Raw genomic sequence first — 57,671 nt, 5'->3', positions numbered from 1 at the left:
ATCTGATCGCCGACTTCATCCTCGACACCACCATCTTCCGGCTCTTCGGCATCTACGTGTCGGGTGAGCCGATGAAGTGGTGGGTGATGGCCGGCGTCAACGTCGGGGTGTGGGTGCATGCCGTCCTGCTGGTGTATCTCATCTGGGCGTTCGTTCATGCCGGTATGCGTGAACCGCTCGCCTCGATCGGTCGCCGCCGGGTTCCGGCGCCGTACGATCCACCCGAACCCGACGACGTCGGACCCGGCGACCGCATCCGGGAAGACGCATGAGAGTGGTTGTATGAGTGGCTGGTTGGGCACCGACGCGCTCGTCGGCGATCGGGTGACGTTGCGTCCCTTCACCGTCGACGACGCCCCCGCACTGGCACGGGTGGTGGGTGACCCGGGCCGATTCCGCTGGTCACCGGGCATCCCCACCGGCGTCGACGCCGCCCGCGAGTGGATCACCGCCGCGGACGCCAACCCGGAACGTCGCGTCGCCTACGCCGTCATCGACAACTCCGACGGCACGCTCGTCGGATCCACCAGCTTCTACGACATCGACTCCCCCAACCTGGCCTGCGCCATCGGGTACACCTTCTACAGCGAACGAGTGCAGGGAACCGCCGTGAACCCGACCGCCAAGTACCTGCTGATGTCGCACGCCTTCGAGCGCTGCGGGGCCGTGCGACTGGTGTGGCACACCCACGAGAACAACACCCAGTCCCGGGCGGCGATCACCAAACTCGGTGCGACATTCGAGGGGTTGCTGCGCAAGCATCGGCGCTTCGGCGACGGATGGCGCACCACCGCTCAGTACGCGATGATCGACGACGATTGGCCGGCGGCGAAAGAGGCTTTGCGCGCGCGACTTTGACGTTGTGCGCAGTCAGACGCCGGCGACATTCCACACGCAGGGAGTGGTTCCCGGTCGCAAGGTGATCAGGAACTCGCGAGTGGTCGTCGTCGGTTCACCGACGTAGTCGGAGATCGCCACCGTCATCGTCAGATCCAGCGGCACCTCCGTGTCGGTTCGGCGTGCGGTGTCGATGGTCGCCTCCGGCGTGCCCACCGGCTTCGTCGTCAGGTTGGGTGAGTTCGTGATGGCGTTCTCGGTGTCGGTGATGTTCGCCTGGAGCTGACCGCGCGCCGGCGACCCCTCGCACGTACGGGTCAGCGCGGCCCGCGGCTGAGACACATCACCGCCGGTGACCGTCGCGACGTCGACCGCAAACGTCCGGGCGAAGGCGACGTAGTCGGCATCGGACGGGCCGGCGTCACCCTGATCGCGGTGTGTCACCACCACCCAGACCGACCCCACGACGACGAGCACGACGGCCGCCCCGAGCGTCAGGCCGACGACGAATCCCAGTCGGCGTCGACGCGGCGACCCCGCCTGCGTGAAACCCGACTGCGTGGAGCCCTCGTGCGACGACCGCACTCCGGTTTGTTTCGCGGTCATGGCCACATTCTGCGCGACTCATGTGGTCCACACGTGCGGATCGGCGACGACACGCTGGACCGAACCTCGTCAGTAGTCGGGGTAGCACTGATCGCGATACCGTGCGGGCCCCTCGTCGTCGCCGCGCGGATACGGCGGGGCACCCACATCGCCGTGCAGGGACGTCGAGATCTTGCGGCCGAGTCGCGAGAAGTCCTGCGCCACCGGCGACATCGGATAGAGAGTCGCGAACATGCCGAGCCAGTGGAAGATTCGACGCAGTTCCGCGGAGTTGAGAGGTCCCGGAACCCAGCCGTCGCGAGGCCAGGAGTCGCGTTCGAAGTTCTGCCACGGGTGGTCCCATCCGGTCGGTGGTGCGGTCGACACCAGACCGCGCACGATGACGTCGTTGCGGTCCGCGTCGGTTTCGTCGCGCCATCGACCGACGAGTGCGCAGTAGTCGGCGTACTCCTGTGGGGTCCAGGTGGTTGCGTGGAGGTCGTGCCATCCCGCACGTTTCAGGGCACGGGCGATCGGCGCCTCGAGCGGCTGACTCGGATGCGTCACCTCACCGGCACCCGCGAAGTAGAGGTACCAGGTGAATCCCGCGGGCCCGAAGCGGTCAATCTTGTTGCCGCCCTGGGATGGTCGCAGCATCTCGTACGCGGCGGCCGGATCCTCGCGGCCGCAGATCGCCGCGGTCTGCAGCAGTGCACCCAATCGTTGCCGGTCGACGCTGACGGCCGTGATGCGCTTCTTGGTGTCAGTGGTCTTGCGCCCGACGCAGAACGCGATGGTGTTCCACAGCAACGCGATGGCGTCGTCGGGGGAGTTCACCGCGGCGGCACCGAGGCGAAACAGGTCCTCTCGGCCGACCCAGTCGCCACAGATGACGTCGGGGAAGTTGCGTTCGACGAGTTCGGCTGTCCACCAATGTCGGTCGATGTAGACCTTGTCGGCGAGAAGCTGCGCGGTGCGATCGGCCTCGGCGAGCCATGCGGTGAGGTCGGCGGGAACGGGAAGGGTTGTATGCGTCATGGTGGGTTGGACGCAGAAGCAGGCTCCACGGTTCCATCGAATCTCAGTGGGTGTGGAGCGAGTGCGTCGGGGCCTCGTCGTGGTCGGCGGCGTCGTCGTCTGCGGCGTCAGCGGAAACGGTTGACGCGCACCAGTTGTCCACCGTGCTGCACCAGGTGATCCTCGAGCGCCGAGGCGAGGGTCGGAAGGTCGGGTCCGAAGTCGAGCAGACACAACCGCTTTCCCTCGGTCGACGACGATCCCGGTGCACCGACCTCGATATGAAGCATGCCGTTGCGGAGCAATTCGAACCTCGAGGACCCGATCACCTCGGCGGGAATGAGGTGATCGCGTCCGTTCATGTCCACCCACTGAACGCCCTCGGTACTCAGGACGATGCGGGCATCGGACCTCCAGGCCCGGTAGGCGGCCACGGCACCGGCGACCGCGCCACCGCCGGCGACGAGGCTACCGGCGAGGGCAATGGTCCGATCACTCGCGTCAACGGCCAGACACCAGACGGCCACAACCATCAGCGTGCAGAAGGCGACGTAGAACCCGCGCTCGACGATGGGCCAGTTGTTGCGTCGAAAACTCGTCGCGCGCACAGGGACGGTGCGAAAAAGGTGATGTCCCCGACCCATTCGGGCCACGATGGCCAGTACGAAGATTCCCAACGCGAGTCCGAAGAGCAGGAATCCGAACGCATGTGCCACGGTCGCCGTCGGGATGAACGCGACCGCAACCGACAGCGACACCAGGATCACGGCACCGACAGCGAACGCCACGACACCGGCGTACGCCACCGCGGGCCGCACCCCCGTCATGCGGCCGGTCGCCCCGGCATCGTCCATGTCTGTGTTGTACCCGATCGCCGTCGGCGTCGGGAAAGCGCCGTCAGTGACATACAGCGCTGTCAACGTGGGAGAGAGAGCTGTCAACGTCGGTGCGGGTCGGTGTCTGGCGCCGGGCCCCACGATGGTCCACCGCTTCCGGTCATCGCGGGCAGTTCAGCGTCGGCGTCGTCGTCGTGCCGGGGCCGGGTGAACACACGATGATCCGGCGCGCCGTCGAGGACGCCGCCGGCCGGGTCATCGAGGTCGTTGCCCTCGTTGTCGCGACGCATCAGGTCGTTCTCCGGGCGGTAGATCTGCCAGAGGACGATGGCGCACAGGGCGATCACGAACAGTGCCCGGATGATGATGATCGTGGTGAACCATTCCTGCGGCAACCACTTTCGCGACGGGTCGATGAACAGCGACATCCGCGGAATCCAGACGAGTGCGTCGACGGTCATCCATGCCAGCAGCAGCCGGGTGTGCGGGATGGCCAGCACCGCAAGGGGAACCAGCCACAGCGAGTACTGCGGACTCCACACCTTGTTGACGAGGAGGAAGCCCGCCACGATCAGGAACAACAGCTGCGCGACCCGCGGGCGGGTCGGCGCGGTCAGCGCCACCACCGCGATACCGATGATGACCACGATCATCAACCCCAACGAGACGACGTTGAGGACATCGACATTCCAGCGCACCCCGACCGCCTTGGCCGCCAGCCGCAGCAGCGTGTCGGAGTCGGCATTGCGGTCGGAGTTGAGCCGGAAGAATTCGTACCAGCCCTGCGGATACCGCAGGAGGATCGGCAGATTGACCGCCAGCCACGCGGCCAGCGCAGCCAGCGCGGCGGCACCGAAGTCGCGGAGCTTCCCGGTGCGCAGGCACAGCACGAACAACACCACCAGGGCGAGCACCGGATAGAACTTGGCCGCGGCCCCCAGACCGATGAATAGGCCTGCCAGCCACGGTTTCCGGCGCGCCCAGCAGAGGATCGCGACGGCGAGGAACGCGGTGGCGATGGCGTCGAAGTTGGTGAAGGCGTGCACGATCACCAGCGGTGAGACGGCGGCGACCCAGGCCGCCCAGATGCGCGCTCGTGCGGTCAACGCGGTCGCCCAGATCGTCACCAGCCAGAACAGCGCCAACCCCAGTGCGGCCAGGTCGAAGTACAGCACCGCGGGCAGGGCTCCGGGAATCCCCCAGCTGTCCATGGCCTGCGACCACCGCAGCGCGATGCGGGAGACGCCGTACATGTACATCCCGGTGAGCACCGGGTACTCCATGTACCGGGTGGTCTCGACGCCGTTCTCCGGTTCGGTCCACGACGTGCGGTACGGGAAAGTCGTGACGTCGTCGAGCTGCTCGGCCGGAAAGAGCTGCAGCACATCGGAGTAGCAGAGGTCGGTGAACAGCCGCTGATCGTCGTGGTCGAGGGTGAACGTCGCCGCGCCGGGCGCCGGGTTCACCACCTGCTTCTGCTGCAGGCAGCCGGCCTTGCCGAACCAGCCCAACGCGAGCGTGCACAGGGCGAGCAGGAACAGCACGCGGATGGGCGTCCAGTTGCGGCTGCGCCCCACCGCGGCGTGCACGCCGAGCGGTCCGCCGACCACTCGGGACGCCTCGGCGACGACGGGATCCTGATGGCTCGGGATCAGCCGCCTGGTGTCGACCCGGAGGTCCTCGGCGAGCGGTGCCGGACTCTCGTCCGGGCCGCCGTCGGCGTCATCGGGCCGGCGCGAATCCGCGTCAGCCGCCGGACTCAGGGACCGCTCCTCCGTTGTCGAAGTCACCGCCGCCGCCGGTACCGCCCGTATCTCCGCCGCCGGTCTCACCACCGTTTCCGGTGCCACCACCATTGCCGGTACCGCCACCGTTACCGGTGCCACCACCATTGCCGGTGCCGCCACCGCCGTTGTTGGTGCCACCGCCACCGCCGGGTACCGGGATGGTGATGCCGGGTGCAACCGTCAGATTGCCGTCCTGACCGGCGCCGGGAAGGCGCGGGATCGACGGCTGCTGCGCACGCGTCGTCGGATACTCGGTGTTGTACGTCGTCGGCGGCGGCTCATAGGGGACACCCGCCTGACCACCGACGGCGGCCGGCTCCGGGAACTGTTCGATGGGGTCGCCGGAGAGGGCGTTGTCCATCGTCTTCTTCCAGATCTGCGCGGGCAGACCGCTGCCGTACACCGACGCGCCGCCGTAGTTCACCAGCGCGGTGCCGCGGTCGGTACCGACCCACACCGCGGTGGACAGCTGCGGGGTGTAGCCGACCATCCAGGCGTCCTTGTTCTGGCCGGTGTCGCCGAGCTGCGCGGTACCGGTCTTGGCCGCCGACGGACGCGAGCCGAGCTCGTCGTCGTAGAGCGAGTTGCCGTTGGAGTAGGCCGCGATCGGTTCGAGTGCCGCGGTCACGTTGTCGGCGACCTTGGCCGGGAACACCCGCTTTCCGGCATCGGGCTGACGCTCGTAGAGCACCTCACCGCTGGAGGTCTCGACCTTCTGCACGAAGTGCGGCGCGCGGTAGATGCCCGACGCGGCCAGGGTGGCGTACGCCGAGGCCATGTCGATGACACGCGACGGATACTGCCCGAGCACCACACCACCCTCGACGCTGCCGTTGGCCTCCTGCAGGGTCTTGGCCGTGTCGCCGAAGGATTCGGCCACACCGGCGGCGTGCGCGGCGTCTGCGACGTCCTGCGCCTTGTGATCGAGATCCATCATCAGGCGGTAGTAGACGGTGTTCAGCGACATCTTCATCGCGGTCGCGAGGTTGCACGATCCGCAGCTCTCACCGTCGGAGTTCTCGACGGTGATGTCGGTGTTCGGGATCGAATACGGGGCACTCGAGTACACCTTGGACAGCGGAACACCCTGTTCGAGAGCCGCGACCAGTGCGAACACCTTGAACGACGATCCGGTCTGCAGACCGGCCTGCGCGTAGTCCCAGCCCTGGGCGTCGTCGCCGCCGTAGTAGCCCAGGACCCCGCCGGTCTTCGGGTCGATCGACACCACGGCACTGCGGATCTGTTTGGGCTCGCCGTTGAGGACGCCGTTCTCACACGGGTAGATCGCGTTCGCCCGGCACGCCGCCTGCACGGCGGCGTTCTGCACCTGCGGGTCGATCGTCGTGGTGATCTTGAGTCCTTCGGTACTCACCTGCTGCTCGGAGATCCCGAGGTCGGCGAGTTCGGCGAGCACCTGGCGTTTGATCAGGCCGTTGGGTCCGGTGGTCTCGCCGGTGGCCGTCGGCGGCGCGGGCACCTTCGGATACACCATCGCGGCACGGTCGGCCTGGGTCAGCGCACCGGTCTGCACCATCCCGTCGAGGACGTAGTTCCAGCGGCCCACCGCCGCGTCCTCGTTCACCGCCGGGTCGTAGTACGAGGGTGAGCGGATCGCCGCGGCCAGCACGGCCGATTCGGCGGGGGTGAGGTTCTTGACGTCCTTGCGGAAGTAGGCCTGTGATGCCGCGGCCACACCGTAGGCACCGCGACCGAAGTAGATGGTGTTGAGGTAGGCGGCCATGATGTCGTCCTTGGACCACTCGCTCGACATCTTGGTGGCGATCACCAGCTCACGCAGCTTGCGTTCGTAACTGTGTTCGTCACCGACCAGCGCGTTCTTGACGTACTGCTGGGTGATGGTCGATCCGCCGCCGGCGAGATCGTTGTCGGTGACGCGACCCCACACGGCGCGGGAGAGGCCCCGGACGGAGAAGCCGTCGTTGGTGCGGAACTCGCGGTCCTCGGCGGCGATCACCGCTTCTTGCAGGGACTTCGGGATGTCGTTGATGCCGACATCGGTGCGGTTGCCCTCCGGCGGCACGATCCTGGCGATCTCTTTGCCCTTGGCGTTGACGATGGTCGCCACCTGGTTCTGCTTGATGTCACCGGGGCTGGGCACTGTCGCCGTCGCGTAGGCGATGAGGAAGCCGATCACGGCGACCAGGGCGATCGTCGGCACGATCAGGCCGATCGCGCCGACCACCCAGGCGACGATCCGCTGACGGGAGCGGGTCGTGTCGCCCGTCTTGTCGGGGCGGGTGCGTCGCGACGTCGTCGTCTCGCGTGACTCGCTCATCGCAGGTCCTCCCACTGAACCGCGTCCATCATCGGCTCGACGTTCCTCACACTACTTGTCGGCATTTTCACCGCTGTCCACTCTGACTCATCTCCACTGCCCTGCCAAAAGCGTCACCGGCGCACGACATGGCGCATCGCCGACGAAGATACTGGGTTCGTCGGCGACAAGTATTACTTGGCGACCCTGCGACGACGCTGAGAGCGCGGGGGCAGACCGGCAACGTAGGACTGGACCAGATGGTTCCAGCTGCAGGTGCGGCACACCTCGACGACGTGCACGGAGAACTCTTCGGCGCTGGCATCGAGGCGGGCGATCTCCTCGGCCGAGCGGGCCGATCCCGAGACCTGGCCCAGCCGTTCGCCGAACACCCAGGAGACCAACGTCACCTGTTCTTTGCGGCAGATCGGGCACAGCGTCGGGGTGGTACGCCCGTGGAACTTGGCGGCCCGCAGCAGATACGGGCCGGCGTCGCAGACCTCGGACACCGCGACCCGCCCGGAGTGCACCGCGGACAGCCGCGCTCGCCGCTGCAGGGCGTAGTCGACGATCTGGCGTTGCACGTGAACCAGGGTACGTGGTCCACCCGGACGACGTTGGCGTGACCGTCTCGGCCTGCCGTCCACCCGCTGTGCACCAACTCGACACTTTTTATATCGGTGCGATACATTGGGAAATGCATCGGCACGAGGTGTTGTTGCATCAGTGTCGGCGATACACGGAGCGAAGGGAGGCGTCGGTGCTCGAACTGGCGATCCTCGGTCTCCTCATCGAATCCCCGATGCACGGCTACGAGCTGCGCAAACGTCTCACCGGGCTGCTCGGTGCGTTTCGCGCGTTCTCCTACGGCTCGCTGTACCCGACGCTGCGTCGCATGCAGGCCGACGGCCTGATCGACGAGGCCAGCGCCCCGTCGGGGGCCAAGGTGCGTCGCGGACGCCGCGTCTATCAGCTCACCGACGCCGGCCGAGTCCGGTTCAACGAGCTCGTCGCCGACACCGGGCCGCAGAACTACACCGACGACGGCTTCGGCGTGCACCTGGCGTTCTTCAGCCGCACCCCGGCGGTGGCGCGGATGCGCATCCTCGAGGGCCGTCGCCGGCAGGTCGAGGAACGCCGCGAGGGACTGCGCGAACTCGTCGGACGCGCCACCGGCAGCTCCGACCGCTACACCCGGCAGATGCACGAACTCAGCCTCGAATCCAGCGAACGCGAGGTGCGCTGGCTCAACGAGCTGATCGCCGCGGAAGCCTCTGAGGCTCAGCCGCGGGCCGCCGAGGTACAGCCGAACCCCGCCGAATCGCAGCCGAGCGAGTCGGCCACCCCCACAGATTTCCCGCACGCCGCGTCGTCGACGACCGGTGCGAAGGGTCAGGAAGAAACCGAGCGTGACCAGCTCGGCCGAACCCCCGTGTCACAGCCCAGCGCTGCGACCCGACAAGAAAGAGGAGAACCCGACCATGGGTGAGCCCAATAAGGTGCGCGTGGCCATTGTGGGCGTAGGAAACTGCGCTTCATCCCTGGTCCAGGGCGTGCAGTACTACAAGGATGCCGACGAGAACTCGACCGTTCCCGGTCTGATGCACGTCACGTTCGGCCCCTACCACGTGCGTGACGTGGAGTTCGTCGCCGCGTTCGACGTCGACGCCAAGAAGGTCGGCTTCGACCTGTCCGACGCGATCTTCGCCAGCGAGAACAACACCATCAAGATCGCCGACGTGCCGCCGACCGGCGTCACCGTGCAGCGCGGCCACACCCTCGACGGCCTGGGCAAGTACTACCGCGAGACCATCACCGAGGCCGACGGCGACGGTGTCGACGTCGTGCAGATCCTCAAGGACGCCGAGGTCGACGTCCTGGTCAGCTACCTCCCGGTGGGTTCGGATCAGGCCGACAAGTTCTACGCCCAGTGCGCCATCGACGCGAAGGTCGCCTTCGTCAACGCCCTGCCGGTGTTCATCGCCTCCGACCCCGAGTGGGCCGAGAAGTTCCGTGCGGCCGGTGTGCCGATCGTCGGCGACGACATCAAGAGCCAGGTCGGCGCGACCATCACCCACCGCGTGATGGCCAAGCTGTTCGAGGATCGCGGCGTCGCCCTCGACCGCACCTACCAGCTCAACGTCGGCGGCAACATGGACTTCAAGAACATGCTCGAGCGTGAGCGTCTGGAGTCCAAGAAGGTCTCCAAGACCCAGGCCGTCACCTCCAACCTGACCGGCTCGCTCGCCGGCAAGGTCGAGGACAAGAACGTCCACATCGGACCGTCGGATCACGTCGAGTGGCTCGACGACCGCAAGTGGGCCTACGTCCGCCTCGAGGGTCGCGCCTTCGGTGACGTTCCGCTGAATCTGGAGTACAAGCTCGAGGTGTGGGACTCCCCCAACTCGGCCGGCATCATCATCGACGCCGTGCGTGCGGCCAAGATCGCCAAGGACCGCGGCCTCGGTGGCCCGATCCTGCCGGCCTCGGCCTACCTGATGAAGAGCCCGCCGGAGCAGATCGCCGACGACATCGCGCGTCAGCAGCTCGAGGCGTTCATCATCGGAGCCGACGCCTGACGAACTGACAGCCAATTCGGTTGTCCGCGAACATGATTGTCGCCCGCGAGTGAGTTCTCACTCGCGGGCGACGGTCGTTTCGGGGCGTGGATCGGTCGGCATTGTGCGCAGCGGCCGGGTGATCATCGACCGGGATGTGCGAGTGGCCGGGCCCTCACACCCGAAGTGCGCGATTGACTCCCACCACGTCGAAGGCCGTCGGATCGAAGCTCACCCCGGGCGGCAACCCGGCCCAGTTGCGGAGCTCCTCGTGGCGCCGATATGCCGGATCGTTGATCGCGGCGACGAGATCGGCCCACCCCGGCGGACCACCGGAATCCTCGAAAGGCGCTGTGCCGGAGCCGTCGAGGACCGCCGCGATGGGATCCTCATCGGTTTCCGGATCGATCGATTCGACGACGATGCGTACCTCCCAGCCGTCGCCGAAGTCGTACTCGTAGAACAGTTCCGCGCCGGGTTCACCGAGGAGGTCGCCGATGGACATGTCGTCCTCGGACTCGGTGCCCGGGGCCACGTCGTAGCCCCGCTCGAGTGCCTCACCGGGCATGTACCGATGGACGTGCCCCTCGCACGGTGAGGTGAACTGGTGTAGGTGGTGGTCCTGCCATCCCATCACCACCTGAAGGATCTGGTGCATGTCCGCGAGACCGACCATCGACGCGACCCGGACCCGACGCCACACCGGCGGATCGATGTCGGGCATATCCACACGCAATGTGAGCATGCCGGCCTCGGGCATCAGATCCGGATTCCGCTCATCGGGAAATCCTTGCGACACAGCCGGTCTCAATTCCGGGGGAACGATGTAGCAGCCCTGGGCGTCGAGGGTGAGCCACCCATCGTCGACGATGTCGTGGAGGCGAAGACGCGCGATGGCGGTGGCAGTGCGCATGATCGGTTCGGCCGGTTCGCCGTCGAAGGAGTCCTTCGGGAACCGGATCGGCGTCATCCCCTGGTAGATCACCCGCGACACGATCATCGCGGCGGCAGGGTCGCTCGAGGTGCCGGCGAGGGTGTGGGCGACGTGCGCCGCCAGAGCTGCTCTCCGAAGATCGAGTCCATTTGAGCTGCGCCACAACTGCGCAGCGTGCCCCGGACGAACGCGCACCGTGTTCACCTCGATGAGGCCGAGAGCCTGTGCCAGCTCCCACAATTCGGAGAGCAGAGGATCCTGGCTCATCGACGTGACGGCACTGCCGAACCCCATGTCGAGATCGCGGACGAGGTCGGGAAGCAGCGCCGGCTTGAGCCACCGGTTCGCCGTGGTGGGTTTCTCCGTCCCGATCCATTCGAGCAGCACATCGAGGTGGCCGATGGTGCGGGTGGCCGTCAGAGCCGCGTACTCGTCTACGGCGTCCACCTCCGGGATGTCGGGGTGCCCCATCCCGGTGTGGTCTTCGATCCAGCCGTCGAGGGCGTCGAGCACGATGTCGGCGGAGACCGGCGTGCCGGTCCAGCGCGATGTCTGTACCAGGAAGTCGACGAACATCCGTGCTGCCAGGATCAGGTGCACCGCCGACGGGCCGTCATCCTGCTCGTCCATGTATTCGGCAAAGGAATAGGCGCGGTCGACGTCGTCGAGAACCCAGCTGGTCATCGAGAATGCGGGGCCGGTGCCCTCCAGCGCCCGGACCACCGCGAACGCGGAGAGGACCAGCCCCTCACGCTCGGCGTCGTCGTCCTGCCCGGTCTCGTCGAGCCACTCATCGAACGCGGGGAGCAGCCTCTCCACGTTCGCGCTGTCGCGTCGGATCGGTATGACGTTGCCGGCGCGGCGGTTGCCCCGCCTGCGGGACTTCTCGGTCCGCTTGGCACCGCGATTACCTTTGTCCTTGGAACCCATCGGGGAACATCGTAGTGCCTGATGGGACCGTTGACGACGGTGATCATCGGGTGCATTGCGGGGGCGAATCCTGCGGAGCTCACTGCGCGCGATGGCGGTGACGGGTTCGCGTTGTCGTTCTGCACCGTCGAGATAGCCTTGAGAGCGGCCGGGAGGTATGGATGATGGGCGATGTTCTCATTCGCGATGTGCCTGACGATGATCGACAAGTGAGCTCTCGCCCGATTCGGTCAAAGTCCCCACGAAGAGAACTGAAATCGAGAACGTGCGTTCCCACGCTCCCGACGTTTCGGCTTGACCGAACGTCGGTCGGGTGAACACCGATGAGTGGCGCGCTCACCACCGCCGACCGCGACCTCGGCCGCGGCGTTTGCGCTCACGGCGTTCCTCACGACGCCGATACTGCATGTGATCGAGCTCTTTCAGCCCCGCGCGCACACGGATGTAAAGCTCTTCGGGCACAAACCATTTCCCGCCCTCGAAGCGGATCCACCCTTCGGCCACGAACTCGTCGAGGGCGGCCCGGACCCGGTTGGGGTCGGCGTAGAAGTCGGGGTCGTCCTCCGGCAACTCGTCAGGATCGAACTCCTCGAGTCGCGATTCGAAGTGCGCGACGTCGGGCGGGTTGGGGCCCAGCGCTTGGTGGACGAGATCGCGCAGCTGCTCTTCCTCTTTCGGAAAGAGCGCCGCACTGTTCGAGTCGAGGCGATAGGCGATCCAGTCCGCCATCGCCTCGCGGATGTCGCCGATCGGCGGTCGATCACCCCGCCACGTCGACGCCGCCGCACCGCGATGCACCTTTCCGCCTCCGGCGCTGATCAGATCGCGGCGTAGCGCGAATCGCCAGAGTTCGCCGGTGAGCGAGTCGGGCATCGGCAGATGCGCGTCGAGATCTTCCCTCTCGACGGCGAATCGCCCCTGCGGGTCGGTGTCGCGGCCCTTGCCGATCCACCGAAGCAATTCCAGCAGGCTGCGCATGGGTTCGACGGCGAGGTAGACCCGCCTCTCTTCCTCGATGACCTCGGGCAGGCGGTCAGTGATGGTGCGATCCAGCGCCTCCCGCGCATACGCCATCGATTCGGTGGTGCCCGTCCACTGCTCGTGGTCGCCGAGGAACACCAGCATCGTGTGGAGTCCCACGCCGAGCTCCCCACCGAACTCTGTGGTCGCAAGTGACTCGACCTGCATGGCGCGCTCGAGCTCGACCAGGAGATCGGCGTCGGCATGCGTCCACGCGGTCGGATCGAAGCCGGGATGTGCCGTGGCGGCCGCCCGGAAGGCGATCCGCAGGAGTCGCGTCACCTGGTCGGTGCGATCGGCGTCGAACTCGGGAATGGTGACCTTCACCCACTGTGCATGTGCGGCGAGCAGGTCGTCGAAGCGTGTGCGGTCTGCGGTCGAATCGTCCGGCATGGTGTTCGACGGTAGCGGGATCTGACCACGGCGTGCACGGAGCCGCGGTCGTCGACTGCTCGTTCCGTCTCAATCGACCACGTCGGCGGAGGAAGCCGGTGGATCAACCGAACACTGCTCCGGCCCGGCGATGTAGTGAAGCAGAGCCTCGTTCAGAAAACTCGCAGCTTCGGTGAATGGGCCGTCATCGTCCACGGACACGGTGTCGTGGATCGCCTTCACACCGTCGAAGGCTCCCACGAATACCGTTGCGGCAATAGCCGGATCGACGTTCGGTGAGACCGCTCCGATCTGCTGTGCCTCGCGAATCACTGTGGCCACCAGATCGATCCAACGATTCGTCAGTTCCGCCGCACGTCGATGGGTGGAATCCAGTTCCGTGAGATTGCGGGTCAACTTGGAGACCGACCAGGTATCGGGATCTCGACGGTGCACATCGACAATTGCCGGAAGCAGAGCGGCAAGTCTGGCAGAACCCGGGGCAATCGTACGAATGCTGTTGTCCACCGCGGTGATCCACGCTTCGTGTTTGGATTCCAGTACTGCGACCGCGAGTGCCTCCTTGCTCTCGAAGTGGAAGTACACCGCGCCCTTGGTCATACCCGTCGCAGCGACAATCTCGCTCATTCGCGCACGGTCGTAGGTACGAACAGCGAATATCCCGGCCGCGGTGTCGATGATGTGTTGCCTGGTGGCCGCCCCCTTCAGCGAGGGGCCGGGGGGTCTACCGGGCATGCGCGGTGACGCGTCGTCGCCCACCGTGCGCCTCCGTTCTGCGATCGCCCATTGCTACCGCCGTTCGAGAGTGTAATACTTGGACGTAATTATTAATACCGCGCGGTCGGTTTAATTAGGAGGTCCATTCGATGGTCAACTCGGCCACAGAACTGTTTTCCGGCAAGAGCGTTCTGATCACCGGCGCATCGTCGGGCATCGGACGGGCCTTCGCGTACCGGGCCGGAGCGGCCGGGGCATCCCTTGTCCTGGTCGCCCGACGGACCGAGACTCTGCACCGAATCGCCGACGAGCTGCGCCGCGAGTACGGGGCAGCTGTCGTCGTCCTCCCGAGTGATCTGGCCACCCCCGGCGCGGCCGTGCGGCTCTGGGAGGCACTCCGGGACCAAGACATCAGGATCGATGTGCTCGTCAACAACGCCGGTATCGGGATTCACGGTGACCTCGGCGCCGGTTCCGTAGCGGCCGTGACAACACAAACCCAGCTCAACATCACCACGCTGGCGGAGCTGACCGCGCTGGCGTTGCCGGACATGCTCGCCCGTGACGCCGGGACCGTGATCAACGTGGCCAGTACCGCCGCGTATCAACCGGTCCCACACATGGCGGTCTACGCGGCCACCAAGGCTTTCGTGCTGTCCTTCACCCGCGCGGTGTGGGCCGAAACCCGCAACACCGGTGTCCGGGTCCTCGCCGTGAGTCCCGGAGCAACAGACACGGAATTCTTCGATACCGCCGGCGACGACGCATCCCTCGGCAACCGTCGACACCCCGACGACGTCGTCGACAGCGCACTCGCCGGGTGGGCGCGCGGTACCCACAGCGTCGTTGACGGATGCTCCAACGCATGGCTCGCCAACCTCGCGCCCCGACTACCGATACGAGTCGCACTCACCGCCGCAGAGCGATCCGTCCGACCCAGCGCAACTACGTAACCCCATCTGCTGCAAGGAGTCCACCATGTTCATGCGTCAGTTCGCCGACGCCGCCGCAACCGCGGTCAACAATCACGACGCGCATGCGGTCGTCGCCCTGTGGGCCGAGCCCGCCACCTACACCTCACCGTTGACCGGCCCCCAAGAAGGTCTCGACGCACTCTACGCGCGCGAAATTGCCCTGTTCGAAGGCTTCCCCGATCTCCGGGCGACGATCACAGTGCTCGATGACCAGGGTCGCACCGGAACCATGCTCGTCCACTTCGACGGAACCCACGACGGAACCTATGCGGGGCACCCCGCCACCGGCCGCACCATATCCATGGAGATGATCGCCGTGGTCACCTTCGATGAGTCGGGGCACGTGACCGGCGAGCGCGTCTTCCTCGACAGCATCGACATCGCCACGGCATTCATCGATACGCAATAGCCGACTCGGCGCCAGACGCAGGCGCGAGATCGGGCGCTCCATTGATCGCGGCCGGCACGTAACCGTTTGGGCAGATGACGTGGCCGGCCCGGATGTCGGTGGGCGTCGGTAGGCTCGCACTGTTTCTGATGGGCTCGGGTTCTGATGCGTTCGGGAGGAGTGCGGTCGTGGCGATGCGCTGGGGTCGGTCGCGGGCGGACAAGGCGGTCACCGAGTTCGCCGACGCCGCCCGGGCGGCGATCGCGGCCAATGGCGTCAGCACCCGTGATGCGTCGCTGCCCGATCGCGTCGCCCGCTACGTCATCGACGGGGACGACCTCGGGGTCATCGCGGCCATCCGAGCCGCCCACCGTGGGGGCTGGTCGTCCGACTGGAAGCCGTCTCAACGCGAGCCCCGACGCACGATGTACCGACTCCTCGACTCGGTACCGCCGGAGGTCGGGCTGCGCTGGGCGCACGTGCTCACCGCGTTCGGGCACTGGGGGCTGACCCTGGCGCCGATCGCCGGTGGCGACTGGGCCGAACTGCTGGTCGACGACATCGGCAAGTGCTTCCGGTGGGGCGCGCTGCAGGATCGCGAGCCACTCCCCTGCACCTACGCCGGAATCGAGGCGATCATCCTCGCCGGCGGTGGACGTCGCGGGGAACTGCTGGCCGCGATGTTCTCCTACAGCCCGCTGACCCCGCCGCAGGGAAACACCTTCGGCAGCTTCACCATAGGGCCGATCTCCCGCGCATACGCGGGCCTGTTCTCCGGGGCCCGATCCATCGTGTGCGCGATGAGTGACTACCGGCCATCGGTCGCCGCTCATGCAAGCGAATTGTCCGCTCTGGCACTGCATCCGGGCAAGGGCGGACCCACCATCATCGAACTCCTCGAGGCCCTCGACGACGACGGCCTACGTCCGTTCGCGCCGGCCATTGCGGAGTTCCTGACCGGCACCAGTACCACCCTCGCCCTCGCCGCCGAGAAGTTGGCCGGGCGGTGCCCGCCGGCGGAACTGACTGCCGCACTGCAGGACCGCGCCGTCGAGGGCGCGGGTGGCCAGCAGCTCCGCGCGCTGCGCGCCCTGTGGAAACTGGGGTCCCGGAGTGTCGAATCGCCGCAGGATACGCGTTCGTGGGCAATGGATTTCGTTGCCACCGCAACGTCGGCGGCGGCGAAGGCCCTGGCCCGGGAATGGGCGGATCTGCCGGCCGCCGGTCCGTCGCCGGGGTCGACCGCGTCGGCACCCGGGCCGCGAACCGGCACACCCGGGGCGTGGCAGATCGAGATGACGCCGGCACTGCGCACCGCACTGCTGAAGTTCCAATCCGACATCAACGTCGAGGTCGACGCGAAGATCCGCGAGTACGAGGCCAGCGAGTACCCGAAGACCCGGGCCGTCGCGTCACAATACCGGCAGTTCAGCGACAACAACCTCCGAGCCCTCATCGCGACGCTCACCACGGCGGGCCCGCCGTCGCCGAAGGACACACCGCGCGACATCCGGGAGCAGCGAGCACCGTGGGGGCTGGGCATGCCCGACACGCGAGCCATCGTGAAGCTCGGTGGGACAGCCGATCTCACCGCCGAGGCGATGCTGACCGTGCTGTCGTTCGTCGACTCTCTGCGGTACCCCGCCGGCGAGCGGACACTGACCTGGGAGTCGGTCGACGCGCTGCGCGCCATCGCCCAGCGGTCGTGGGGCGGAGACCAACCCGGCCTCACCCTGACCCGGATACGCGAGCTTCTCGATCAGTTGGGCCTGGCCGGGAACGACCTCGTCTTCGAGGCGTACTCGGGCTTCGCGCGCGGCCTTCCCGATGCGGCGCTGACCGATTTCGTCGAGTCCAATCTGTCACGCTTCGCCGGGTTGCTCAACGACCCGCCGAGTTACTACACCAACGACCGCAAGCCCTACCTCGCACTGGCCACTCTGCCGGCGCTGCCCGCCGATGTGGCCGACACGATGTATCGGGTGGCGCTCGGCACCAGCTCCCGCAATCGTGAACTGGCCCAAGACACCTTGGCCGACGACCCGCAGCGCACGGCCCGCCTCAACACCGCGCTGCGGGCAAGTGACGCCGACACCCGCGCCATCGCCGCCGCCTGGCTCGGCCGTAGCGGGACGCGCGACGACATCGCCGAGCTGGAGTCGGCGTATCACGCGGAGAAGACCGAGCGGGTGTCCCAGGCTCAGCTCGATGCCCTTGCCGCACTCGGGAATCCGCCATCGACCTATCTGAACCGGGACACCCTCACCGCGGCCGCCGCCACGGGGATGCGCAAGGGACCGGCGCCGCTGATCGCGTGGATCGACTGGGACACACTGCCACCGGTGCGGTGGTCGGGCACCGACGAGGTGGTCGACATCTCGATCCTGCAGTGGCTGCTGGGTTCCGCGGCCAAGCTCAAGTCGCCCGAACCCACGGTGGCGATCCGCTACTACTGCGCATTGTTCGATGCCGACGGTGCGGAGCGGTTCGGTGATCACCTGCTGAACGTCTGGATCGACGTCGACCATCAGGGCGGCTTCGGCGGGCAGTCCGTCTCGGCGGTCAAATGCAAAGGGCTGCTCGCTATTTGCGCGGCCACCTGCCGGGCGAACGCCGCACCGATCGCCGAACAGGAGATCCGCGGACGCTACGGGTACGCCGCGTCGCAGTGCCGATCACTGCTGGGCATGCTGGCGTGGATCGACCAACCCAACGCCATTCAGCTCGTGCTGTCCATATCGACCAAGTTCCGTACCAAGGGAATTCAGGACGAGGCCCGCAAACAGGTCGACGCACTGGCAGCCCGGCGTGGCTGGACCCGCGCGGAGTTGGCGGATCGGACGGTACCCGACGCGGGATTCGGCGCCGACGGCACGCTGGTGCTCGACTACGGCCCCCGGCAGTTCACGGCCCGCATCGGCGACGACCTCAAGCTCTACCTCTCCGGCCCGGACGGCAAACCGGTCAAGGCACTTCCCGCTCCCCGCGTCACCGACGACGATGCCCGGGTCGCGGAGGCCAAACGTCTCCTGAGCGGGGCCCGCAAGGCGGTCAAGACCCTTGTTCCCCAACAGGTTGCCCGTCTCGAGGAGGCGATATACGCCGAGCGGTCCTGGCCGGTGGACGATTGGGAACGCTACCTGCATCGGCATCCCATCGTCGCCATCCTGTGCCGACGGCTGGTGTGGGCCGAACTCACCGCCGACGGAACCCTCCGGCGGACCTTCCGCCCACTCGACGACGGGACGCTCACCGACTCGGACGACGACGAGGTGACACTGGACCCGGAGTCGCACGTCACGGTGGTGCGCCCGGGACTCCTCGACGGTGCGCTCACCGAAGCATGGCGCACGCACCTGTCCGACTACGAGGTGACGCCGCTGTTCGATCAGCTCGGCGAACGCTACGAGCCCGCCGCCGATCACGATTCGGCGCAGACGCTGACCGCGTTCGAGGGGCACCTGTTGGAGGCCTTCACCCTGCGGTCGATGGCCCGCAAGCTCGGCTACACCCGCGGCGAGACCGGTGACGGCGGCGTCTTCTTCGACTACGTCAAGACCTATCCGTCACTGGGACTTGTTGCGGTGCTGGGGTTCTCCGGAAGCCAGCTCCCCGAGGAGAACACCACCGTCGCGCTCACCGAGATGTCCTACCGCAGTGTCGAGGATGGTTCCCCGGTCCCGCTGCGCGACGTGCCGGTCCTGCTGCTCGGCGCCGGCCATCGTGATCTCGCCGCGACCGCCGCGGCGGGGCCGGGTTACGACCCGAACTGGCGAACGAAGGTGAACTACGCATGAGCACATCGCCGCAGGGCACCGGATCGGTGGTACGGGCACCGGCCGAGGAGATCTACGCCGATCAACTCGCCCGGCTCGCCGAGAACGACGCCCATCCCCGACCCGCCGGATGGACACTGTCACCGAAGGCCGTGCGGGACTTCATCATCGGCAACCCCCGACTGGACATCGCGCCGAAGTTCCTCGGCGACAACGCCCTCGTCGAACGATGCATCGTGACCCTGATGAGCAATCGGGCGCTGCTACTGGTCGGTGAGCCCGGAACGGCGAAATCGATGCTGTCGGAACTGTTGTCGGCGGCGATCAGCGGGACGTCGGGGCTGGTGGTGCAGGGCAGCACCGGGACCACCGAAGACAAGATGCTGTACTCCTGGAACTACGCGCTCCTGCTCGCCGAAGGGCCGTCGCGACAGGCATTGGTGCCCGGGCCCCTCTACAGTGCGATGGCGTCCGGGGCGATGTGCCGCTTCGAGGAGGTCACGCGGGTGCAGCCGGAGATCTCCGACTCGCTGATCGGCGTGTTGTCCGAGAAGGTCATTCACGTTCCCGAGCTCGACAACGACGACGGGCACCTGCTGGCGCAGCAGGGCTTCAACGTGATCGCCACCGCCAACCTGCGTGACCGCGGCGTGCACGAGATGTCCAGTGCACTCAAACGGCGGTTCAATTTCGAGACGGTGCAACCCATCCGGGACCGCGAGGTGGCGGCGCAACTCATCACCGCCCAGACCGCCGGGCTCCTTGACGCGGCCGGCGTCGACACCCGGCTGGTCCCCGACGTGGTGGGTCTGCTGGTGGAGGTGTTCGACGATCTCCGATCCGGCCGGACCGCCGACGGGGTGGCCGTCGAGAAACCCGCCGCGGTGATGTCGGCGGCCGAGGCGGTCGCGGTCGGCTATTCGGCGGCACTCGACGCCCACTATTTCGGGGACGGCACCGTGGGCGGCGAGCATGTCGCACGGCAACTCATCGGCACCGTCCTCAAGGACAATGCCGACGACGCCTCGAAACTCGATCAGTACTTCGACGTCGTGGTTCGTGGCCGGGCGAAGAAGCAGAAGACGTGGTCGGCGGCGCTGGCCGCGCACCGAGAGTTCCGGCGCTGACGGCCTCCGGACATGCCACCGACATCCGTCGACGCGGCCGCGGTTCACCACATCGCGGCACGATTGCTCAGCCCCGAGGTGGTGATCCTGCCGGTCCGGCACCACTCACCCGCCTGTGCGCTACAGGTGCGTCGTGCCATCGAAACCCTCGGTCCCGCAGCCGTTCTGGTGGAGGGCCCACGCAGCTTCACCCCCCTGATTCCCGCACTGACCAGCACGCAGGCACACGCACCCCTCGCGGTGTACACCTACCTCGACCCGACGGGCCGCGCACCCGAGGCACCCCGTCTGGGCGCCTACTACCCGTTCTGCGACTTCTCCCCCGAACTGGTCGCACTGCGTGAGGCGACGCGGCGCGACATCCCGGTACGGTTCATCGACCTCGAACTCGGGGAGCAACACGCCGTCAATCGAGCCGGCGAGGAGGTGATCCTCCTCGACGAACACCACTTCCGGCTCAGCGACGGATTGGCCCGACTCACCACCGACCTCGGCTGCGTCGACGAGGAAGACCTGTGGGAGAACCTCTTCGAGAGCGATGCGCACACCACGAGCCTCACCGATCACCTCTCGCGGCTCACCGCGTACTGCCTCCTCGCCCGCGCCGACGCCACCCCCGACCAGTTGCGCGCCGACGGTACCGCCGCACGCGAAGCCGAGATGACCTGGCATGTGCGGCAGGCGATCTCCGAGTTCTCCGGGAGCGGTCCGGTGCTGGTGGTGGTCGGCGGATTTCATGCGGTGGCGCTTCCGGATCTGCTCGCCGACCCGCCTCCGCGGCCGTCGATCACTGCACCGGCCGCGCAGGCGGCGCTGGTCCGATTCTCCTTCGACCGCGTCGACCGCATCAACGGGTACGCCGCCGGGATGACAGCCCCGGCCTGGCACCAACGCGTCTGGGATCAGCTGGCCGCGGCGGCACCGCCCGCCGACCCGCGGGCCTCCTCCGCCCGGGCCGCACTGCTCGACATCGCCGACGAACTCGACCGCCTCGGTCGGCGCCCCGCTCAGCCGTCGGTGACCGACGCCTACACCCACACCCTCGGGCTGGCATCGCTGCGGGATCATGCCGGGCCGTTGCGCTCGGACCTGCTGGATGCGGTGCGTGCCACCCTGATCAAGGGTCACGTCGACGTCGAGGGATCGGTGATCCTCGACGCCGCCCGACAGGCATTGTCCGGCAATCGGATCGGCGCCCTTCCACCCGGGGTGGCGGCACCGCCGTTGGTCGCCGACACCCTCGACCGCCTGCGTCGTGCGCGTCTGGCCGTCGATCAGCCCGGCGCGTCGACGGTGTCGCTGTCGGTGTATCGCACACCGTCGCACCGCGTCGCCAGCCGACTCCTACACGGACTCACCGAACTCGACGTGCCGTTCGCGACGTGGATCGGTGGACCGGACTTCGTCGCCGGCACCGACCTGCACCTGATCACCGAGCAGTGGCGCTATCGGTGGTCGCCGGGTACCGAGGCCGCGCTGGTGGAGGCGTCGCGTTTCGGCAGTACCCTCCCCGACGCGGTCGCCGCCTGCTTCGATGCGCACCTCGTCGACCTCACTGCGGCCGGGCGGCATCATGATTCGGCGACGAGCGCCGGGTTCCTGATGCGGGCGTGCCGGCTCGGCCTCGTCGACCGGGCGCAGCGCGTGCTCATCGTGGTCGCCGACGACCTCGGCGCCGATCCCTCGTTCTGTGGAGTGATCGCCGCGGCCACCAGCCTGGCTCTGCTGCGGCAGGCCCGCGAACCGCTCGGCGCCGAGAACCTCGATGGCCTCGGCGAGCTGCTGCAGACCGCCATCCGGCGCGCCCTCTACCTGGGGCGGCTGATCCCCGCCGAACCCGCGACCGACGTCGTCGCGGCACTGGTCGCGCTGCGTGAACTGGTCGCCGAACCCGACGCAGATGACGCCGCGGCTGCCGGATTGTTCACCGAGGTGATCGCCACCCTCGCCGAGGTGCACAACGATGCCCACATCCGGGGCGGTGCGGTCGGATTGTGTTACGGGGCAGATCTATTGGATGGTCCGGCGGTGGCCGGAGTGCTCCGCGGAACGCTGGCGGGCACGCTCGCCCCGGATGCCGCGGTGGCGTTCGTCGCCGGACTGCTCAGCACGGCTCGCGAAACACTCTGGCAGGAACCGGAACTCGTCGATGTGCTCGGCGACGTCGTCACCTCATGGCCGGATGAGGAGTTCATCGCCAGACTTCCCGCCCTGCGGTTGGCGTTCGCCGAGCTGACGCCCCGGGAGACCGATCAGGTGGCGCGGGTGGTCGCACGACGTCTCGGCGTCGCCGACCTGGGGCCGCTCGACCGGGGCGAGTTCGGCGCCGCGGAGGTGGCGGCGAACGTGGCGGCCTCGCGGCTCGCCGCGGATCTGCTGATCGCCGATGGTCTCGGCGAGTGGGTCGGTCATCCGGGAGCGCCACGATGAACGAACTCGATCGGTGGCGGCTGATACTCGGCCGATATGCCGAGGAACAACTCGACTCGGCCACCGAAGGGTCGGTCGCGGCGCGGCGGGCGGCCGCGCTCGACGAGCTCTACAGCCGGGCGTATCGCGGTCGAGGGGTTCGGCTCGACGACGGCACCGACGGCGCCATCGGCCCTGGTAACGGCGACCCGTCGGACCCTCGCCTGGTCGAATGGCTCGGCGAGGTCCGCGATCTGTTCGGAACCGAGGTCTCCGAGGTGATCGTCGAGCACGCCCTCGAGCGTTTCGGGCTCACCGGCATTCTCGCCGACCCGGTGGTGATGGAGTCACTGCCGGCGAGTACAGATCTCCTGAAACTGCTTCTGGTGCTGCGTCGTTCGCTTCCCTCCGCGGTCGATTCGCAGCTGCGGCGGATCGTCGCGGAGGTCGTCGCCGACATCCGCCGGCGCCTGGAGCCGGAGATCCGTCGAGTCCTCGCCGGTACGCAGCGGTCCTTCGGGCATTCGCCGCTGCCGGTGGCCGCCAACTTCGACATCGCCGGGACGGTGCGACGCAACTTGGCGCATTACGATCCGACGTCGCGCCGGCTGGTGGTCGAGGAGCTACTGTTCTTCGACCGCAAGAGCAAGCAGGTCCCGTGGGATGTCATCGTGTGCGTCGATCAGAGCGGCAGCATGGCCGAGTCGATGATCCACAGCGCGGTGATGACCGCGATCCTCGCCGGACTGCCGACCCTGCGGCTGCGGCTCGTCGTCTTCGACACCTCGGTGGTCGATCTCAGCGATCACGTCGACGACCCGATCACCACCCTGATGTCGGTACAACTCGGCGGTGGCACCGATATCGGTGCGGCACTGCGGTATTGCCGGACCCTTGTCACCAACCCGCACCGCACCGTGCTGGTGCTCGTCACCGACTTCTGCGAGGGCGGTTCGCCCACGGAGCTCTACCGGGTGACCGCGGGCCTGGCCGGCGACGGGGTGCGCCTGCTCGGGCTCGCCTCGTTGGCCGGGGCCGACGCCACCACGCCGTTCTATGACCGGGCGATCGCGGCGCGGCTCGCCGAACACGGCATGCACATCGCGGCGCTGACCCCGCGGCGGTTGGCCGACTGGCTGCTGGCGGCCACGTCGTGAACCAGCTGATCGGCATCTACCGCCGCATCGATGACGCCATGTGGACTTCCGTCGCGAATGCGGGCCTGCTGCGCCGCGCCCGCAAGGACCTCGCCACCCTCCACCCGGAGATCGTCGACGAGACCGATGACGCGCTCACCGTGGCGCTCGACGCCGTGCGGGTGACGCTCGATGCCGGTGGTCCGGCGACCGCGGTGTGCGATTGCCCGTCCACCGGGGTGTGCCGCCACATCATCGCCGCCGGATTGTGGTTGGCCGCGCTGGAACCGGACACGCCCGACAGTGCTGGTGTGGCAACGGAATTGGCGGCGTTCGACCGGGAGTACCTGCTGCGGCATGCGGGCCGTGCCGGTTATCGGTGGGCCCGTGATCACGTGGTCACCCTCGATGCCGACCACGTGATCACGCTCGACGATGGGTCGATGCAGCTGACATTGCCGGGTGTGATCCTGCGGTTTCCGGGTGGTGAGCTGACCGCGATGACCGCCGAACCGCCGGTCGACGATCTGCCGCGGTGGCAGGTGTGCGCGGTCCTCAGTTATCAGCGGTCGGTGGGTGTGTCGGTGGGTGATCCGGGTCCGCTGGAGCCGACACCCGCCGAATGTCGTCGCGCCGCGGAGCATCGGCAGATGTATGACCGGGTGCGCCGGCTCTTGTGCGACATCGTTTCCGCCGGGACCGCGCACATGTCGGCGGCCACCGTTGAGCGCTGTGACGCCGCGGCCATCACCGCGCAGACCCAGGATCACTTCCGGCTGGCGGCATCGCTGCGCAGGCTCGCGGCGGGGGGCCGCGCCATCCTCGACCGCACCGCGCGGGCCGGCGACGAATCGCTGTTCGCGGAATTGGCGTGGTGTCTGACGCTGGTGTCGGCACTGGCGGCCGCACCGTCGCCGCCGGAACGCCTGCTCGGTAGCGGCCGCACCGGGTACCGCGAGGTCGGGACGCTGGAACTGATCGGGCTCGGCGCGTATCCGTGGCGTGCGGACTCCGGCTATCTCGGACTGACCGCGGTGTTCTGGTGCGTCACCCGATCGGCCTTCCTCACCTACACCGACACCCGCCCCGCCACCATCGACACGTTCGACCCGCGCGCGCAGTATCGGCGTCACGATCCGGTGTGGACGGGCCTGTCGTCGGTGTCCGCGGCGACCGGGGCGCGGGTCCTGTTGTCGGAGGCCAAGATCAACGAGCAGGGACGACTGTCACGGTCGGCGGAGTCGCATGCCGTGGTGACGACGCTGGATCACCGCGACATCGTGGCATCGCTGCCGGTCATCGACGAGTGGACCGCGGTGGCCGGCTCCGGGCGCGGACGCGCACTGCTCGACCCGCCGGAACCGCATGGCGACTGGGTGGTGCTCTCGCCGAGTGCCACGGGGATCGGACGCTTCGACCCGATCGGTCAGGTGCTCACGCGTCCCGTGTTCGACACAGCCGACCGCTCGCTGGATCTGCGTCTGACCTACGACGAGGTCACCGGCCATGCCGTCGCCCGGTTGGATACCGATACCCGATTGCCGGCAGGCGGATTGATCGTCGGGCGGAGAAATGCGGTGGGTGCCGGCGCGGACTCGACGTCGACGGTGATGCCGGTGAGCGTCATCGATGCCGACGCCACTCGCACGAATCCGGTTGACGCGCTCCACTTCGACCCGGCGTCGACAGACCCGTCGGGTGAAGCGCTTCCGGCGGCACCGACCACGCGGCCGGCGCCTCGCACCGCGACAACGGCGCTGCTCGACACGTTCGCGGGCCGGCTCATCGGCACCATGGAACGCGGGACCGGCGGCCGGGGCGCTCGCGAACTCGACGATCTCGACGTCTGGCATCAGCGACTCGACCGAGCCGGTTTCGGCGTGTTTCACGTGAAGCAATCCGATGAGGTGGACGGTGTCGGCGGGGAGGAGCGGCTGCTGCGGTCGTATGCGGTGCTGTTGCAGGTGCTGCGATCGCGGACGACATGACGTCAGTCGTGGCGACGCCCATGCCCGTCAGCCAGCTTCGCCTGCAACCACTCCGGCTGAAGCTTCACATCGCGCGGATACTTCTTCGCATCCGTCACGTACGCGATCGGATCAACCGGAGCTGCCCACTGTGGCTCATCGTCGTAGTTGAATTCCCCGTCGATACCTCCGGACGGATCGACCCGCAGTACCGCGGAGAACCACGTCCCCAGCCCCGGCTGATACATCGCGTCACGCATCGCGGTGAGGGTGTCATCGTCGAAACCGCCACTGGGGGCGATGTTCTCCGAACGCCCATTGCCCCAGTCGACTCGGGCATGGATCTCCTGGAGTGCCACCAAACTCACTCACCCAGACGATCAGGAAAGAGGCACCCTCGGGAATCTCTGCCGCCGCCATGCGCCCGAACGCAACCTGCGCCCTCTGCAGCGCAAGAAATGAACCACCGTCGACCCCCATCTCGGAGCCCCCTTTACGTACTCGCCGAACTCGCAGCGCTCTCATCGGCACGCACCCGATCGATGGCGATGACCAACGAGATGATCATCGGCTCGAGGGCATCGTCGAAGACGTCGACTTCATAGGTGTCGGCCCACGACAGGAGTTTGCGGTGGATGCGTGCCACCTGTTGCCCGCCGCGCTGCACCGTGAAGTCCATGTCCCACCAGTCGCCGGATACCTGCAGTTCGGCGCCGTCGATGGAGTAGCGGGGCTTGAAGAAGCTGAACTCCTTACGGATGGTCGCGACCACCATGCCGCCCATCTCGACGGTGAACCGCGGCAGGAAGCTGAACACCGTCTTGGTGATGTCGGCCACCGGCGCGCCGGCGACGTCGGTGACCGCGAAGGTCTTCGGAATCTTCATGAAGCTGCCCTCGACGAAGTAGCGGGGCTGCTGCCTCTCGTCGAACACGGTGAACTTGCCGCCCACCGAGAAGATTTTCTGTTTGATGAAGAGTGTGGACATCATTGCCTCCCGGGAGTCCTGACCCACCTTAGGGAACGCCTGGCGTCCCCCACCCCCGCTCGTCATTCAGATACAGCTCGATCAGACGATCATTGACGCCGTCGATGTCGAGCGCATCGGGACCACCATCGATCAGCAGCATCGGCACGTACGACGACCGCTCACCCCACACGGTCTCGAGAACCACGCGGTACCGCTCCACCTCGCCGTCGTAGCGATGGGTGTAGGCGATGACGGCATCGCCGACACTACGCATCATGCTGACGCTCATCAGATCGGCAGCGAAGCCGCCTCGTTGCGCGAGGCCGATCAGGCCGTCCGGTGCGGAGTCGAGCGGCGTAAGGAACTGGCCGTCCCCGTCGATGAACTCGTACTCGCCGATCGCAGGGCGACCGAACAGGGCCTGGATGACAGCTGCCAGACCGGTGAGTCGCATCCAGTCCGGAACCTCCAACCGGCGCCACTGACGTGGCGACCCGTCCGGCCAGAGGAGTTCGATGCCGAGTGTCAGGGTCAGTTCGTCGTCGTAACCGTCGTCATCGTCAAACAGGTCATCGTCATCGTCGAACAGCCCGCCGTCATCGTCGTAGCAGTCATCCACATCGGATATCTCGATGCCACGACCGGCCATCTCACCGGTCGAGGCGACACCCGGCGACTCCGCCATGGACACGACCGGGACGACCCGCCGATCCGACCGCGCGGTCCCGCTCTTGCCCCCGACCTTTCCCCGGCGCTTGGCCTTGCGCCGATCACGCCGTGCCTTCTTGTCCTGCGATCTGATCCCCATGACCGAGACCATAGAACCCGACACCGACAATTCGGGCGCGGCGAATCCGGGCACCGGTACGTCGGCGACGTCGGGCACAATCGGCGACGATGACCGACCCGTTCCGCCCACCGCCACCACAAATCCCGATTCCGCCGCCCGATGCCGCCGGCGGCAGTCCGCGGCGATCGCCGATCTGGCCGTGGCTTGCCGGCGGCGCTGCATTCGTGCTGGTCGCGATCATCGTTCTCGCGGTCGTGCTCGTCGGAACCTCGGGCACGCCGGACTCGGAGACCGCCGCGAATCCCTCGGCCAGCGGTGCGGCCACGACGCCGTCGACGACGAGTTCTGCACAGTCCGGGTCGTCTCCACAGCCCGAGTCGTCCACGCCTCCGTCGTCCGCTCCGCTGTCGCGTACGGCCTCGCCGCAACTCGTCACCGCCTGGACCCAACTGCAGACACTGCCGGTGAAGGGCCGAGCGCCCAAGACCGGCTACAGCCGCGAGCAGTTCGGACAGTCCTGGACCGACGACGTCAACGTCGACGACGGACACAACGGATGCGACACCCGAAACGACATCCTGCGCCGCGACCTCGACGACGTCGTCCTCAAACCCGGCACGAACGGATGCGTCGTCGCGTCGGGAACCCTGCACGACCCGTATACCGGTACGTCCGTCCCATTCATCCGGGGCACCACGACGTCGTCGGAGGTGCAGATCGACCACGTCGTCGCGCTCGCCGACGCGTGGCAGAAGGGCGCCCAGCAGCTGACCCCCGAACGCCGGGCCGACTTCGCGAACGACCCGCGGAACCTGCAGGCCACCATCGGCCGGGTCAACCAACAGAAAAGTGCCGGCGACGCCGCGACCTGGCTACCGCCCGACACCGCCTACCGATGCACGTACGCCGCGCGGCAGATCGAGGTCAAGGCCGCCTACGACCTATGGGTGACCGCCGCCGAACGTGATGCGCTGGAACGCATCCTCCGCGGGTGCGGCGTCGGGGACTGACGAGGCGGCGACTCCCACTTCCTCGTCCGTGGACTCACCCTGGCATCCTGCCCACCGGCCTCGGGGCCTACCCGGCGTCAAGAACGACCGTCATCGGGAATGGTGATCGCACCGTCACCTCGCCGCTGGCCTGGTCACCGACATATCCCTCGGGCCCCAACCTCAGAACGGTGAAGGTGATCGGGGCATCAAGGTCGATGATCCAGTAGTGGGCGATACCAGCGTCGGCATACTCACTGCGCTTCATCACGTGATCGGTGCGCCGCGAGCCCGGCGAGACGACCTCAACGGCCAACACCACCTGATCACCAGTGATCATCGAGTCATCGGCATCGGTACGCCGGACAATCACATCAGGAATCCTCACTGTCGCCGGCGTGGCCGCGTCGATAACCACCTCGACCTCTTGCAACGCTTCGAAGCCTTCAGGAAGCTGCGCGGCCAACTGCTGCCACACTCGAGACGCGGCGCGGGAATGTGCCGGGGTGGGACGCGGAGAAACGATCGCCAGGCCTTCCTGAAGCTCGACTCGCTGCTCGGGCGCCTCCGGCAGCCCACGCCACTGCTCCAGCGACATCAGCTGGGGATACGCGGCAGCGGTCATGACCACGATTCTAGGGCGTGTCTCCCATTGTTTCTGCGAGGGATTGGCGGAATCGATTGGTCTCTGGCAAGGCGGAGGAGGGAGCAATAGCGGAGCTATTGTGACCGACGACAACGCAGCCAGGGGGCAATCGAGCCGCCAAGACCCGCAAAGGGCAATGGGAGACACGCCCCCAGAGTCCGGTCGCGGCGCGCGGCGGCTCTTTGAGCCCCATCACCTATCGACCCTGTCGAGGCCGCCGGTGAACACGCTGTCGGTGAACACGATCCGGCCCGGTGGCGCGCCGATCCACTCACCGCAGCCGAGCGTGATGCGCTCGAACGCATCCTCCGCGGGTGTGGCGTCGGGGACTGACGAGGCGCTCGACTCTCAGTCGTCCCTGCCCCGTCGCCGGCCATACCCGCAGGCCACCAACCTCGGTAGCCCATTCAAAGGAAAAGTTGCGGCGGCCTGAGCACATTGTCGGTGTTGTGTGACAGCATTCGTGCTGTGTCGACTCCCCCCAATCCGTTCGGGCCCCCTCCCGGCGGTCCGGGCGCGCCGCCCCCCAGTGGCCGCGGTGCCGCGCCGTTCGGCGGCCCGTCACCCTACGGCGGGCAGGCCCCGACCAGCGGTGGTCAGTCCCCCTTCGGTCCCGCTGCCGGCGGTGGTGGTCTCCCCGGGGGAGCACCGATCGCCCCGTCGACGCCGTCCTCCACCGCGCCGGCCGGCCCACCGACGGTTCTGCTGATCGTCGCGGGCGTGATCGCCGCCGTCGGCATCGTGGTCGGCGCGGTGTTCTGGGGCAGCTGGATCGCCGGCATCGGCTGGCTGTTGGCCGGCCCGGTCGCGATCGGCGTCGTCGCCGTCTTCATCGCCAAGGACACCGCTCGCCGCGCCGAACCGATCTACCTGCGCCCCGGCTGGATCACCGCCGCCTACGCCGTGGTGATGGTGCTCGTCGCGGCCGGCGTCATCGTCGGAGCGCTCGGATTCGCATTCTGGATGGGTCGCCGGTGAACGCAACTGTCTCGACCGCGGCCACCCGCCGCCGTCGTCTCCGCACTGTCCCGATCGTCGTGCTGGTGGCCTGGCTGCTGACCTCGATGTTCGCGCCGTCCATGGCGAATGCGGCACCCGCCGACGACGCCAACGCCGGCGTCAACCGCTTCGGTGCGTGTCTCGCCGCGCAGCATTCCGGACAGGTGCTGCTGCTCATCGACGAGTCGCGCAGTCTGCAGCAGACCGACCCGCAGGCCGCCCGCGTCACCGCCGCGAAATACCTCACCGAACAACTGGCCGACTTCGCGACGTCGACCGACGCCAACCTCGACATCGCCGTATCCGGATTCTCCGACAGCTACCACAACTACCTCGGCTGGACGAAGCTTCAGGGCTCGTCCGTCGGCACCGTCAACTCGGCCATCGACCAGTTGGGCAACGCGAACAACGGGCAGGACACCGACTACTGGCTCGCCCTCGACGGCGCCCGGCAGACCCTCGCGCAGAAGCGGCCCGCCGACGCGAACGTGCAGGGCTGCCAGATGATCGCCTGGTTCACCGACGGTGAGCTCGACTTCACCCCGCGGTCCGGCGTCACCAAACCCTACGCGCCGGGACAGTCACTGGACACCGAGGCCGACCGCACCGCGATGATCGCATCGGCCCAGCAGAGCATCTGCCGCTCCGGCGGCCTCGCCGATCAGCTCCGGTCGTCAGGCATCGTCACGATCGCGATCGGGCTGTCGGCCAACGAGGGACAGCAACCGAACTTCGACCTGCTGAAGTCGATCGCCACCGGTGAACCCACCTCGACCGGACCCTGCGGTGACATCCGCGAACCGGTGCCCGGTGATTTCTATCCCGCGTCCAACATCGACGACCTGCTGTTCGCCTTCGACAACCTGTCCACGCCCGGCCAGCCACCGCTCACCCAGGAGACCGGCGCGTGTGTGGTGCGGGTCTGTGAACAGGCAAAACACCGCTTCGTCCTCGACAGTGCGGTCGGTTCGGTGAGCATCCTCGCCGCCGCCGACCGGTCAGGTCTGGTGCCGGTGCTGATCGCGCCGAACGGCAGCGAGATCCGTATGCAGCCGTCGTCGCCGAACAGCGTCACGCAGGGCGGGGTGAAGATCGACTACCGGTTCCCGTCCGACAAGTCGGTGTCGATCCAGATGTCGAACTCGTCGGCGCAACTGTGGACCGGCGTGTGGGCCCTGGTCTTCCTCGCCGACAGCGACGAGGCCGCCCGCACCCGCTCGAGCATCCACATCACCGGCGATCTGCGCCCGGTGTGGACCGGCGAGGACACCACCACCCTGCACTCCGGTGACACCGACATCCCGATGTCCTTCGCCATCCAGAACACCGCCGGCAATCCCGTCGACGCCGCCGGCCTGCCCGGCACCGCCGCTCTGACGACGACACTGGTCACCGCATCGGGCAAGGAGATCCCGATCGCGGCCAACGTCGGCAAGGACAAGATCACCGCACCGCAGCGCCTGAACCTTGACGGTGTCGACCCCGGGCGGGCCACCCTGCGGATGACCCTGGCCGTCACCACCGCGTCGGCGCGGGACTCCACCGGACGCACCGTGCCCGGCACCGAACTGTCGCCGTCGACGGTGGACCTGCCCGTGGTGATCAGCCCGCCGGTCGGCTACCCGACCATCGCCGGCCGCGTCGACTTCGGCACCATCACCGGGGCCGGCAGCGGCACCGCGGCACTGTCGATCACCGGACCCGGATGCGTGTGGCTTAATGCCTCCCAGCCGCCGAAGTTCCTGGCCACCCCGGACGACGCCGGCACCCTCACCGTGGGCGCGAACGCGTCCGCGCAGGACGCGTGCGTGAAGGTCGACGAGGGCCAGACCGGCAACCTGGATCTGACCCTGACCGCGCCGAACGCCGTCAACGGCACCGCCAACGGCACGGTGATCGTGATGGTCGCCCCCAAGGACGGCTCGGGTGAACCGCTCCCGGTGGAGGTGCCTTTCACGGTGGCACTGCAGAAACCGTTGAACACCACCAACTTCATCGTCACGCTCGTCATCGCCCTCATTCTCGGGCCGCTGATCCCGCTGCTGCTGCTCTATCTGGCCAAGTGGTTCACCGCGCGGATCCCCGGACATGCGTTGCGCGCCGAGCAGTTCCGCATCCGCCTCAACGGCACCACCGTGGTCCGGGAGAACGGGGCCCCGTTCGCGGTCGGCGACACCGACTTCGTGCGGCTCGTCCCCGGACTCGACGGACCGGCCCGCCGGATCGACCTCGGGGGCGTGGTGCTGCGCACCCGGATCGGCAAGTCGCCGTTCGGCGCCGGATTCGTCACCGCGTCCGCACCCGGGATGGCCGGCGCCGCGGGCAAGGCCGCCCAGTGGTGGGGCAAGACCCCGGACGCGAGACTGCCTCTCGCGGTCCACAATTCGTGGTTCATACTGCACGATCCGCGGGGTCCGGAGCAGTCGGCGACCCTCGTCATGCTCGTCGGCGGGGACGCCGACCGCAGTCGCATCGATCAGCTGGTCCGTGAGGTCAACGAGTCGGTGCCGACGGTGCTGCCGCGCCTGCGGGCCAAGGCCCTCGAACGACTCGGCGACGACGCCCCGCCACCGAGTTCGGGTCCCGACGTCAACCCGTTCGGTGGTGGCGGAGCTCCCCCGGGCGGCGGACCCACCCAGGGCAACCCGTTCGGCGCGTCGGGCGGTGCTCAGCCGCCGGGGCAGGGTTACGCCCCGCCGACTCAGGCCGGACCGGGTTATGCGCCACCGACGCAGGCCGCGCCGCGACCGCCGGGCCAGGCATATCCGGGGCAGGGACATCCGGGGCAGGGGCATCCGGCACCGAACAATCCCTTCGGTCCCGGCTCGGCGGGCCCACCGCAACAGGGACCGTCGGGTCCGTTCGGACCGGGGCCGTCCGGAACCGGCCGCCCCGGCAACCCGTTCCAACCCTGAGCATCCCCCTGATCGTTGTCCCCTGAACCGTTTGTCACCGAGGTAAGGACACCACTCACATGAAGCGACTGTTGATCGTCGGATGCGGCGGTTCCGGCGGCGCGGCGCTGGCCTACATGATGGACCAGCTGCGCTCCGACCTCGCCGGTCACGGGATCAGCCGCCTCCCCGCCGGCTGGCAGTTCGTCCACCTCGACGTGCCGACGTCACCGTCGTCGGTGGAGGGCGTCGGCAGTGTCCGCGACCAGGGCGGCACCTACGTCGGCACCGGACCCGAAAGCGACAGCTACAAGGTCCTCGACAACGCACTCACCCAACGACTGGCCACCAACCAGGCGATCGACACCATCGCCACCTGGGCACCCCGCGACCCCGAATCGGTGTACACGCCGCTGTCCACCGGCGCCGGCCAGTACCGCGCGCTCGGCCGGATGATCACCCTCAGCCGCGTCGGACAGGTCCGTGATGCCCTCCAAAAGGCTTGGGACACTCTCTATCTCAACTCCACCGACAGCGAGATGCGGTCGCTGTCGATCCCGGGGGCCGGGGCCTACAGCCCCGACGATCAACCGCTGGTGCTCGTCGTGTCGTCGATGGCCGGCGGCGCCGGTGCGTCGATGGCCCTCGACATCTGCCGCATCCTCACCCTCGTACAGGGCGTCGACCCGCGCCTGATGGCGGTGTTCATGGTGACCCCGGACATCTTCGAATCGCTGCCGGCCTCCGCGGTCACCGGCACCCGCGCCAACGCCCTGGCCATGCTCGGCGAAATCGTTGCCGCGCAGACGGGTTCGGCCCGCGAATCCGATGTTGCGCTGCTACGTGCACTCGGTTACGAACGTGGCCAGGGCGAGCGCATCCCGTTCGCGCGGGTCTTCCCGGTGGGCCGCTACGTCGGCGCGCAACGCACCGTCTTCGGCGACGGCACCCCCAACGCCGTCTACCGCGGCCTCGGACGCGGGCTCGCCGGTCTGACCCTGTCGGGTCCGGCCCTGCAGCAGTTCGTCGAATGGGACCTCACCAACGGCGTCGGTGACCAGGGATCGCTGGAGTTCCTCGGCTGGGGTAACCGGCAGTGGAACAACATCCCGTGGGGCACTTTCGGTTACGCGAGCCTGAGCATGGGACGTGACCGCTACGCCGAGTACGCCGCGCAGCGGGTGGCCCGGGCCAGCGCCGACAAACTGCTGCACGGGCATCTGCAACCCGGTAACGACGCCTCCGACGAGGAGCAGGTCAACTCGATCCTGGACAACCAGTGGGAGAACATCTGCCGGCGTCTGGGCCTGCCCGGCACCGAACCGGTCGGGCAGTGGCTCGGCTCGACGGTGCTGCCCGCCCAGCAGGTCGGTGCGCACGCCACCGGCATCATCAACAAGACGGTGCGCCCACGGATCGATCAGAGCCCCGGTGTCAACGGCGATCAGTGGGCCGCCTCGGTGTACCGGGTGCTCGGCGAACAACGCGAATCCATCAAGGGCGAGGCCGGCAACACCGCCTACGCGGTGGCCTACAGCTGGCATCAGTACTTCGCGGGTGCCCTGCAGCAGGTGACCACCGACGCCCTCGCGCAGATCGGCCTGCCCTACGCGACCGGCCTGGTCAAGCGGGTCGCCCGCCTGATGAGCGACATCATCCTGCCCGAGGCCGGGCAGCTTTCCGGGTACGCCCCCGGCGACGTCGTCGAACCCGGACCGGAGGCGACGCGAACCCTGGCCTCGCTCAAGGGAACCCTGGCCAACACCGCCGCGGTCAGCGAGCAGGTCTTCAGCGGGTTGCGTCCCCAGGTGGAACGTCAGATCTACGCGATGCTGGCCTACCAGATCTCCAACGCGGCCGGAGCCATCGTCGGCGAGATCTTCGATCCGCTGCTCACCGCGCTCAACGAGGCGCAGACCCTGCTGCGTCAGGCGGCCGCCGCCCCGCGGCGCGAGACCGGCCTGGCGCATCTGCAGACCACCGAGTACGCCGCCTGGCCCGCCGATTCCGACGAGCGCGTGGCCGCCCGCTTCTCCGAGGCCGACAACGAGGTGATGCTCACCCGGTCCGGAGAGTTCAAGCAGCGCTATGAGATCGACCTGCCCAGCTCGGTGGGAGCGGCCACCGCCGACCCCCACTCGTTCCGGCTCGCCGTCGCCCGCGCCGCCGGACACGTCATCACCGGATCGTGGCCGACGGTCGGCGGGACCCGCCCACCCGGTGAACGGCAACCGACGGTGGAACGCACCGCGGCGTGGGTCTCGCGGGCGTTCCCGCGGCACCCGGAGAGCGGCGAAACCCTCATCGCCTCCCCCGCCGCCTTCGACGTCCATCTCCGTCCGGCCGAATTGCTCTCCCGGGCGCGCGAATTCATCGCACGCCCGGGTGAGGCCTTCGACCGGTTCTGCTCGGTGTCGTTGCGCGAGTATGTGACCGGACGCACCAGCGGGGATCTGCAGGTCGCCGAATCCGAATTGGCCTCGCGCCGTAAGGATCTGCTGCTTCGCTTCGGCGAGGCGGTGAGCCTGGCGCGGCCGCTGGCCAGCGTCAACGAGAATGCGATGCAGGCCATTCACGGGGTCTCGGAGATGATGTACCGCTACAAGTTCTCCGCGGTGCCCTTCCACAGTCTCGCCGTCGCCGACGACCTCTCGACCTCGCTGAATCAGCAGATGCGGGTCGACAAGAACAGCGTCGGCGCCTTCACCAACGCGCTGTCGGACGAGGCGAACATCAAACGCATCGACATCTTCGGGTCATACCCCAATTACTCTCCGCTGGCCTATGACTCGGTGATCGAACCGGCGTCACGGCAGTGGTTGGAGGCCTCGGCCGCCGAACGCAAGGCCTTCTGGACCTACCGCCGTGCCCGCCCCCTCGCCGCGAGCCTGCCGATGCACATCGACGAACGCCGTGCGATGGTCGGCGGCTGGATCCTCGGCCGCAGCCTCGGCTACGTCAGCGTCCCCGACGCGCCGTACACGCAGGGTGCCCGCGTCTGGGACGACGAGACCAAGCGGTGGCTGCCGTTCCCGGCGCAACTGCTCACGCCACCGTCGGAATTCCTCGCCGACTACGACTGGCTGCCGGCCATCCTCGAGTCGGTACTGCTGGCGATCGCCAACAGTCACCAGCCACCGGCGATGAGTTCGATGCATCCGTATCGGGCATTGCGGCGCATCTACGACGGTGCCCAGCAGAACACGACATCCGGGCTCGAGCAGGATCAGCTGGCCGGTCGCCTGCACATGATCGACTGGCTGCGCACCGGGGATGCCGGCACCGGCGTCGCGTCGGTGATCGCCGACACCGGCCCCGAGACCTCCGTCGACGCCCGCGCCGAACGGCTCACCGCCTACCTCACCGATTACCGGCAGTTCGTCGGCACCCACTTCATGAAGCCCGGCGACGGGGCGGTCGACGGACATCCGCCGGCACCCGGCGGCGGTGTGTTCTCGATGATCACCGTCCGGGCGCAGGCGTCGAAGACCCCGTTCTTCCGCGACCTCGCCGCCGATGTGTATTGGGCGGCAAGCCAATTGCTGGATCTGGTGCCGGCCGCGGCGGCCGCCGCCGCACGCCCGGTGTCCACGCCGGGACCGCAGACACCGGCGTCGGTACGCGAAGACGATTGGACACCACCACATATGGACTTCGGATCGGGTTCGGGGAGTGTCTTCTGATGGCCACACTGACCGTGTTCGTTGCACCGAGCGGCCCCGCCGACGGTGTGCTCGCCGCACTCACCGACCTGTCGGCGGCCGGCCTCGTCGACGAGTTCGCCTGGATCACCGACCCGGTCGCCGAGCATCCGCCGCAGGCGGTGATGCTGGTGGCCGCCGGTGCCGCCCGCGACGTCGCGCTGACCGAACTCGTCACCAACCGCCGCATCACGGCCCTGCGGATCTGCTCGATCGTCCCGGTCGCCGACGACGCGCCACGCCTGTCGATCGGCGCCGAACTGAGTGTCGGCTCGACGCTGGCGTCGGCGACCGGCGCCACCACGATCATCCGGATCCGGGCGTTACTCACCGGCTCCGAGGGCATCGACGGTCCGCTGTCGGCGCTGGCCGTCGAGGGCTGGCACAACGTGGTGATCTCACCGGAGGATTCCCGCGCACCGGGATTCGGCCGCGTCCCGATTCCCGCCGAGCCCACCGCGACCGACTTCGGACGGTTCTGCGGACCGGCCGTCGCCGGGCTGACCGGACTGTGGTCGGGTATCGAACACACCCCGCTCGACGACGCCCCGGTCCTGCCCGGCCAGGTGGTGCGACTGGCACGCTCGTACTACCGCAAACTCGAGACCGCCGACATCGAGAACACCCTGCGCACCGAGCTGCTCAGCCAGGACGGGCACCTGCCGCTGCCGAGTGATCAACGGGCCCAGGTGGTGTACCTGCAGGACACCGGTCTGGCCGGCACCACGATGGCCTCGGCCCTGTGGCACAAGTACGGTGCGGTGCTGCGCGGACCCCGGCTGAGCTATCAGGCGCAGTCGGTGGAGGTCACCGGCCCCTGGGCGGCGATCAAGATGTTCTTCGGATTCCTGTGGGCGTCACTGCGACTGGCGCCGTCGTCCTGGTACAACAAGATCGCCGGCGGCGTGGCGAGCCGGGTGGCGATCGGCGTCCAGCAGGCGGTGTTCACCCAGGCACCGGCCGCCTACGAGGTGGTGGTGCGGGGTCGCCGCGCCAACGGACAACACGCCGGCTGGGCCGACATCGGCGCCGCGTCGGATCACCTGCGGGGCCTGCTGGCCGGGCCCGCACCGGTCCACGACGCCGGCACCGACCTGTCCGGACTGTGGCAGGACTACGCGAAATCCGCTCTCACCCTTGCCGACGCGGGCAACCGCTCCTCGGATCTGCCGCCGGTGCAGGTGGGGGCGGCGCGCGGCGTGATCCGTGAGGCCGCCGCCGTCATGCCCGGACCCACCGAACGTTTCACCGACATCCCGGGCGTCATCGGTGCGGCCGCGGAGACCGACGGGGTCGACGCCGTCGACGCCCTCGGCGTCCACGATCTGCAGTTCCGTCTCGCCGACCTGCAACGCGACCCCAACCACGGGCTGGCGGCCGGCTCCACGCTGTCGTCGCTCAACGAGTGGCGCCAGCACCACGAACGCAGTTTCGGTGCGGCCGTGGGCAATACCCTCGCCGACTCCTTCCGCGGCTGCTACGCCGAGGTCCAGCAGTTGCTGGAGAAGCTGCGCAACGCCCAGCTGCCGCCGGACCCGGGTTCGAAGAACCTGGGCCTGGCCCGCTGGATCCAGGTGGCCGCGGTGATCTGGATCCTGCTGACCGGAGTGTTCGTCTGGTTCGCGATCGATCACATCGTCGTCTGGTGGGTCGCGCTGATCGTCGTCGTCGGCAGCCTGCTGTTGCTGCTGCTCGCCCTCGGCGTGGCGTTCATCAGTACCCAACGACGATTGTTCGCCCTGCTGCATCAACGTCGGTCGGTGATCGCCGAATACGAGGTCGATCACCAGAATCTGCTGTCGGCCTTCCAGGATCTGCGCCGCCTGTCCCAGGCCTACGGGCAGTTCCTGTCGTGGAGCCGCATCATCGGCAGCTTCCTGGCCGCGCCGCTGGGACCGGACATGCACCGCAGCGCCGAAGTGCTCCACATCTCGAACGGCATGCCGATGTCGACGCAGGTCGGCGTCGCCCGGCCGGCCGCCACCGAGGTCGGGACCACCGCCGGCTACCTCAAACGCGACCTCTTCCACCCTGGCTGGCTCACCCGATCGTGGGAGGAACTCATCCTGCGGGCCGCACCACCGCAGCCCGGCGCACGCGACACCACCGTCGGATCGTCGGTCCTGTGGTCGGAGCGGGGACGTTTCTCCGGGTCTCGCCTCGATCAGTTCTCCGGCGAGATGTACACCGGCACGGTCACCTCCTCGGGTGCCGACGTCGTGTGGCGTCAGGCCCTCGAGCGGCTGGCCGGTCCGATGAGTGGTCTGGTGCCGCGGCTCCTGGCGGTCGTCGCCCCGGTGGGCGGCGCCGAGACCAGCATCGGGGAATTCCTCGGCGGACTCGACCAGCAAACCGCACCCGAGGGTTCGTTCCCCGACACCCTGCTCACCGACGGTGCCGTCATGTCGTCGGTGGCGAAGGTCGTCACCGACTACCGTCGTCCCCGGCTGCACGGCCTCGGCATCATCTGTGCGGCAACCCAACTCAGTGACGCCTTCGCCGTGGACAATCTGGTGACCACAGCCGACCGCAGCGCCCGGGTGGACACCGAATGGACGCCGCAGACCACCACCGCCCCGGACTTCACCGACCGCGCCGCGGGCGGGACCACCGCACCTCTACCGGCCACCGAGCCGCAGGAGTACCGCGCACCCGACCTCGGACGAGGATTCGAGTTCTGATGACGCCGGCAACTCCCGAGGATTACCTCGACGTCCTGCGCCTGTGGTCGGACTGGACCGTCGCGCAACGATTCCCGACCGTCGGACCGTCCCGCCTGGTGGAGATCTCCCGCGACCCACAGGGCTGGTCGACGGCGGCGTTGACCCCGGTGGAGGCCGGGTGGGCACCGACGATCCAGCACCTCCTCGATCAGGTCGCCCTCGGCGTCCGCCCGCAGATCGCCGTCGCGCATCTGCCCGACCGGTTGCGCCGGGCACCCGATGTGCCCGACGACGAGCCGCCGACGACCCCGGCCACGGAGCCCGCGAGTGGGGCCCATGCCGACAGTGCTGCCGCCGACGACCCGCTCGCCCGGCTCACCGCCCTGCTCTTCGAATGGCGCACTGAGCAGATCGCGCGCGGCGTCGAGGGTGCCGACACGATCCGCGACGTCACCCTGCGCAAGCTCGCCGAACTCGGCTGGACCGATGCCGCCCGCATCCAGGGCCGGCTCACCGGACCGGCCGCCGGAGCACTCGCCCTCGAGATCGCGCAGGTGATCGCCGGGTTCAAGGGTGAGGCCTCGCAGGCGCCGGCCGCGGCGGCCACGCCACCGGCATCCACGACGGCGCCGCCCGCACCGCCGCAGGCATCGACACCCGAGTGGAGCACCCCGACCCCACCCACCCCGGAGCCGGCTCCGAGTTCGCGGCCCGCGAGCACCGCACCCCCGGCGGACGCCGCGTCGCCCTCCGTCACCCCGGCGCCGCCGCCCCCGATGGCGCCACCCCCGATGGCGCCGGGCCGCACCTGGTCACACGACGATTTCGCGGTCTATGACTACCCGGAGACCGACGTCCAGCCGGGTCGCATCACCGTGGCACCGGTCGGCGACGCGGTGCGGCTGACCTGGGACGACTGGCCCGCCGCTGCCGGCGAGATGGTCCTGTACCGCGTGGTGTCCAGCGATGACGTCGCTCCCTACAAGCCCGAATCCGGCGAACTGCTCGACGTCACGACCACCCCGTCGCACACCGACGGCCGGTTCCTCAGCTCCGCGGTACGCATCTATCAGGTGTGGGTGCACGTCGGCGCCGACGAGGCGAGTGCCCGTGCGGCGCAACCGATTCAGTGGGCCGGCGGCGAGGAGGTCAGCCCGGTCGACAAGATGCGGTTGTCCGAGGAGTCGGGACGGGTGATCGGCGAGTGGGAGGTGTTCCCGGGCACCCGCAGCGTGCGGATCTTCCGGATCCCACTCGACGGCGGCGGACCCCCGACCGCCAGTCCGAGCAACCAGATCCTCACCGACCAGGCCAATCTGACCGGGTTCGTCGACGCCGCCGTCCCGCGCGGCAAACGATTCCTGTACTCGGTGCAGGCCGAGGTGATGGTCAACGAGTCCGCGCGCCTGTCCCGCGCCATCAAGAAGGACATCCTGGTGTCGGTGGATCTCGTGCCGATCACCGACCTCGCGGTCGAGATGGCCGAATCCGGCAGCACGTTCAATCTGCGGTGGACCACCCCGAAGGAGGGGCAGCAGGTCCGCATCCACCGTTTCCCCGCGCCGCCGCCGGCCGGCCTGGAGAACGAGGACCGCGACGAATCCGCGATCACCGTGCAGGGATTCACCGAGGAGACCCGCATCAAGGACCCGGTGACCGCACTCGATCCCGAGACCTCGCAGATCACCGGGGTGTTGTGGCCACCCACCTGGGAACGGGCCTATCTCACGCCGGTGACCACCTTCAACGGCCGGGTCCGGATCGGCACCACCCAGGTGCAGACACGCCCGCTGCCCGCGGTGATCGAGCCGCGGATCGTCGAGCGGTTCAACACCGAACTCATCACCTTCGGGTGGCCGGTCGGCGCCGCCGCGGTGCAGGTCTTCGTCGGGCCGAAAACGCTGCCCCCGGAACAGATCTGCGCGCAGCCGCAGAGCTTCGCCGAGGTGACCGCGTCCACCCATCGGCGTGACGGCGCCATCATCCTGCCGCAGGCGCTGCCCGGCAACGGTTGTACGGTATGCCTTGTGCCCGTGGCCTATTCGAGGGGTGAACAGATCCGCGGGGAGATCGCCACCCTGGACTATCCGGGGCTGGCGCGGGTGTTCTACTGGTTCGACGCGGTCGCCACCCCGAATCCGATGTCGCGCGTGCTGCGTCTGGTGATGCGGTCCTACACCGAGATCGCCAACCCTCCGGCACTGGTGCTGGTCGCCAATCCGCAACGGCTGCCGCTGGATTCGCGGGACGGACAGATCCTGCAGTTCCACCATCGGGGGCAGTCACTGCCGCACTGCGACCTGCCGCGCATCCCGCACGGCACCCACCCCACCGAGTACACCGTCGACCTCGGCGACACGTATGCCTTCATCCGGCTGTTCGTCCACGAGGCCGGCGAGGTGACACCGGCGATGGCAGTACATGATCCGGCCCTGACCCAGCTGATGCGCTTCCAGCCGCCACTGCCGCCGGGAGAACCGGTATGACCGAACCGTTCTCCCCCGCACGATCGCGCAGTGCGCAACTGATCTACACCTCCTTCGACGACGGTGCCGGACGCGGCGGGTGGCAGGTCAAGCAGATCGCCGGCGATCTCGACGACACCGAACGCGACGCGCTGGTCGGGCGGGTGGTGACCCGCTTCGATCTCGAACCCCGCCTGCCCGACTTCCCGACCGCCGAGCAGATCGCCGCCCGTCCGGCCCGGCTGAGTTACGGGCGGGTGGAGGGGCTCGGCGCCTTCTGGCATACCGTCGCGGCGGGACCGGATGCGTCTGGTCGACCGGGAAATGTGTTCGCGCACATGGCCGTCGACCGGGCCACGCCCACCGACATGACGTATCGGCCGATCGCGCTGTGGGGGTCACCGGACTGGTTGCGGCCCTATGGTCCGGCCGAGGTCGCCGCGGCCGCCCTGCCCGGTGCCGAGCTGCCGCAGGCCAATCCGGCCATGTCGGCCCGCGCGGCCATCGACTTCCTCACCGACCTGCACACCGACCGGCAGGGCGTGTTCCGGGTGTTGCTCGACGCCGTGGTGGAGGCGCTGGCCACCTCGTCGTCGGTGGTGCTGCTGACCCGCTCGCATGAGGAGTCCGCGTCGTGGATCGCGGCGGTGTCGCACTTCCTGCCGCTGGCAGCGACGCACCGGCTCTCCTGGACCACCCACGACCGATCCGATCAGGTGGCCATCGACATCGATCGCGGGCATCACCTGATCGCGGTGCCCGCCGACAGCGTCGACGAACGCACCCGCTTTCCCGGCGCCATCGTCATCGACGCCGCCGAGATCCCCGGGCTCGCCATGCCCGGCGAATCGCATCGGGTCGCCCGAGGGGAGGTGGAGGCGTCGGCGCTGTCGTCCTTCGTCGAGGGCATCCTCGAGGATCCCGACGTCGCGCTCGCCGTCCTCGATCGGCGTGATCGGGTGGCCGCCGACGTCACCGATCCCGCCATGGTGCCCGCCTGGCCGCTGGCGGTCGCCGTCGCCGAACATCCCCAGTTGGCGGAGTTCCACGACGACGCCCTGCACGTCGTCGCCTTCGAGGCACCCGCCGGCGTCGAGCAGATCGCTTGGGCCGGTGAACTTCTGGGACGTGCGTATGCGCGTCATCCGCTGACTCCGGCCGACACCTTCCATCCGCTGCAGCGTCTGGTGCGGCAACGGCAGGACACCGCGGTCGCGGCCACCCGGTTCCTCACCGCGGTGCTGCATGACCAGCAGTGGCTGGAGAATCAGCCGCTCAACACCATTCCGTCGGTCGGCTCGGTCGATCTGGGCGCACTGCGCGAGGTGATCTCCGAACGGATCGGCCACTTCGTGGCGTCGACGGAGTCCGACCCGGTACGCCACGCCGCCCTGATCATCCGCCTGACCGTGATCCTGTATCGCCTGGGTCGACGCGACGCGGGGTTCACCGGCGTCCTCGCCGACCTCACCCGCGCATGGGAGGCGATCGACATCTCGATCGTGTGGTCCGGCCATCGACCCGCCAATCTGCAAGACACCAAGGCGATCTCACCGGTCATCCGCGCCGAACTGCTGCGCCCGGCGTTGCTGCGGTGGCCTCGGGAGGTGCTGGAACGGTTCGACGGTCCGGCGTGGGCGTGGTTCTACGACGACGGGAGCGGCGCCCCGCTGCCGCCGCCGGCCAACCCGTCGGCCGCCGACCTGACGCTGTACCCGATCGCGGTGGCGTCGACGTTGCAGGGCAGCGCCCTACCGATGAGCCCCGATCAACGCCGCGCCGCGGTGACCGAGGCCGTCGAATTCGCGCTGTCGGACCCGGAACTCGACGACGCCGCCTGCCGCGACCTCACCGACACGCTGATCTCCCGGCATCGGCCCGACGCCGCGTCGATGCTGGCGTGGGCCGCCCGGGAGCCGAACCGGACGTCACCGGCGATGCTGCATGCCGCGGTCTTCTACGAGCCGCCGGACATGGGACTGCTCGCCGACCTGGCCCACGGGCAGAACGCGGACGACGATCCCGGGTTGCGCGCGTTGGTGGCCGCGTCGCGGTTGCGTCTGGCCGCGCGCGATCCGCGGCAGTGGCCGCAGACACCGGCCCTTTTCGACGACGAGGTGGCGGCCTGCCTCGCCGATCCGACGGGCTGGGACTATCGGCTCGCCGAGGATCTGGTCACCATGCTCTACGCCGGTATCGTCGCCGCGCAGTCGCGCCGGGTGTCGTTCGCCACCGACCCCACGGTGACCGCGCGCCTGACCAATCAGCCGCCGCGGTCGCCGGGTGGCCTGGAATCGACGCTGCGGATCGTCGCCCAACGCGGATTCCTCGATCTCGGCTGGGTGGCCGCGCGATCGTTCGTCGCCCGATTCGACTCCCTGCGACCGGAACCGGTGATCCTCGACCGTCTCCACCGCGACGGCACCCGATGGTCGGACCGGCTGCTGGAATGGGCGCTCGAGGAGAACCGGTACCCGGGCCCGACCACCCCGATCGAACTGCGCGACGCGGCGTGGCCGATCGTGGCCACCGGCACCGCGGCCGATGCCCAGGATTTCTTCGACGAGTACGAGTCACGCGCCAAGGACTGGGCAAAAGCGTTGCACCTGAACAACTCCGATCCGTCGTCCGGCCGGTCGATGATCGGTCGCTTCACCCGAGAGGACCGATGAGATGACCACCTACGTGCTCGACGGCAAGGCCTCGGCGTCGCTGCCGCGGCGACCCCTCGCGGTCCGCATGGCCACGGCGGGTGGCTCGGTGCTCAGTGCCCGGCTGGCCGCCCGGTCGGCCGACGGGCAGGCACCCCGCGTCATCCAGCAGTCCGGTGGTCTGCTGATCCTGCCGCGGGTGGACGGTGAGGTCACCATCGTCGCCGTCCCCGAGACCGGGCTCTCCCGATTCGATCCGGGCACCGTGCTGCATGTGTCCTTCGGCCCCGACAACCTCGACGATCTCTCCGCCGACGTCGCCCAGTTGACGCCGCGCGACGTGTCGGGGATGAGCTTCATCGAGCTGGCGACGGTCGCCCCGGGCGGTGCGGATTCGCTGGTCGTGCGGACACGTCTGGCGGTCCCCGACGCACCGCTGCCGCCTTTGGCCGCGAGTGCGCGGGTGGCGTGCCGCGCGGTGCTGCGTGCCGATCAGATCGCCGAGACCGACACCCACAGCGTGCGCTGCGTCATCGACACCTCCGCCTCGATGGCACGGCTGTTCGCCGACGGTGTGGTGGCGGCATCCGGGGAGGTCATCGCCGGAATCGCCGCGGTGATCGGCGAAGGGGCGGCGGTGTCGTGTGCGTTTGCCGGCGGTGACGTCACCGACATCGAACCGGCCCGGCTCGGTGACTTCCTGGCCCGTCCCCCGGCCCGTGGATACGGTTTCGTCACCCCCGTCGAACCGGCACACCCGCTGCCGGACGCGTCACGCTCGCTGACGATCGTCGTCACCGACGGCACCACCGCGGCGGCGGCAGCCACATCGCCCTCGGCGTCGACGGCGACACTGGTGCTGTCCGCGGCGCACTCGGCCGTCACCCGCGCCGGTTTCACCGGCGCACTGTTCCCGCCCCCGCCGGCCGGTCAGGACCCGCGTGCCGCCCTGGCCGCCGACACCGAACAGCTCAGCGCCATCGTGTCGGGGCTGCTGGCGCCGACCGGACTGGTCGGTGCACGCCGATGACGACGGGATACGTCGGCACCAAGTGCCCGCGCTGCTTCAATCCGCTGCCCCACGACCGGGTGTCGTGGACGGAGGCGACCCCGGAGTCGGTGTCGCACAACCCGACCGCGTCGGCCTATGCCGGTGTGGACACCACCACCGGGGTCATCCACAGCGCCGACCGCCCGCTGGGTGGCGCCGCCGACTGGGCCCCCGCCGGCTACGACCCGGCCGTCCACGTCGAGGTCTGTCCCACCTGCCATTACACGCTGCCGCCGCTGTGGCGGTGGGGTGATGCGACCTGCATCGCGATGGCCGGGGCCCGCTACACCGGCAAGACCGTGTTCATCGCGGTGCTCATCAAACAGTTGCAGCAGTACGCCGAGCGGTTCAACCACGAGGTCATCCCGGCCGACGAACTGACCGCCTCGCGGTACGAATCCATCTACGAGACACCACTGTTCGTCGAACGCGGCATCGTGCAGGCCACGCCGAGCGCCGCGTCGCAGGCACATCACCCGCTCGTCTTCAGCCTCGGCATGTGGGACGGCGTCAACCGCTTCCTGGTGATCCGCGACGTCGCGGGCGAGGACCTCGAGGAGGCCAAGGTGGGTGGACGCGCGTGGGAGTTCTTCGCCCGCGCCGACGCGGTGCTGTTCCTCTTCGATCCGCTGCGGGTGGAGGACGTCTCCGATCAGCTCCGCGACCTCATCCCGGACACCGCGCGGGTCGGTGGTGATCCGCGCGAGGTGCTGCGCGTGGTGATGCGCCTGATCTCCGGCGGCAATCCGAGACTGGGTGTGATCCTGTCGAAATTCGATGCGCTGCAAGCACTGTCGAATGTGCGCCGAAGCGCGTGGGGTCGCGTCATGGGACATGCGGGTGCGGCGTTCAACCGCGATCCGGGATTGGTCAACCGACGCTACGACGAGGTCGACGGACAGTTGCTCGACGCCGAGGTGCGCAGTCTGCTGCAACGCCTGCACGCCGGGCCGTTGCTGCTGAACATGACCAATCCGGTCACCGGTCAGCAGTATCACAACCGGTTCTTCGCGGTGTCCGCACTCGGCGAGTCCCCCGAGGGAGAACGACTGCACCGCAACGGGATCTCGCCGTTCCGCTGCATGGATCCGATCCGTTGGGTGCTCGCCGACCGCAACGTCCTGCAGGAGTGAGTGATGTACCCGAACCCGTTCGGCGAACCGCCACCCGAGCACCGCGGCACCGGGTATCCGGCCGCGCCGCAGCAGGGTTTCACACAGTCCGGCATGCCGCAGCCGGGTGCGCCGTGGCCGAGCACCCCGCAGCCGGGTGCCGCCGGACACAATCCGTTCGCACCGCCGCCGTATCCGGCCGACCCCAATCCCTACGCCGCCAATCCCGCTACCGGCAATCCCTACGCCGCCAATCCCTATGGGCAGCCGCCGCCCACCGCGTCGCCACCCGCCGTCCGGCCACGACTCACCCGTCCACCGACCGTCGTCGCGGCCACCGCGCTCCTGGTGCTGGCTGCCGTTCTGGTGGTGGTGCAGGTGGTGGCGGGGTCGATCGCGATCGCCCGCGTCGACCGTGCCGTCGACGCCGCCTCACTCGCCGATCCCACCGACACCACCGCCTGGGCCGGCGACTGGATCGACACCGGGCAGACGTGGGCCATCGTGCTCGCCGCCCTCCTCGGACTGGCGTTCGTCGCGACCTATCTCGCGTTCGCGTACGCGGCGTGGAGCGCAAGGTCGTGGCCACGATTCGCCGCCCTGGTGTTGGCGGCGTTCTCGCTGTTCGGGCTGCTCGGTGGACCGATCACCATCGCCATCGTGGTGGTCGGCGTCGCGGCGACGGTGCTGCTGTGGGTGCCGCCATCCCGTCACTACGCCTCGCCGTACACACCGCCCCCACCCGACCCGTTCCGCGGCTGATCACTGATCAACCATCCCTGACCCTGCGACCCCACGAGGACTTCGATGCCGACAAAAACGCCCGACCGCCTGGCCGTGGTCGTCGCCGCCCTGGACTGGGATGCCGAGCACACCGCCGACGATCGGCTCGACCTCGACCTGACCGCATTCGTCCTCGGTGGTGACGGGCAGGTGATCTCCGATGACTACTTCGTGTTCTTCAACAATCTCTCCTCCCCCGAGCAGGCCGTCCGACTGACCGGTGGCACCGACGGGGTGCGCTCGGAGACCCTCGTCATCGACACCACCGAGCTGCCACCGCAGGCCCGCTCGGTGGTGATCGCGGTGACCGTCTACGACGGGCTGGCCGGATTCGGCCAGGTGGCCGACGCCGTCATCACCGTCGACGACAGCGCCTGCGGCAGCGTCGCGGAGTACTCGCTCAGTGCCGGGCATCGGGATGCCGCGGCCGTCGTCTACGCCACCCTGGTCGTCGAGAACGGCAAGTGGCGGTTCCAGGCCTCCGGTGAGAAGTTCCCTTCGCTGGCGGCGATGACCGATCGTTACGGCATCAAGACCTGATGCACGCGCGACGCTGGGTGGCGATCGGCCCGAACGGACTCGACGACCTCGCGTTCGTCGACGCCGAGGTGGTCCCACCGGGCGTCGGCGAGGTGACCGTCGAGGTCGCCGCCGCCGGGGTGAATCCCGCCGATCTCAAACACGCGATGGCGGCGACGGAGTTCCCGCTGCCGATCGGTTACGAGGTGGCCGGACGGATCGCTGCCGTCGGTACGGACACCGCGATCGCCTCGGGTCCGTGTGCGGTGGGTGAGGAGATCCTCGCCTTCCGGGTGCGGGGTGGATACGCGACCGCACTCACCGTGCCCGCGGAGAAGGTGTTCGCGCGACCGCCCACCCTCGGCGTCGACGAGGCCGCGGGTCTGCTGCTGGCCGGAACCACCGCCGCCGACTTGCTGCGTGCCGCGCGCGCCGAACGTGACGACCTGATCCTGCTGCACGGCGCGTCCGGTGCGGTGGGGATGGCCGTCCTGCAACTCGCCGGCCTGCGTGGCATCCGGGTCATCGGTACCTGCGGTCCGTCGAGTGCCGAGCGGGTCCGCCGCTTCGGCGGCCTCCCCGTCGAGTACGGGCCCGACCTGCTCGGCCGACTGCGCACCATGCTCGGCGGCCATCGGATCGACGCCGCCCTCGACGCGGTCGGCACCGACGAGGCGGTCGGGGCGTCGCTGGCGCTGGTCGCCGACCGTTCCCGCGTCGTCACCGTCGCCGCACCCGCCCGCGCCGCGGCGGAGGGTTTCGTCGCCCTGGGTGGACGCCTGCCCGAGAGCGCCGAGTTCCGCGACACCGTGCGCTCCAGCCTGATCCGGCTTGCGGGCAACGGCGAACTCGTGGTTCCGATCGCGGCGACGTTCCCGCTCGAGCAGGCACGCGACGCCGTGGCCCTGGTGTCCGGCGGACACGCCGGGGGCAAGGTGGTGCTGCATGTGTGAGATCAGCTGCGGCGTATGGGGAGTTCTCCCCTCACACACCACCATTCCGCGCGTGTAGCACAAGGGTCTGACACCAGAATGGGGGCCATGGGGAGTTCTCCCCTCTCCCAACATGATTCCCCTCGATGGGGACTTCTCCCCTCCGGCGCGGCTACCACCGAGATGGGGAGTTCTCCCCCGCCACAACGTGATTCCGCCCATCGATAGCATGACCATCCGACACTCCGTGGCCATGGGGACTTCTCCCCCACACTCCACCGGTCGACAATAGATGTTGTTGCGCAACATGTTTCGTCGTATCGGCGATATCGGGTAGTTCTCCCCCGGTCGTGTGACTGGCCGAATTGCCTGCGCGGAGCTCGCTTTCGCGATCACGGCGACACACACTGTGACGGTCACCGAAACACCCCGGCTTTCCCGAAGGCGTGACGGCGCACCACTCTCCCGACACCCATTCCCCCTCGACGAGAAGGACCCCGTGATGAACATCAGCGACCTGGACCTGGCGGTGGCAGTGACCGAACGCGCACGCCGCCGCGTCCCCGCCTACGCCGACTTCCTCCGCCGCAACGGCGTCGACCCCTGCGACCGGGTCGACGCCGCGTCGTTCACCCGCCTGCCCGAGATGACCAAGGACAACTACCTCACCCATTACCCGCAGCCGGAGCGCTACTGGGACGGCCGGCTCACCGAGGCGACGGTGTGGTCGTCGAGTTCCGGGTCGTCGAGCGGTGTGCCCACCCAGTTCGGCCGTGGAGCCCTCGCCCTCGACCAGAGCGCCGCCATGTACGACCGGATCTTCACCGATTCGTTCGCCTCCCAGTCGCGGACGACGTTGCTCATCAACTGCTTCGCGATGGGCACCTGGATCGGCGGGACCTACACGATGGCCGGCGTCCTCGAACTCGCCCACCGCGGACACCACATCAGCATCGCCACCCCCGGCATCGACATCGAGGTGGCGGTGGCCACGCTCGCCGACCTCGGCCCGCATTACGACCAGGTGGTCCTGGCCGGGTATCCGCCGCTGATCAAGGACCTGCTCGACAACACCCCGGCGCATCTGCGGACCATGGACATCAAGATCCTGCTCGCGGGCGAGGCGATCACCGAGAAGTGGCGGGATCACGTCCTGGCGCTGCTCGGCCGGGAGGGAGAACCGGAACGGATCTGCCTCAAGTACGGCACCGCCGACGCCGGCCTGATGGGGTACGAGACGCCGACCTCGGTGGCCATCCGTCGGGCCGCGCTCGACGACGACGCGTTGTCGCAGTCGCTGTTCGGGGTGAGCGTCGACGAACCGCAGCCGACGTTCGTGCGGTATCACCCCGAATACCGTTACACCGAATGCGATTCCGAGGGCTATCTGCTCTTCACGGTCGACTCGGCCATGCCGTTGATCCGCTACCGGATCAACGATCGCGGAAAGGTGCTCGACGCCATCATGATCCGGCGTCTGCTGCGCGCCTCCGGGCAGACCGAACTCGCCGACCGGGTGGAGCTCGGCGCACATTTCCTGGTGCTGCACGGGCGTACCGACATCGCGGCGATCTTCCACTCGCTGAACATCTATCCGGACAACATCCGGCCGGCGTTCGAGGAACCGGATCTCGAGAACGCCCTCACCGGACGGTTTCTCGTCGAGGTCCTCTCCGACGAGGAGCATCGCCAGTCGCTGCACATCCGGGTGGAACTGGCCCGCGGCGTCGGAGGCGATGCGCGGATCGCCGAGCTGTTCACCGAACGCAGCCAGGCGTCACTGGTACGCACCAACTCCGAATACCGCACGCTGAGTGCATCATTGGGCGGCGCCGCCCGACCCGTCGTATCCCTGCACGATTACCACTCGGCCGGTTTCGGCTCGGGTGCCAAGGACGTCTACATCCGAAAGGCCGCATGATGATCGAGATGCTCCACCCCACCCGCGACCGCCGTCGCCTCGCCACCCTGCTCGACGACGAGGGTTACCGGTTGGTGGATGCGTGGGTCAGCGCACTGCCGGAACTGACCGCACTCGCACGGTTCAGCGGTGATCATGTTCCGGGGGCCGACGAACTCGACGCCCACAGCCGGTATGCGGTGTACCCGTGGCGACGCACCGTCGTGCGGGTGCCCGTTGACGACCTCTTCCATCGGCTGCGCACCGCACGGAACCGTTTCCTCATCACCGACGACGAGCAGCGGGCGTGGTCGACGGCGCGGCTGGCGATCGCCGGACTGAGCGTCGGCGCGTCGGTCGTCGGGGTCGCCTCGCTGACCGGGGCACGACGATTCCACCTCGCCGATCCCGACACGTTGGGGCCGACCAATCTCAACCGGCTCTCCGGGTCGGTGTGCGACCTCGGGGTGGCCAAGGCGACCCTGGCGACCCGGCGCGTGCTGGAAACCGATCCGTATGCGTCGGTGGTGGCGTGGGAGCAGGGGTTTCGCCCGTCCGCGGCGTCGGACTTCCTGCGTGGCCGCGACGGCCGCCCGGTCGACGTCGTCATCGAGGAGATGGACGACCTGGCGATGAAGGTCGAGATGCGACGCCACGTCAAGCTGGCCCGGCTGCCGCTGATCATGGTCACCGACGACGGTGACAACGTCATCCTCGACGTCGAACGCCACGATCTCGACGCCGATTACCCGCCGTTCCACGGATCGGCCGGGGACATCACCGAACTGGATCTGGCCACCCTGCGCGATCCGGCGAACCGGGTGCAGTTGGCCGGCGCCATCGTCGGCCACGACGTGGCGCCGCGCCTGGCCCGGGCGCTGGCAGAGGTGGGACACACCATCCCGTCGTGGCCGCAGCTGGGCACGGCGGCCAGCCTGGCCGGTGTGGTGGGCGCGTTCGCGGCCCGGACCATCGTGTGTGGCGGTGAGTTGCCTTCGGGCCGTTACCGTTTCGCGGTGGACAAGGCGGTGGCGGCATAGCGAGTGGCCCTCGGGATCAGATCAGGGCACCAGGACGTCGGAATGGCCGTTGCGGCGGCACCAACTGCGCAGGTACCGGGCGTGCACGCCGCACCAGCGGTACACCGACGCCTGCGTCATCGGGAGGTCCTCGTCGTGTTCACCACGTTTGATGATCATCGGGCCGAGGTAGTGGCTGGTGATCTTGTTGGCGGTGTTCGGCGACACCTTGGCCACCCGCGCCAGGGAGGCGTTGTCGGAGACGTGCCCCGCCGCGATCGCGCCCGCCATCCGTCCCGCGGTGTTCCCGCGTTGGCCGGCGAACAGTTCGTAGAGGCTCGGTCGGCGATTGCCGGCCGAGCCGTCGCCGATCCGGCGTCCGAGGGCGGCCGAGCGCAGGGAATCGGAGAACACCCTGAATCCTTCGGCCTTCGCCACCACCCCGACGACCTCGGGTCGTTGCCGCGCCTCGTCGAGGAGATCGTCCTCCATGCTGTGACCCTGAGTTGCCAGCAGCACCGGCGCGAGACGATCATGTGTCCGCAGTGCTTCGATGACGTCGAGACCGTCGAAGGACCACTCGGTGTCGGGCCGGTTCCACACCAGGTCGGCCGAGACCACATCGAACCGGACGCGTCCGGCGACATTGTGGATGAAGTCGCCCTCGTCGGTGGCCACCACAACGGTCCAGTCGGGGTACGCCGTCGCGAGCGGCGCCGCGATCACCTTGCCCAGCGGGGAGGCGATCAGCACCCGCATACCTTCGCTCATGCGTTAATTGTGCCTCACAACGATCGATCGTGCGTAATCGCGCATGATTAGCAGGGGTCAGAACCGTTTCATGCTCAACTCCGCCGATTTCATGTCGCAAGATATGGTGACTCGCGCATCTCCGGACGACAGTCTTGATTGCGTGACATCACATCGTGGACAACTCACCGTTGCCGTCGCCGCCGAAGGCGACATCACCGACACCGCCCTGTGCGCCTACGTCGAACGGCTCGGCTTCACGGCTGTGCTCGTCCACGCCGACGCTCCGGTGACCGCGGCTCCCGACCCGGCGGACGCCGTCGACGTGGTGCTGATCCGGTCCGCCCATCAGATCCCCGCCGTTCGCCAGCACTCCTGGCTCTTCGAGGCGGCACTCGTCGGCATCGGTGTCCGCGCCGGTGACCCCCGCGGAATCGACGTCGCCGACTCGGGACGATCGGCCTCGGTGATCGCCGGTTACCTCGCCGACCTCGCCGAGAACCGTCAGCCCCGGACCGCCACCGTCCGGATGACCGAACGCGAACGGCAGATCCTCACCACCTACGCCCTCGGTGCCACGATGAGCGCGACGGCCGCCGCTCACCACATCGCCGAGAGCACCGTGCGCGAACACTATCGGCGTGTGGTCCAGCGCTACAACGACGCCGGGCGCCCGATCGGCAACAAGGCGCAGCTCCTTCTCCGGATGATGGCCGACGGCTGGGTACAGCCGCGCGAGATCCTGAGCGCGGCCGGCTGAACCTGCCCGACTCGTAGGCCGTGGCCTTCGCCTCTCGTGCGGAGGGCCCGCGGCGGCCCACGATGGAGGTATGACGCCGCCACCCACGCCACTGCGCACCCGCCCCTGGTCGGCCTGGGTCCTGGCGGTGGTGGAGGCGTTCATCGCCTACCAGGCGGTCGCCGGTGGTATCGCACTCATCGACGATCGTTGGGAGATGTCGCGGGAATGGTTGCAGCGCACCCCCTTTGACACGTGGACCGGTCCCGGCTGGGTGCTCATCACGCTGATCGGGATACCTCAGGCCCTGGCCGCCCTGGTGATCGTGGTGGTCGTCGTCGACGCGCGCCTGGCCGTCCTGGCCGGGTTCCTCGCCGGGGCGTCGCTGCTGGTGTGGATCGCCATCCAACTGGCCCTGCTGCAGGTGTTCTTCTTCCTCCAGCCGGTGATCGCCGTCGCCGGACTGATCGAGATCGGGTTGGCGTGGTGGTGGCGACGCCGGATCGATGCCCGCCGGACGGCATGAGCCGTCGGTGACCCGTGTGTCACATGGCACAGTGGATCCGTGCTGCTACTGCCCACGATGTTCCCCAATGCACCCGACCTCGACGATGCCGTCGTCATCGGCGACGACCGCCTCTCGCGCGAGGAACTCGTCGGCGCGGCGACCGCGGTGGCCGAACGCATCCGCGGGGCGCACACCCTGGCCGTCCTGGCACGGCCCACGATCTCGACGATCCTCGCCATCGCGGGCGGTCTGATCGCCGGCGTGGCCATCGTCCCGGTGCCGCCGGATTCCGGACGCCGCGAACTCGACCACATCCTCACCGACTCCGGCGCGCAGGCCTGGCTCGGCGACGCCCCCGACGACGCCACTCTCCCGACGATCCCGGTGCGGCGGTATGCGAAGTCCTGGCATTTCCATCCGGAGCCACCGGCCGATTCCGTCGCACTCATCCTCTACACGTCCGGCACCACCGGATTACCGAAGGGTGTGCCGATCACGCGTCGCGCCATCGCCGCCGGTCTCGATGCCCTCGCCGATGCCTGGGACTGGACCGCTGCCGACACCCTCGCGCACGGGTTACCGCTGTTCCATGTGCACGGGCTGATCCTCGGGGTGCTGGGACCGTTGCGTCGCGGTGGGCGGCTGCATCACACCGTCAAGCCGACTCCGGAGAACTATGCCCACGCCGCCCAGACGGGCGCGACCATGTTCTTCGGTGTGCCGACGGTGTGGTCCCGGGTGGGTGCCGATCCGTCGACGGCACGGGAACTGTCATCGGCGCGGCTCCTCGTGTCGGGCAGCGCGCCCCTGCCGGTGCCGGTGTTCAACGAGATCCGCGAGGCCACTGGCCACGAGATCGTCGAACGCTACGGCATGACCGAAACCATGATCACCGTCAGCACCCGCGCCGACGGTGAACGACGTCCGGGCTGGGTCGGCATGCCGGTGACCGGCGTGCAGACGCGACTGCGTGAGGGTGCCGACGATCTCCCGCACGACGGCGAGAGCGTCGGTGACCTCCATGTCCGCGGCCCGATGGTGGCCTCGGGCTACCTGAACCGTCCGGAGGCGACCGCTGAATCCTGGCTCGACGACGGCTGGTTCGCCACCGGCGATGTCGCGGTCATCGGAGCCGACGGCATGCACCGCATCGTCGGCCGCCGCGCCACCGACCTCATCAAGTCCGGCGGATTCCGGATCGGCGCCGGCGAGATCGAGACGGTGTTGCTCGCCCATTCCGCGGTCACCGAGGTGGCCGTGGTCGGCGTCGACGACGACGATCTCGGGCAGCGGATCGTCGCCTACGTCGTCGGCGAGCAGGTTCCCGACGCCGAGTTGATCGATCTCGTCGCCGAGGAATTGTCGGCCCACAAGCGGCCCCGCGAGATCCGTTGGGTCGCATCGCTGCCGCGCAATGCGATGGGGAAGGTGCAGAAGAAGCTGTTGGGGTAGCACCCTGGTTTACGTAAACTGTTGCCGTACAACATGTTTCATCCAGGTGTCCGCAGAATCGAGGAGTTCGTCCGCAGTCGCGGGGCCATGCGGATTCCATCGTTCAGGTGACCTACCCGGCCCTGTCACATGTCCGACTCTTCCCATACAGTGTGGGTCATCGCACGTAGAGTGGCGGATGGCCGTTCAACGACAGAAAGGCAGCACAACCATGGGCGTAAGCCTGAGCAAGGGCGGAAATGTCTCGCTGACCAAGGAGGCCCCGGGACTGACCGCGGTCGCCGTGGGTCTGGGCTGGGATGCGCGTAGCACCACCGGAACCGACTTCGACCTCGACGCCAGCGCCATCGGACTCGGCGCCGACAAGAAGGTCCTCTCCGACCAGCACTTCGTCTTCTTCAACAACCTCAAGTCGCCCGACGGCGCGATCGAGCACACCGGTGACAACCTGACCGGTGAGGGCGAGGGCGACGACGAGGTCATCAACGTCGATCTCGCCGGCACCCCGCCGAACGTCGACAGCATCGTGTTCCCGGTCTCGATCTACGATGCCGACACCCGTGCCCAGTCCTTCGGCCAGGTCCGCAACGCCTACATCCGCGTCGTGAACCGCGCCAACGGCTCCGAGATCGCCCGCTACGACCTCTCGGAGGACGCCTCGACCGAGACCGCGATGGTCTTCGGTGAGATCTACCGCAACGGCGCCGAGTGGAAGTTCCGCGCCATCGGTCAGGGCTACGCCTCCGGTCTCGCGGGTATCGCCCGCGACTACGGAGTCAATGTCTGATTAGAGTAGTTCCCACCTCGGATGCCGCACTCGTTCATGAGACCGGGTGCGGCATTCGTCGTCCACCGGGCGTCGCGACGCGGCACGCCCTCCGCGTAACCAGAAAGGCCACGCCCTCGTGGTTGTCCGAATATTCGGCTTGTCCATCATCATCACGATCGTGTCGTTGATTGTCGCCTTCCTGTATGGCGGCACGACGGCACTGTTCCTCACCCTGATCCTCGGCATCCTCGAGGTCTCACTGTCCTTCGACAACGCGGTCATCAACGCGACCGTGCTGCGGCGGATGAGCGAGTTCTGGCAGAAGATCTTCCTCACCGTCGGCATCCTCATCGCCGTGTTCGGTATGCGGCTGGTGTTCCCGCTCGCCATCGTGTGGCTCGCATCGGGTCTCAGCCCGTTCCAGGCACTGGACCTCGCGCTCAACCCGCCGGCCAACGGCGCCGAGACGTTCCCGGACGGCAGCCCGTCCTACGAGTCGATCATCACCGACGCGCATCCGCAGATCGCGGCCTTCGGCGGCATGTTCCTGTTGATGCTGTTCCTGGGCTTCATCTTCGAGGAGAAGGAGATCACCTGGCTCTCCTGGATCGAACGTCCGCTGGAGAAGATCGGCAAGCTCGATCAGCTCGAGGTGGTCGTCGCCTCGATCCTGCTGGTCATCACCGCTGAGTTCATCGCGCCCGACGAGGAACGGTCGACGGTTCTGTTCGCCGGCCTGCTCGGCATGATCACCTACATCGTCGTCAACGGCTTGGGCGAGTTGTTCAACACCGAACAAGACGAGGACGATCCGGACGAGTCCGAGGACGAACGCGCCCAGGCGGAACGCACTCCTGCGGTGAACGAGGCGGCGTCGGTCGCTGACGCCGAACTGCGTCGCCGCTCCGGCCCCAGCGACCTCGCCAAGGCCACCGGCAAGGCAGGTTTCTTCCTGTTCCTCTACCTCGAGGTTCTCGACGCGTCGTTCTCCTTCGACGGTGTCATCGGCGCGTTCGCGATCACCGCGGACCCGATCATCATCGCCCTGGGCCTCGGCTTCATCGGTGCGATGTTCGTCCGTTCGCTCACCGTCTACCTGGTGCGCAAGGGCACGCTGAGCGAGTACGTCTACCTCGAGCACGGCGCCCACTGGGCGATCGGTGCGCTGGCCCTGATCCTGTTCTACTCGATCGGCACCCACGTGCCCGAGATCGTCACCGGCCTCGTCGGTGTCGTCCTGATCGCGGCCAGCTTCCTCTCGAGCATCATCCGGCGTCGCAACGAGCCGGAGGACGCGAAGGACCACATCGAGATCTGACACGTCCAGCAGTTCCGACAGCCCCCAGGCGACTATTCGCCGGGGGTTGTTGACGTTGATGGGGGCGACCACGACCGACTGTGCGACCCCACCCCGCCGATCGAGACCTCAGACTGTTGGCCGAGCCACCACCCCGCCGTCCGAGCCCAACCCCGCCAGCCGATCTCCAGTCTGTTGGTCGAGCCCCTCATCCCGCCGGTCGAGCCCCTCATCCCGCCGGCCGAGCCCCTCATCCCGCCGGCCGAGCCCCTCATCCCGCCGGCCGGTGAGTGTCAAGCTGTGGTGAGTCAGTTCCCGATTTTGTTGTGTTATGCGGTGGGTTGGTGGTGCAGGTTGATGGCGACGCGTTGCTGCGGTCGTTTGACTGTGGGTGGTTGGTGGAAAC

44 protein-coding genes (1 of these 44 running past the window's edge) are annotated in these 57,671 nt (G+C 68.1%); 30 read left to right on the top strand and 14 right to left on the bottom strand.

Features of this window, described 5'->3' with window-relative positions:
• Positions 1–272, top strand: the end of a protein-coding gene (locus tag ABLE94_RS23135; protein ID WP_348810030.1) for a glycosyltransferase family protein. Its footprint begins 1,237 nt before the window's first position; only the last 272 of its 1,509 coding nucleotides appear in the window; its start codon lies beyond the left edge, outside the window; it ends in the stop codon at positions 270–272.
• Positions 273–282: 10 nt separating this feature from the next.
• The gene (locus ABLE94_RS23130; protein WP_348806952.1) at positions 283–858 is read left to right on the top strand and encodes a GNAT family N-acetyltransferase; all 576 of its coding nucleotides are present in this window, start codon (positions 283–285) and stop codon (positions 856–858) included.
• Positions 859–870: 12 nt separating this feature from the next.
• Here the strand turns inward: ABLE94_RS23130 and ABLE94_RS23125 are convergent, their stop codons facing one another.
• The 6 genes from ABLE94_RS23125 to ABLE94_RS23100 all read right to left on the bottom strand — a co-directional run bounded on the left by ABLE94_RS23125 (position 871) and on the right by ABLE94_RS23100 (position 7,921).
• Positions 871–1,443: a hypothetical protein gene (locus ABLE94_RS23125; protein WP_348806951.1), complete on the bottom strand. Its 573-nt coding sequence runs from the start codon at positions 1,441–1,443 to the stop codon at positions 871–873.
• A gap of 69 nt (positions 1,444–1,512) precedes the next feature.
• A complete protein-coding gene (locus tag ABLE94_RS23120) occupies positions 1,513–2,460 on the bottom strand; it encodes an 8-oxoguanine DNA glycosylase OGG fold protein (RefSeq protein ID WP_348806950.1) in 948 nt (315 codons plus the stop codon).
• Between the two features lie 107 nt (positions 2,461–2,567).
• On the bottom strand, positions 2,568–3,293 hold the full coding sequence (locus tag ABLE94_RS23115; RefSeq protein ID WP_348806949.1) for a hypothetical protein: 726 nt from the start codon (positions 3,291–3,293) through the stop codon (positions 2,568–2,570).
• A gap of 83 nt (positions 3,294–3,376) precedes the next feature.
• Positions 3,377–5,131, bottom strand: coding sequence for a glycosyltransferase family 87 protein (locus ABLE94_RS23110; RefSeq protein WP_348806971.1), 1,755 nt, complete (start codon positions 5,129–5,131; stop codon positions 3,377–3,379).
• Positions 5,022–7,358 carry a transglycosylase domain-containing protein gene (locus tag ABLE94_RS23105; RefSeq protein WP_348806948.1) on the bottom strand — a complete coding sequence of 779 codons (2,337 nt, stop codon included), beginning with the start codon at positions 7,356–7,358 and terminating at the stop codon, positions 5,022–5,024. Before ABLE94_RS23105 ends, ABLE94_RS23110 begins: the two co-directional genes overlap by 110 nt.
• A 173-nt stretch (positions 7,359–7,531) precedes the next feature.
• A complete protein-coding gene (locus ABLE94_RS23100; RefSeq protein ID WP_348806947.1) occupies positions 7,532–7,921 on the bottom strand; it encodes a DUF5318 family protein in 390 nt (129 codons plus the stop codon).
• Between the two features lie 176 nt (positions 7,922–8,097).
• Between ABLE94_RS23100 and ABLE94_RS23095 the strand changes: the two genes are divergently transcribed.
• Both ABLE94_RS23095 and ABLE94_RS23090 read left to right on the top strand, forming a co-directional pair.
• On the top strand, positions 8,098–8,826 hold the full coding sequence (locus ABLE94_RS23095) for a PadR family transcriptional regulator (protein WP_348810029.1): 729 nt from the start codon (positions 8,098–8,100) through the stop codon (positions 8,824–8,826).
• Entirely contained in the window at positions 8,819–9,916 is a 1,098-nt protein-coding gene (locus ABLE94_RS23090; protein WP_348806945.1) for an inositol-3-phosphate synthase, read from the top strand. Before ABLE94_RS23095 ends, ABLE94_RS23090 begins: the two co-directional genes overlap by 8 nt.
• A 154-nt stretch (positions 9,917–10,070) precedes the next feature.
• Here ABLE94_RS23090 and ABLE94_RS23085 read toward each other — a convergent pair whose 3' ends face one another.
• The 3 genes from ABLE94_RS23085 to ABLE94_RS23075 all read right to left on the bottom strand — a co-directional run bounded on the left by ABLE94_RS23085 (position 10,071) and on the right by ABLE94_RS23075 (position 13,907).
• Positions 10,071–11,759, bottom strand: coding sequence for a plasmid pRiA4b ORF-3 family protein (locus tag ABLE94_RS23085; protein ID WP_348810028.1), 1,689 nt, complete (start codon positions 11,757–11,759; stop codon positions 10,071–10,073).
• 336 nt (positions 11,760–12,095) lie between these two features.
• Positions 12,096–13,172: a hypothetical protein gene (locus ABLE94_RS23080; RefSeq protein WP_348810027.1), complete on the bottom strand. Its 1,077-nt coding sequence runs from the start codon at positions 13,170–13,172 to the stop codon at positions 12,096–12,098.
• Between the two features lie 69 nt (positions 13,173–13,241).
• Positions 13,242–13,907 carry a TetR family transcriptional regulator gene (locus ABLE94_RS23075; RefSeq protein WP_348806970.1) on the bottom strand — a complete coding sequence of 222 codons (666 nt, stop codon included), beginning with the start codon at positions 13,905–13,907 and terminating at the stop codon, positions 13,242–13,244.
• A gap of 131 nt (positions 13,908–14,038) precedes the next feature.
• Here ABLE94_RS23075 and ABLE94_RS23070 point away from each other — a divergent pair, with 131 nt between their 5' ends.
• The 7 genes from ABLE94_RS23070 to ABLE94_RS23040 all read left to right on the top strand — a co-directional run bounded on the left by ABLE94_RS23070 (position 14,039) and on the right by ABLE94_RS23040 (position 25,687).
• Positions 14,039–14,842 carry an SDR family NAD(P)-dependent oxidoreductase gene (locus ABLE94_RS23070; protein ID WP_348806942.1) on the top strand — a complete coding sequence of 268 codons (804 nt, stop codon included), beginning with the start codon at positions 14,039–14,041 and terminating at the stop codon, positions 14,840–14,842.
• Between the two features lie 25 nt (positions 14,843–14,867).
• Positions 14,868–15,272, top strand: coding sequence for an ester cyclase (locus ABLE94_RS23065; RefSeq protein WP_348806941.1), 405 nt, complete (start codon positions 14,868–14,870; stop codon positions 15,270–15,272).
• Between the two features lie 74 nt (positions 15,273–15,346).
• Positions 15,347–19,048, top strand: a complete 3,702-nt coding sequence (locus tag ABLE94_RS23060; protein WP_348810026.1) for a DUF4132 domain-containing protein — start codon at positions 15,347–15,349, stop codon at positions 19,046–19,048.
• Positions 19,045–20,154, top strand: a complete 1,110-nt coding sequence (locus tag ABLE94_RS23055) for an ATP-binding protein (protein ID WP_348806940.1) — start codon at positions 19,045–19,047, stop codon at positions 20,152–20,154. The genes ABLE94_RS23060 and ABLE94_RS23055 overlap by 4 nt, the downstream gene beginning before the upstream one ends.
• A gap of 12 nt (positions 20,155–20,166) precedes the next feature.
• Positions 20,167–22,584: a DUF5682 family protein gene (locus ABLE94_RS23050; RefSeq protein WP_348810025.1), complete on the top strand. Its 2,418-nt coding sequence runs from the start codon at positions 20,167–20,169 to the stop codon at positions 22,582–22,584.
• On the top strand, positions 22,581–23,720 hold the full coding sequence (locus ABLE94_RS23045) for a VWA domain-containing protein (protein ID WP_348806938.1): 1,140 nt from the start codon (positions 22,581–22,583) through the stop codon (positions 23,718–23,720). Before ABLE94_RS23050 ends, ABLE94_RS23045 begins: the two co-directional genes overlap by 4 nt.
• Positions 23,717–25,687, top strand: coding sequence for an SWIM zinc finger family protein (locus ABLE94_RS23040; protein WP_348810024.1), 1,971 nt, complete (start codon positions 23,717–23,719; stop codon positions 25,685–25,687). Before ABLE94_RS23045 ends, ABLE94_RS23040 begins: the two co-directional genes overlap by 4 nt.
• Positions 25,688–25,689: 2 nt before the next feature.
• Here the strand turns inward: ABLE94_RS23040 and ABLE94_RS23035 are convergent, their stop codons facing one another.
• From ABLE94_RS23035 to ABLE94_RS23025, 3 genes are all read right to left on the bottom strand, one after another.
• On the bottom strand, positions 25,690–26,034 hold the full coding sequence (locus ABLE94_RS23035) for a hypothetical protein (protein ID WP_348810023.1): 345 nt from the start codon (positions 26,032–26,034) through the stop codon (positions 25,690–25,692).
• 125 nt (positions 26,035–26,159) lie between these two features.
• Positions 26,160–26,657 carry an LURP-one-related/scramblase family protein gene (locus ABLE94_RS23030; protein ID WP_348806935.1) on the bottom strand — a complete coding sequence of 166 codons (498 nt, stop codon included), beginning with the start codon at positions 26,655–26,657 and terminating at the stop codon, positions 26,160–26,162.
• Positions 26,658–26,682: 25 nt separating this feature from the next.
• Positions 26,683–27,444: a hypothetical protein gene (locus tag ABLE94_RS23025; RefSeq protein WP_348810022.1), complete on the bottom strand. Its 762-nt coding sequence runs from the start codon at positions 27,442–27,444 to the stop codon at positions 26,683–26,685.
• An 89-nt stretch (positions 27,445–27,533) separates the two neighbouring features.
• On the opposite strand from ABLE94_RS23025, the gene ABLE94_RS23020 reads away from it, so the two are divergent.
• Positions 27,534–28,436, top strand: a complete 903-nt coding sequence (locus ABLE94_RS23020; protein WP_348806933.1) for an HNH endonuclease family protein — start codon at positions 27,534–27,536, stop codon at positions 28,434–28,436.
• Between the two features lie 67 nt (positions 28,437–28,503).
• Here the strand turns inward: ABLE94_RS23020 and ABLE94_RS23015 are convergent, their stop codons facing one another.
• On the bottom strand, positions 28,504–29,040 hold the full coding sequence (locus ABLE94_RS23015) for a Uma2 family endonuclease (protein ID WP_348810021.1): 537 nt from the start codon (positions 29,038–29,040) through the stop codon (positions 28,504–28,506).
• Positions 29,041–29,529: 489 nt separating this feature from the next.
• Here ABLE94_RS23015 and ABLE94_RS23010 point away from each other — a divergent pair, with 489 nt between their 5' ends.
• The 13 genes from ABLE94_RS23010 to ABLE94_RS22950 all read left to right on the top strand — a co-directional run bounded on the left by ABLE94_RS23010 (position 29,530) and on the right by ABLE94_RS22950 (position 51,771).
• A complete protein-coding gene (locus ABLE94_RS23010) occupies positions 29,530–30,039 on the top strand; it encodes a hypothetical protein (protein ID WP_348806931.1) in 510 nt (169 codons plus the stop codon).
• Positions 30,036–32,975 (top strand): vWA domain-containing protein, encoded by a 2,940-nt coding sequence (locus tag ABLE94_RS23005; protein ID WP_348810020.1) that lies wholly within the window; start codon positions 30,036–30,038, stop codon positions 32,973–32,975. Before ABLE94_RS23010 ends, ABLE94_RS23005 begins: the two co-directional genes overlap by 4 nt.
• A 59-nt stretch (positions 32,976–33,034) precedes the next feature.
• On the top strand, positions 33,035–36,637 hold the full coding sequence (locus tag ABLE94_RS23000; RefSeq protein ID WP_348806929.1) for a tubulin-like doman-containing protein: 3,603 nt from the start codon (positions 33,035–33,037) through the stop codon (positions 36,635–36,637).
• A complete protein-coding gene (locus ABLE94_RS22995) occupies positions 36,637–39,336 on the top strand; it encodes a hypothetical protein (RefSeq protein ID WP_348806928.1) in 2,700 nt (899 codons plus the stop codon). Before ABLE94_RS23000 ends, ABLE94_RS22995 begins: the two co-directional genes overlap by 1 nt.
• Complete coding sequence (locus ABLE94_RS22990) at positions 39,336–41,804, top strand: SaeA-related protein (protein WP_348806927.1); 2,469 nt, start codon at positions 39,336–39,338, stop codon at positions 41,802–41,804. The genes ABLE94_RS22995 and ABLE94_RS22990 overlap by 1 nt, the downstream gene beginning before the upstream one ends.
• A complete protein-coding gene (locus tag ABLE94_RS22985; RefSeq protein WP_348806926.1) occupies positions 41,801–44,455 on the top strand; it encodes a GAP1-N2 domain-containing protein in 2,655 nt (884 codons plus the stop codon). Before ABLE94_RS22990 ends, ABLE94_RS22985 begins: the two co-directional genes overlap by 4 nt.
• 1 nt (position 44,456) lies before the next feature.
• On the top strand, positions 44,457–45,464 hold the full coding sequence (locus ABLE94_RS22980; protein ID WP_348806925.1) for a vWA domain-containing protein: 1,008 nt from the start codon (positions 44,457–44,459) through the stop codon (positions 45,462–45,464).
• Positions 45,461–46,618, top strand: coding sequence for a TRAFAC clade GTPase domain-containing protein (locus ABLE94_RS22975; protein ID WP_348806924.1), 1,158 nt, complete (start codon positions 45,461–45,463; stop codon positions 46,616–46,618). Before ABLE94_RS22980 ends, ABLE94_RS22975 begins: the two co-directional genes overlap by 4 nt.
• Positions 46,619–46,621: 3 nt before the next feature.
• Positions 46,622–47,359, top strand: a complete 738-nt coding sequence (locus ABLE94_RS22970) for a hypothetical protein (RefSeq protein ID WP_348806923.1) — start codon at positions 46,622–46,624, stop codon at positions 47,357–47,359.
• A gap of 45 nt (positions 47,360–47,404) precedes the next feature.
• The gene (locus ABLE94_RS22965; RefSeq protein ID WP_348810019.1) at positions 47,405–47,920 is read left to right on the top strand and encodes a TerD family protein; all 516 of its coding nucleotides are present in this window, start codon (positions 47,405–47,407) and stop codon (positions 47,918–47,920) included.
• A complete protein-coding gene (locus tag ABLE94_RS22960) occupies positions 47,920–48,852 on the top strand; it encodes a zinc-binding dehydrogenase (RefSeq protein ID WP_348810018.1) in 933 nt (310 codons plus the stop codon). The genes ABLE94_RS22965 and ABLE94_RS22960 overlap by 1 nt, the downstream gene beginning before the upstream one ends.
• A 481-nt stretch (positions 48,853–49,333) precedes the next feature.
• Positions 49,334–50,752 (top strand): phenylacetate--CoA ligase family protein, encoded by a 1,419-nt coding sequence (locus ABLE94_RS22955; protein ID WP_348810017.1) that lies wholly within the window; start codon positions 49,334–49,336, stop codon positions 50,750–50,752.
• An 8-nt stretch (positions 50,753–50,760) separates the two neighbouring features.
• Entirely contained in the window at positions 50,761–51,771 is a 1,011-nt protein-coding gene (locus ABLE94_RS22950) for a ThiF family adenylyltransferase (RefSeq protein WP_348806919.1), read from the top strand.
• A 21-nt stretch (positions 51,772–51,792) separates the two neighbouring features.
• On the opposite strand, the gene ABLE94_RS22945 is transcribed toward ABLE94_RS22950, so the two are convergent.
• The gene (locus ABLE94_RS22945; RefSeq protein WP_348806918.1) at positions 51,793–52,521 is read right to left on the bottom strand and encodes an MSMEG_1198 family transcriptional regulator; all 729 of its coding nucleotides are present in this window, start codon (positions 52,519–52,521) and stop codon (positions 51,793–51,795) included.
• Positions 52,522–52,663: 142 nt separating this feature from the next.
• Between ABLE94_RS22945 and ABLE94_RS22940 the strand changes: the two genes are divergently transcribed.
• The 5 genes from ABLE94_RS22940 (at position 52,664) to ABLE94_RS22920 (ending at position 57,286) form a co-directional block, all read left to right on the top strand.
• On the top strand, positions 52,664–53,260 hold the full coding sequence (locus ABLE94_RS22940) for a helix-turn-helix transcriptional regulator (RefSeq protein ID WP_348806917.1): 597 nt from the start codon (positions 52,664–52,666) through the stop codon (positions 53,258–53,260).
• Between the two features lie 70 nt (positions 53,261–53,330).
• On the top strand, positions 53,331–53,765 hold the full coding sequence (locus ABLE94_RS22935) for a hypothetical protein (protein ID WP_348810016.1): 435 nt from the start codon (positions 53,331–53,333) through the stop codon (positions 53,763–53,765).
• A gap of 42 nt (positions 53,766–53,807) precedes the next feature.
• A complete protein-coding gene (locus ABLE94_RS22930; protein ID WP_348806968.1) occupies positions 53,808–55,199 on the top strand; it encodes an acyl-CoA synthetase in 1,392 nt (463 codons plus the stop codon).
• Positions 55,200–55,410: 211 nt separating this feature from the next.
• Positions 55,411–55,986, top strand: a complete 576-nt coding sequence (locus ABLE94_RS22925; protein ID WP_348810015.1) for a TerD family protein — start codon at positions 55,411–55,413, stop codon at positions 55,984–55,986.
• Between the two features lie 118 nt (positions 55,987–56,104).
• Positions 56,105–57,286: a DUF475 domain-containing protein gene (locus tag ABLE94_RS22920; RefSeq protein ID WP_348810055.1), complete on the top strand. Its 1,182-nt coding sequence runs from the start codon at positions 56,105–56,107 to the stop codon at positions 57,284–57,286.
• Positions 57,287–57,671 lie beyond the last annotated feature (385 nt).

The organism is Gordonia sp. VNK1 (assembly GCF_040049135.1).
Lineage (GTDB): Bacteria > Actinomycetota > Actinomycetes > Mycobacteriales > Mycobacteriaceae > Gordonia > Gordonia oleivorans.
This window is presented reverse-complemented; position numbering and strand designations above follow the sequence as displayed.

Excerpts from the sequence above, each read along its gene's own strand:
- ABLE94_RS23130 (WP_348806952.1), top strand. The coding sequence starts at position 283 with ATGAGTGGCTGGTTGGGCACCGACGCGCTCGTCGGCGATCGGGTGACG.
- ABLE94_RS23125 (WP_348806951.1), bottom strand. The coding sequence starts at position 1,443 with ATGACCGCGAAACAAACCGGAGTGCGGTCGTCGCACGAGGGCTCCACG.
- ABLE94_RS23120 (WP_348806950.1), bottom strand. The coding sequence starts at position 2,460 with ATGACGCATACAACCCTTCCCGTTCCCGCCGACCTCACCGCATGGCTC.
- ABLE94_RS23115 (WP_348806949.1), bottom strand. The coding sequence starts at position 3,293 with ATGGACGATGCCGGGGCGACCGGCCGCATGACGGGGGTGCGGCCCGCG.
- ABLE94_RS23110 (WP_348806971.1), bottom strand. The coding sequence starts at position 5,131 with ATGGTGGTGGCACCGGAAACGGTGGTGAGACCGGCGGCGGAGATACGG.
- ABLE94_RS23105 (WP_348806948.1), bottom strand. The coding sequence starts at position 7,358 with ATGAGCGAGTCACGCGAGACGACGACGTCGCGACGCACCCGCCCCGAC.
- ABLE94_RS23090 (WP_348806945.1), top strand. The coding sequence starts at position 8,819 with ATGGGTGAGCCCAATAAGGTGCGCGTGGCCATTGTGGGCGTAGGAAAC.
- ABLE94_RS23085 (WP_348810028.1), bottom strand. The coding sequence starts at position 11,759 with ATGGGTTCCAAGGACAAAGGTAATCGCGGTGCCAAGCGGACCGAGAAG.
- ABLE94_RS23080 (WP_348810027.1), bottom strand. The coding sequence starts at position 13,172 with ATGCCGGACGATTCGACCGCAGACCGCACACGCTTCGACGACCTGCTC.
- ABLE94_RS23075 (WP_348806970.1), bottom strand. The coding sequence starts at position 13,907 with ATGCCCGGTAGACCCCCCGGCCCCTCGCTGAAGGGGGCGGCCACCAGG.
- ABLE94_RS23070 (WP_348806942.1), top strand. The coding sequence starts at position 14,039 with ATGGTCAACTCGGCCACAGAACTGTTTTCCGGCAAGAGCGTTCTGATC.
- ABLE94_RS23065 (WP_348806941.1), top strand. The coding sequence starts at position 14,868 with ATGTTCATGCGTCAGTTCGCCGACGCCGCCGCAACCGCGGTCAACAAT.
- ABLE94_RS23060 (WP_348810026.1), top strand. The coding sequence starts at position 15,347 with ATGACGTGGCCGGCCCGGATGTCGGTGGGCGTCGGTAGGCTCGCACTG.
- ABLE94_RS23055 (WP_348806940.1), top strand. The coding sequence starts at position 19,045 with ATGAGCACATCGCCGCAGGGCACCGGATCGGTGGTACGGGCACCGGCC.
- ABLE94_RS23050 (WP_348810025.1), top strand. The coding sequence starts at position 20,167 with ATGCCACCGACATCCGTCGACGCGGCCGCGGTTCACCACATCGCGGCA.
- ABLE94_RS23045 (WP_348806938.1), top strand. The coding sequence starts at position 22,581 with ATGAACGAACTCGATCGGTGGCGGCTGATACTCGGCCGATATGCCGAG.
- ABLE94_RS23030 (WP_348806935.1), bottom strand. The coding sequence starts at position 26,657 with ATGATGTCCACACTCTTCATCAAACAGAAAATCTTCTCGGTGGGCGGC.
- ABLE94_RS23025 (WP_348810022.1), bottom strand. The coding sequence starts at position 27,444 with ATGGGGATCAGATCGCAGGACAAGAAGGCACGGCGTGATCGGCGCAAG.
- ABLE94_RS23020 (WP_348806933.1), top strand. The coding sequence starts at position 27,534 with ATGACCGACCCGTTCCGCCCACCGCCACCACAAATCCCGATTCCGCCG.
- ABLE94_RS23015 (WP_348810021.1), bottom strand. The coding sequence starts at position 29,040 with ATGACCGCTGCCGCGTATCCCCAGCTGATGTCGCTGGAGCAGTGGCGT.
- ABLE94_RS23000 (WP_348806929.1), top strand. The coding sequence starts at position 33,035 with ATGAAGCGACTGTTGATCGTCGGATGCGGCGGTTCCGGCGGCGCGGCG.
- ABLE94_RS22995 (WP_348806928.1), top strand. The coding sequence starts at position 36,637 with ATGGCCACACTGACCGTGTTCGTTGCACCGAGCGGCCCCGCCGACGGT.
- ABLE94_RS22990 (WP_348806927.1), top strand. The coding sequence starts at position 39,336 with ATGACGCCGGCAACTCCCGAGGATTACCTCGACGTCCTGCGCCTGTGG.
- ABLE94_RS22985 (WP_348806926.1), top strand. The coding sequence starts at position 41,801 with ATGACCGAACCGTTCTCCCCCGCACGATCGCGCAGTGCGCAACTGATC.
- ABLE94_RS22980 (WP_348806925.1), top strand. The coding sequence starts at position 44,457 with ATGACCACCTACGTGCTCGACGGCAAGGCCTCGGCGTCGCTGCCGCGG.
- ABLE94_RS22975 (WP_348806924.1), top strand. The coding sequence starts at position 45,461 with ATGACGACGGGATACGTCGGCACCAAGTGCCCGCGCTGCTTCAATCCG.
- ABLE94_RS22970 (WP_348806923.1), top strand. The coding sequence starts at position 46,622 with ATGTACCCGAACCCGTTCGGCGAACCGCCACCCGAGCACCGCGGCACC.
- ABLE94_RS22965 (WP_348810019.1), top strand. The coding sequence starts at position 47,405 with ATGCCGACAAAAACGCCCGACCGCCTGGCCGTGGTCGTCGCCGCCCTG.
- ABLE94_RS22960 (WP_348810018.1), top strand. The coding sequence starts at position 47,920 with ATGCACGCGCGACGCTGGGTGGCGATCGGCCCGAACGGACTCGACGAC.
- ABLE94_RS22955 (WP_348810017.1), top strand. The coding sequence starts at position 49,334 with ATGAACATCAGCGACCTGGACCTGGCGGTGGCAGTGACCGAACGCGCA.
- ABLE94_RS22950 (WP_348806919.1), top strand. The coding sequence starts at position 50,761 with ATGCTCCACCCCACCCGCGACCGCCGTCGCCTCGCCACCCTGCTCGAC.
- ABLE94_RS22945 (WP_348806918.1), bottom strand. The coding sequence starts at position 52,521 with ATGAGCGAAGGTATGCGGGTGCTGATCGCCTCCCCGCTGGGCAAGGTG.
- ABLE94_RS22935 (WP_348810016.1), top strand. The coding sequence starts at position 53,331 with ATGACGCCGCCACCCACGCCACTGCGCACCCGCCCCTGGTCGGCCTGG.
- ABLE94_RS22925 (WP_348810015.1), top strand. The coding sequence starts at position 55,411 with ATGGGCGTAAGCCTGAGCAAGGGCGGAAATGTCTCGCTGACCAAGGAG.